Origin of the sequence: Gillisella terrae (assembly GCF_004801395.1) — a bacterium.
GTDB lineage: Bacteria > Pseudomonadota > Alphaproteobacteria > Rhizobiales > Rhizobiaceae > Allorhizobium > Allorhizobium terrae.
Genome location: NZ_SSOA01000011.1, coordinates 57,672 through 115,342 on the forward strand (window position 1 = coordinate 57,672; position 57,671 = coordinate 115,342).

Genomic DNA, 57,671 nt, shown 5'->3' on the forward strand with positions numbered 1-57,671 from the left:
GTTGACCAGCTCGGCAATTTTCTCCACGGGGCCAACCTTGATCTGGGCTGGCAATTTGCGCCGCACATCTTCCGCCGACATTTCGGCCCGCACCGCCAGAACAAAGCCTGCATCTTTCAGCAGGCTGCGATCGTTCAGCGTACCGACCCGCACCCCATGGCGCCGCTCGATCAGCTCGATGGCCACCGCCGCCTGTTCCAGCACCGATGAGAGCGATGTGCGCAGATCATCCATCACAACCGCAAACGTGGCTTTCAGATCATCATGGCGATAGGCCGGAAAGTCGGTGGCGCGTTTGCTGTCCATGGTGAAGGTGGCAATTTCACCGGCCAACTGAATGCAATGCTCATAAAACACCATGGGGTGAATGCGCGTTGCATTGGCCAGCAGATGTTTGAGCAGCGGATCAGCGCGGTTGAGAATTTGCAACAGGAAATAATCGCCCACTTCGGCTGTGCCGCGAATGGTCGGATCACCAATGCGCTCGGCAATCGCCGTTGCTCGGTGACGCACAATGCCCAGCAATTCCGTCATCAATTCGTTGAGCCGTGATGCCGCAGCACAGCTCAGGCTGGGTGGAATGAAATCGGGATCGAGGATCACCGCCCGGTCAGAGCGCACCTCCACCACCCGCGCCAGCCCGATCAGCTCATAACCTGCCAGATTATCGCCGGTTTTGAGGAATTTCAGGTTCAAGCGGGCAACATCAATCGGCGCAATGAAATCGGTGTCAACATTGGCATCCGGCGCTTCATAACTGGAGGCCACCACCCGCACGCTGTTGGCCATGGCGGCCCCTTGCGCCGCCATATCCGCCTTGCCCGGCTGTCGGGCCGGAAGTGCCAGATACACAATGGCGTTCTTGGTGTTTTCATCCAGATCAAGGGCGCTTGGAAGATCGGCATCTTCCGGCGCATCAAAGGGCGTGCCATCGGGCAGCAAACCACGCAGGTTGGACAGGGCAAACTGGCCAATGGCCAGCGCGCTGCGATCTATTCCGATTTCCAGCAAGCCCCACGGATAGGGCGACAGGCTGCGGGTGATCGAGCGGACCAGCCGTTCCGTCCATCGGTCTGCCTGTTGGAAATGCTGCACACGAAGAAACATGCCCTCGGTCCAGGCAACGCGGTTTTCATGCCTCATCTTTGGTGTCTACCCCCTTGAAATTCTGAAGTTCGGCTGCTGGCTCTGGCGCAATGGCAGGCTCACCCGTTGCAGCACGACGCATAAAATCCTTGATCGAAATGGTCTGGCCAGCCTCTTCAAACTGCTGGCGATAGGCGCTCCAATAGTCCCGACCACGCAAAAACGGCAGACGGGGTTGCTCCGCATCAACACGGGCCTCGACAATTCTTGGATCGAGCTTGTGGCTTGCTTCGCGCATCATTCTTTCAAGCGCATCATTCAAGCTGCGCTGGCGCTCAACAAGATGTTCGAGATGGCGGATCAGTTGCGCGCCATCCGTGGCCGACAATCGCGAAGCAGCATCAGCCTCCATACCAAGTGTGGCAAGGCAATCGGCACTGGCGGCATCCAGACGCGAAAGCGTGCTGGCAAGGGTTTGCAACAACGCCTCATCCATGCTTGCAGGTGGTGCAACGGGCCTTGAAGCTGGCTTGGATGGTTCGGAAAAAATCGCGTCAAAATCACTGCGCGATGCAGGCACCGGCCCAGCCTCCAACATCGCAGGTTCATCCGATGGCACGTCCTTCACCCGCTTTGGCGGCGCAACGCTGACCACCGTTCGGGTGGCGCTATGATGTTCAAGCTGGCTGCCATAATCATCATCTTCAAACCAGTTTTCAGGCAGAACGGTTGCAGAGCCTTTTACCTCCGGCGGGCCGCTCCAGCCAATATCAACATTGCGCGTCAAGGTTTTTCCACTTTTGCCGGACGAGGTCGGTGCCACGGCCCATGGCTCTTCCGCCACACGCTCGCCCATAATGCCACGGGCGGTTTTTCCATTGGGGGCGATATCGGACAAGATCGACGATATGGTCAGCGTTTCATCACTCAACGGCAGGGAGGACACCGGATCACCGGGATCCTGCTCCACCTCGCCAAGGATGGTAACCTTGAAGGCATGGCCGCGAATATCGATCTCGGAGCCATTCTTCAGCGGGCAGGTTTCGCCTTCCATCAAAGTTTTGCCATCCACCACCGTGCCATTGGCGCTCTGGTCTGACAGGCTGAAGCCTTTGCTATCGCGAAAAATGGTGCAATGCAGCTTGGAAACGCGGCGGGTGTCATCTTCAATCTGCCAATCGCATTCGCGCGAACGCCCAAGCGTGCGCCGCCCATGCTCGATGGCCCACAGGGATTGACGGCCATCCGTTTTGACTTTGGGGCGCAGTTCCAGCCTCATGCCGCCGCTCCTGCCGGTTTGAGAGCAGGCATCGCCTGCCGCTCGGTGACAATCGCATCGGCACTATCACGCGAGAGCTCTGCTACCCGCGCCCAAGTGTTCCAGCCAAGACGGGCGGGCGTTACGCCGTTGCCCATCTGGCAAAAGGGCACGTCTTCCTTTTTCAAAATCACTTGCGCATCAATTTCAAACCCGCTGCCCACAAACAGCCGTGCCAGCGCGAACATATCTTGCAACCGCCGCCCGCCAGGTGCCAGCGTCAGATAATCGGCATAATCCACCGGGCCAATGACAATGCGAAACGCCCCGCTCATATCCAGCGCCTTACTGCCAGCCATGGCGGAAACGCCGAGGCGGGGAGGGGTGGCGCTGCCCATCTGGCTTAATTCTTCCGGCGCAACAGACACCCACCGCGGACGAAATTGTTCGATGCGGATGGGAAGGCGTGAGAACTCTTCCAGCATGGCCCGCAAGCTTGCGGCATTGCGGGTGCGATCCGCAAAAAAGCCCGCAAACCGCAGGATAACATTTTCATCGACCCCGGCTGTTTCCACCATTCTGGCCGTGCCAAAGCCTGCCAGCGACAAAAGCGCCTTGCGAAAGGTGTTGTCTTCACGGCGTTTGCTCCAGCGCAAACGCCGCGCCAGCCGATATTTTTCCGCAGCTTCCACAAACAGCTCTGAAAACCGCGTGGCAAACAGGCTCACGAAACTGGTCAGCGCCCGCGATCTGTTGCGCTCCTCGCGCAACAACAGCTCATTATATTCCGGCGGCATCGAGCCAAGCGGCCCAACAAGGGCTGCGAGCGCGGATTTAAGCTCGAATTTGCCTTTGCGTTGGCGAAAGCCGCTGACCGCCAACGGCGTTGGCTCAATTCCCAGATGCGGCACAATCTCCAGCTCGCCCTCTTGCGCGAGATGTTGGGCCAGACGAAAGGCCGTTGTCGGCTCAAAATGGGCCGGGTCTTGCTGCAAACGGGCAGCAAGCATTTCGCGCTCTGTGTCACTTTTCGGGTTTGTCATGTGAACATTCATGATCATCCCCCTATAGCAACGGCCGTTCGGCCGCTCTTGCCGGCCACCGCACCACCACACCCGATTGGCCCCGCATGGTCAGCGTGAGACGGGTAAAACTGTTAACCGAGGTATAGAGACCGCAAAAATGATTGAGAACACTGCCAAACACGAAGGCGGCAGAGCGATCAATCATCGCCGGATCGAACTCTATGGTGATATCCAGACCGGGCACCATGGCAGGCCCCAGACGCGCCAAAGCATTTTTTGCTTCAACTTTTGAGATCGCCTCGACCAATTGCCGGGTTTCGGGCACATCGCGAAAGGCATAGAGCGACAGAATATCTTTGAGGGCTGCCCCACCATTGTCGAACAATGACAGGTGATTGAGCATCAGATGCGACACCAGCCGCCATTGCCGCGCTGTTTTGCTGTTCATGCGCACAGACGGTGTGGGCGGAAGAAGGGCCGTGACCGTATCAATCGCTTCGCTGCGTTTGCCCAGCTTCAAGATCGGGTGCCCGCCCCCAAAGGGCAGGCGCTCTGGAAGATCGCGGTTAAGGCACAGCGAATCCACGCTGGCGGTGACGCTGGTTGGGCCGAGGGGCCCGCGCTCGCGATCCACAAAGGCGATATCGGTGTCAGACAGGCCATCATCCTCATCAAACCGCCGGGTTGCCTGCCAGAAAATGCCGCTGTCGGTGCCATTTTGAACCCGCGCGAAAAACGGATACGACCACAGCTCATCACCGCTGCCATCGGAAATTTTCACATTGTCGATGGCAAAAATCTCACGGGTGCGATGGCGGCGACTGTCAGACAGCAAACTATATTCCGTGCGGCTGCCATCCAGCTTGATCGGCTCTGAAACCTGATGAAAAAGATTGATCACCGGAGCCGTGTTCAGGGCAAAATCACTGGCGGAGACAGTGCGCTCCAGCCTCGGATCACTGCTTTTGAGATAGATATACATCTCGCAATCATCGCCCGGCCAGCGATCCAGCCCGTCGATGTCAAGATAGAGGAATTTTTGCGGCAGGGCAAAAAACTCGGTGAGCAGGCGATAGCCATCAAAACTGCTGGCGGGCGTGGGCAACATCGCTTCATTCGCTGCAAAGCCTTTCACACGCAGATTGCTGGCGGGCAGGAAAACCGCATTGCGATCATCCGCATGGCGCGCCAAGGCTATTCCCATGCATTGATTGGCCAAAAGCTCATACAATCCGGTGGCTTGCTGCCAGGCGGATGCAACAAACAGGGTCATCCTCTTGATGCCCATCGAGGCAAAATCGTCTTTCTTGGGGCCGGTGGAGCGCAGTGATAAGCGCAAACATCCGGCCGCACCGGCAAAGGGCGGGGCAGGCGCATCAATGGGCTGGCCCGTCAACGCCGCAGAGGTGATGGTGAGGGGTAAAAGCTCGACATCCTGCGTGGTGCGAAACTGGCAAATCTCGCCCGCCACTTCTTCGGTGGTAATCTCGCTATGGCGGGGCAAAAGCTGCATGGTGGCCAGCACAGCGCTTGGCTCAAACCGCACAATGCTCATCGATGGCAAAGGCGCAAGATAATGCGGATAGAGCGTTTCCAGCAAACTATCGGTCAGTTCGGGAAACTCATCATCCAGCTTTTGCCGCACGCGGGCGGCGGAATAGGCAAAACTCTGGATCAGGCGCTCAACATGCGGATCATCGGCCACATCGCCCGACATGCGCAACCGCCCGGCAATTTTTGGAAAAGCGCGCGCGAATTTTTCTGCCCGTTTGCGCAAGGCAAACAGCTCATCATTATAGCGCTCCAAAAAGCTTTCAGCCATTGCCTGCCTCAACAATGAAGGATTGCGTGGACGGATCGATACGGGATTCAAAACTCACGGGCGGCATGCCCTCATGCAGGCGGAAACTGGCATCGATGCGCATCCGCAGCGAGCGCTCTCCCTCCATCCGCGCTTTCAAAATGGTCACTTTGATGTTGGAAAGCCGGGTTTCAAACATCGCAATACGGCGCTCCATGAGACGCGCCAGCTTGAGCTTGGATTCATCCGTCACCAGACTGGCCGACAGCATGCCATCAACCCCGTAAGAAACGAGGGCATCGCTCAGCTCGCTCAACGCATCGGGAGGGGCCTGCGGGCGACGCCGGGTGTTCAACAGGGATTCCAGATCCCGGCGAATGGTTTCGCGCATCTCCACCACCTGCTGAGACACGCTCAAAACCGGATCGACATCCAGATCAGGATTGTCATCCAGCAAGCGATCCAGCACAGAGCGGGTCAGCACGCGCTCGCTCGGGCGATAACGATCGAGCGGATCAGCCATGAACAATCCGCCTCTCGCCATTCATGCTATCCGCATCCAGCTCGCTGACTTCGTGCAGCGAGACAATCTCATCATCGGCCAAAAAGCATTTCTGGCCTTGGCCCACCACCAGCCCGGCCGCCAGATCTTCCCACGCCGTTTCACGCGCCAATTGCAACGCCGGATTGCGGCTGCTGCTGTGATAGACAGCCGGCAGCAAGACCGATGCAACAGCTCCGCCATTCAGGGTCAGCTGGGCCGGACGAAAGGCGAGGTCGCGCGAACGGGCGATTGGCTCCACAGACACATTTTCAATCTTGCGAAAATCCACCCAGAGATAGGCACCGCCGGTTGTCAAAACCTCAAGCGCATGCGGTATGCGATCATCCAGATCGCGCCAATCGGCGACGGATTTGCCATTATAGATCATCGGGCAGGCTGCGCGGGCATCTTCCATTTGCGCCACGATATCAACGGCAAGATCAAGGGCACCGTCGCGAATGGCAAGACCAAGCTTTAGCGCCATCTGGTCCAGATCGGTTGGGCCTGAGGGAAAATCGGGCACCGCACCCGTCTCGAACCATGCCTGGCGCGCTGCCATGGCTCTGATCTGCTGGCGCAGAATGGAAAAACCCACGGCATCGGCGGGCTGAAATTTGGCCGCGAGGTCGCATTGCTGATCGGCGCGCTCATATTGACCGCTTAAAATCAGCACATCAATATAGAGATGGCGGATATCGTGATCCGTGGGGGCCGCTTTGAGGGCGGCTTTCACCTGCTCAAGCACGTCTTCCAATGTGTGATCATCGGCGTGATCCTCCAGCAAGGCGGCGATACGGCGCGATTGAGCACTCATGCTAAAATCCTTTTTTGATCCGGTTGGGTTGATGATGCACCCATGGATGCCGCTGAGGCCTCAGCGACGAGATGAAAACTTGTTGAAACGTCGTCTAATTGAAAATGTGGTTGTAAACGCACGGTACAGGAGAAAGTTCCCGGCTTGCCGGGAATTTCCGAAACGCCAATTCCCGCGGATCGCAAGGGATAGCGGGTGCGCAGCGATTGCTCGGCATCATCATTGCCGAGCGTATAGCGCGACAACCAATCTTCCAGTTTGCGCTGAATCAGACCCGCCGTGCTCAACTGCCCGATGTTGTCGCGCATGATCACTTTCAGATAATGGGAAAAGCGCGACGCGCACATCACATATTGCAGCATGGCCGCAAGGCGGGCGTTTTGGCGGGCGGTTTCCGTCGGGTAATGTCCTGGCGCATGCAACGACTGGTTGGCGTTGAAGATGGCGCAGGATGACATATAGGTCGTCGAAATCGGCACAATGCCCATATCCGAAAATTGCAATTCCTGGGCGCGTGTCAGGCGCACCTCCACCGGCGGCTGGCTGGACAATCCTTGACTTTCCAGGCCCAATTCAAGCGGCGGAAGCTGCCAGGGTGCCACCATGCCACCATCTATCTCATCTTGCGTCACCCCGCGCAGATCGGCAAACCAGCCGGTGTCAATGAATGTGCGGATAATCACCGTTGCAAAGCCAAAGGCACCATTGCCCCACACCAGTGTCTGGCCATTTTCAGCGATATGCTCGCGGAAGGGAAAGCCGTCGTCACGCTTGCGCGAATAGGCTTTGTGGGCAGGGCGCATCAAAATGCGTGGACCAACCAGCCCCAAAAAACGGGCATCGTCATTTCTCCGCAGACCGTTCCATCGAATCCGGGAAAGATCAAACTGCAAGGATGAAAAATCATGCACGCGGTTGAGCTCATGAAAGCTCTCAAGACCAACACTCAACGGCGAGGCCCCGGCAATGAAGGGGCAAAAAGCCGCCGCTGCAACCGAGCTGATTTGCGCCATTGTGGTGATCGAGTCCGGTCCATCGCCGGGGGCGGGCGGAAGCTGATAATCGCCCAGCAGAAGGCCGAAGGGCTCACCACCCGGCATACCAAATTCCTGATTATAGACCAGCTCAAACAAGTGGCTCTGATCAAAATCGTTGGCACGCTCCATGCTGCGGCACAGCTCTTTCCAGCTGGCGCTCAAAATCTTGATCTTTACATCCGTGCTCTGGCTGGCCTCACGCACCAGCATGGCAAGCCCGAGCCAGCGGGCCTCCATCGCCTGAAACGCAGGATGATGCAGGATTGCGTTGACTTGACGGTTCAAAGCCTCGTCAATCAACAAAATCAACTCATCCGTTCGTGCCCTTAACGATGCGCTCACCGTTTCCCCCGAATTATCAGGCCATTCGTGAGCGTCGCGGCCATTGATCTAACCCACCGCGACGCCCAAAATTGTTTGAAAACTAGCTCTTCGATGGAATGCGAGCCACCATTCGCAAAGAGGTGGTCAGTTCTTCCATCTGCAACCATGGACGCATCCAGGCAACCGCATTGTAGGAGCCGGGCTTGCCGGGAATTTCCTGCACGGTCACCTTGGCATCGCGAAGCGGATATTTTGCCCGCGATTCTTCGCCTGCATCGTCATTGGCGTTGACATAAGAGGCAATCCAGCGGTTCAGCCAGACTTCGCAGTCTGAGGCTTCCATGAACGAGCCGATCTTGTCGCGGCCCATGACTTTCAGATAATGGGCAAACCGCGATGTCGCCATCATGTAAGGCAGACGTGCCGACACCGCAGCATTGGCCGTTGCTTCCGGCTTGTCATAGAGCTTTGGCTTATGGGCGGTCTGCGCACCAAAAAACACCGCATAATCCGTGTTTTTGTAATGGCAGAGCGGCAAAAAGCCCAGCTTGCCCAGTTCGGCATCGCGCCGGTCGGTAATGCCAACTTCCGTTGGGCATTTCAGATCGAGATCACCATCATCGCTGGAAAACACGTGCATCGGCAGATTTTCAACCTTGCCGCCGTTTTCGGCACCACGAATGGCCGTGCACCAGCCGCTCTTGGCAAAGGCTTCCGTGAGGCGTGTGCCCATCACGAAGGAGGCATTCATCCAGCAATAATCATTGTGGTCCAGCTCGCCGGAGCTTGAACCACTGGTTTCGTCAAACACAAATTCATCAATCGGGTTGGTCTTGGGGCTATAGGGCATCCGCGCCAAAACACGCGGCAGCGCCAGCGTGACAAAGCGCGAATCGTCGCTTTCGCGAAAACTGCGCCATTTGGCATATTCCACGGTCTCGAAAATCTTTTCGAGATCGCGGGGCCTGGCGAGATCGCGATAGTCGTCAAAGCCGAACATCCGCGGGCTGGCCGCCGAAATAAATGGCGCAAAGGCTGCCGCCGCAATCGAGGAAATCCCCTGCAGCAGCTGAACATCGTCAAACGAATTGTCGAACTCGAAATCGCCAATAATCGCACCCATCGGCTCGCCGCCCGGTGTGCCAAACTCATCTTCATAGATCGACTTGAACAGACGGGACTGATCAAACTCCACAGCCTTGGACAGATCCTTGGAAAGCTCGCGCTTGCTGGCGTTGAGCACCCGAATCTTGAGGTTCACGCTGGTTTCGGAATTTTTGACCAGATAGTGCAACCCGCGCCAGCTGCCTTCGAGCTTGGTAAACTCAGGCGATTGCATGATCTCGGCCAGCTGGGTTGAAATGGCCTTGTCCAGCTCTGCGATGGCGTTGTTCAGCGTCACCGTCAGATTGCGGTCGTATTTGACCGTGCCTTTCAAGGCTTGATCGGTCAGCGTCCGCAACAGATTCTGGGCGCGATCCGGCTCTGTCTGTCGGGTTGCCGCAACGACCTTTGAGAGCAGTCCCTGTTCTTGTGTTTCCGATAGGGCTTCACTGGTTTGCACCAAGCTTTCAGCACTCATGTTCTCATCCTTCCAATGTGGCGCAACGCTTCACTGTTGCTGCCGACAAACCGGGTTCTTTGTCTAAGCGGGCCATGCATCACCTGCCGCACTCATTGCTGATCGCCTGAGCCAGCCTTGCCTTGCAGTTCAGAAACAAGCTTTGAGAGGTCTGTCTTGTTTTGCAAAATATCTTCCAGCAGCTGCTCAAGCTCCTCGGAGCGGTCTGCCTTGCTCAAAAGATCGCGCAGCTCGTTGCGCGCATCCAGCAGCGCCTTGAGCGCGGGCACCTGCTTGACCACGGAGCCGGGGAGAAAATCATCCATGCTGTCGAACTTGAGATTGACGGCAAGATCACTGCCATCATTTTGCAGCGTGTTGTTGACCGTGAGATTCAGCCCCGGCGACATGCGCCGCATGACATCATCGAAATTGTCACGATCAATCTGCACAAATTTGCGCTCGCCAAACGGCTTCAAGGGTTGGGTCGGATCGCCCGAAAAATCACCCAGCACGCCCACCACAAACGGCAGCTCCTTGACGACCATGGCGCCTTCCGTTTCCACTTCATATTTGATGTGAACACGGGGTTTGCGCACCCTCTCCAGCTTTTCATGTACACTTGCCATGTTGAAACTCTCCTTCGTGCCCCTCGGGCATCAACATTCATGAACCAGCAGTACAAACGCCGCCTCAAAACGACGTCAAAGATCTGTCAGTTTCCGTTCTCCTTCGTGGGCTTGATGCCCGCAGCCGTAAGAACGGCGTTTCTTGTTTGAAGTTCCGGCAAAAGTTCCGCCAGCAATTCAGAAAAATCCATTCGCCCGCGGCGAACCAGCGTTTCAATCGCCAACGAAATGGGCGAGTGCGGCTCGGTGCGGCGAAAATATCGTGCCACATTCATCAAAAGCTCAAAGGCTTCATCGCGCGTTGCAATGCCCTCAGGCGTCACAACCCGCGCCGTCTCTGCGGCAGGCACCTCCCTGGCAGCCTCGACAGACGCGGCTGGAACATCGGGAGCCTCCCCGCTGTCATCACGCCCACCAAGACTGCGAACCGCAGCCGCGATTTCTTGCAGCACATTGCGAATATTGGAACTTGGCGGAGCCAGTTGGCCACAGCGCGCGTTCAACACCTCACTCAGCCCCGCAAATGAGCGGATACAGGCATTGACCTCTGCAAGATGAGCCGACATGGCCGCAACACCTGCCTCTGTTGCAGCATTGTAGATCGCTTCGCGCCGTCCGGCTTCATCACTGCGCTGGCCAAGCTGATAATCCCAAAGGGTCAAGGCGCCGAATTTCTCGCCGGGAATCAGAGACACCAAACGCAACGGCTGGATCAGCGTGCCTTCTGTGCCAAAACCGTTCAATCCGGCCAGTGGTGCTAACTTTTCCTCAACGTCGTTTTCATCAATTGAATGGACGTCATCCCAATAAGTGTCCAAAAGCGCAGTCGTGACGTCGTAAATTTCACCAAGACCCGCAAAACCTTTAAGCCGCAAATGCGCTTCGGCAAGCCAGGCCAATACTTCGATATCCTTGCTGATCGAAGATATTATCTGCAATCCCAAATTGCTCACAAGATTCCAATCACTGGAAACCTTGAACACTTCACCCGGCGTTACAGATCTTTCTTCCGCTCTTGCTTGGTTCCTTGCGTCTTTAATTTTGTAGTATATTTCGCGAACTTCAATATTCGTGCGAATATTACATCCGCACGGCGCGCTTTCTTCTATCGGATTTAACAATATAACCTCGCCCACCGAAGCCTCTAACTCAATTTTAAATTCACTAATATAACTTTCTTATAGATGTGGAGCGGCTCTATTGTTTTGTCAACCTGAGTTGCAAAATCTAATTATGAAATTTCTCGCAGAAAATTTTTTTTAAAAAAAACCCTCCCCCCTCTGGAAACTTGGAAATAATCGCCCTAGTTGTCTTCTCGGGGACATTGCTGCGGTCGGTCCCGGGGAGTGTTTTATGTCGTTTATTGACCTTAATCGCTTGATTGAAGCCTTTGAGCCTAGCTTACGTGTGGCATTGGAAATGGCCGCATCCACGGCCGCCGGTCGTCGCCACGCTCAAGTCGATATTGTACATTTTCTAAATGCGATTGTTGAAAGTGTATCATTTCAGGACGATCTTGCGGCGCTTAGTCTTCCGGTGCAAACACTGAGGCGTGAGCTTTCACAGGCGCTTGATGATGTGGCTGTGGGGCATGAGCAAAATCTGTCTTTGTCGCAAAACATTTTAACGCTTGGCCGAGAGGCCTGGGTGTGTGCTTCTCTTCAGGGCGGGCGCGCTTCGATCACTTTGGCGGATGTGTTTTCGGCTCTTGATGATGAGCCCTCGCTTCGAGCCCTGACACGCGGGCAATTTCCATCACTGCGCATGCTGGATCGCGCGGTGTTGGAGCGGATGCGCGAGGCAGGCGATGGAAATGCGCAGTCGCCTGGCGAAAAATCGGGCATGTCGCCGGAAGCCGCGCCGGATTCCGCTTTGAGCGGGCGGGGAAATGACGAATTTTTGCGGCTCTACACCCATGATCTGACGCAGGACGCCCGCAATGGCCGGATTGATCCGGTGATCGGTCGGGATGCCGAGCTGCGGCAGATGATCGATATTCTGACCCGCCGTCGGCAAAACAATCCTATTCTGGTGGGCGAGGCAGGTGTGGGCAAAACAGCCGTTGCCGAGGCCTTCGCTTTGGAAATCGCCGCTGAGCGTGTGCCGGAAAAGCTGAAATCCGTTCGACTGCTGATGCTGGATCTGACGCTTCTTCAGGCCGGAGCGGGTGTCAAAGGCGAGTTTGAGCGGCGGCTCAATGGCGTGATTGAGGCTGTCAAACGCTCGCCGGAACCGATCATTCTGTTTATTGATGAAGCGCATGGCCTGATTGGGGCCGGTGGCGCGCAAGGGCAGGGCGATGCGGCCAATATTTTGAAGCCCGCGCTGGCGCGTGGCGAAGTCCGCGTGATCGCAGCGACCACATGGAGCGAATACAAGCGCTATTTTGAAAAAGATGCCGCCCTGACCCGGCGTTTTCAGCCGGTGCATGTGCGCGAGCCCGATGAAGAAACCGCCATCAGAATGTTGCGCGGCGTCGCGGGCTCATTCATGGCCCATCACGGGGTTACCATTCGCGATGAGGCGATTGTTGCGGCGGTTCAGCTCTCGGCGCGCTTTTTGCCAGCGCGACAACTGCCGGATAAAGCCATCAGCCTGATTGATACTGCCGCTGCCGCCGTATCGCTGGCGCGTCAGACAATTCCCGAAACCCTGATGGCTCTACAAAGCGAGAGAAACCATCTTGCCGTCGAGGTTGATTGGCTGGAGCGCGAAGGAAGTGCCGAAGAGATACTGGAGCGCAAACTGTCCATTCAAGCCGAGCTGGAACGTCTTGATACGGAAATTGCCGCGTTGCAGGCGCGCTATGACGCTGAAAAAGAGGCGATCTCCGCGTTTGATAATCAAAAGGACAGCGCTGAGAGCAAACTCAGCGTGATCACGGAGCCGCAGCATCAGGGCAGCAATGTTTCGCCGCTCAAAGGCCGGGGTCTGACCCGGCGGGCGGTGTCGATTGCCACCTCGTTAAACCAGGATACAAGCCTTATTCCGCGGGAGGTTGACCGCCGCGTCATTGCCTCCGTGGTGTCGCGCTGGACCGGGATTCCGCTTGGCAAGCTGCTGGCGGATCAGATTGAAAATGCCAAAAGTCTGGACACGCGACTGGGCGAGAAGGTTGTTGGCCAGGATGCGGCCCTAAAACGCATTGCCGATGCCATGCGGGCAGCAAGGGCAGGGCTTTCCGATCCACGCCGTCCACCGGCCGTCTTTTTGCTGGTGGGCATGTCGGGCACGGGCAAGACCGAAACTGCACTTTCACTGGCCGATCTGCTGTATGGCGGCAGCCAGCACCTGACAACCATCAACATGTCAGAGTTCAAGGAAGAACATAAGGTGTCGATGCTGCTGGGAGCCCCTCCCGGTTATGTTGGCTATGGCGAAGGGGGCGTGCTGACAGAAGCCGTGCGCCGCAGACCCTATGGTGTGCTGCTTCTTGACGAGATCGACAAGGCCCATGCAGGGGTTCAGGATATTTTCTACCAGGTGTTCGACAAGGGCATTTTGCGCGATGGCGAAGGCCGGGATGTTGATTTTAAAAACACCACCATTTTCATGACGGCCAATACCGGCTCTGAATTGCTGGCAACCCTTGCGAGCGACCCGGACACCATGCCCGAAGGAGAAGCCCTTGAGGCCTTGATGATGCCGGAACTGCAAAAGCAGTTCAAGCCCGCCTTTCTGGGCCGCACCATCATTCTGCCCTTCATGCCGCTTGGAAAAGAAGCGCTCTCGGCCATTGTCGATCTGCAGATCGAGCGGATCAGGGACAGAATAAACGCTGCCTATGGCACGGACCTTGTGGTGGAACAGAGCGCCAGAGACGTGCTGGTGAGCCGGGCTGGCGCAAGCGAAATTGGCGCACGCGCCATTGAAATCATGATTGGTCGTGATCTCCTGCCACCTTTGTCCACCTTCTTCATCGAGTTGGTGGCGAATGGACAAAAGGTTGGCCGGGCGCATGTCACCCACAGTGAGAACGGTTTTGCTGTGCAGGGGCAAGAGGCGGACAATCAAAGGGAATTTGTCGATGATCGCTTGGTCTCGATAAATGAAGACGCCGTGTCGGATGGGGTATCCCGGCGCATACGGTCATAAATGCTGCGCGGACCATATCCACGAATTTTGGTGGATATGCAGCATTCATACGAAGGGTAACCATGCCTCAATTCAACGGGGCGAATTTGATGAAACAGGAGATTTAACAATATGCCAATTTATCTGAAAGTTGACGGTATCCAGGGCGATGCAACCCACGAAGAGCACAAGAAGTGGATGGACATTGAGGCTCTGCACTGGAATGTAAGCCGCGCCATGAACACCACAGCAGGCTCGACCGCCAATCGCGAAGCCTCTGAGCCCATGGTGTCGGAAGTGATCTTGACCAAAGTGAGCGATTCCTCCTCGACCAAGCTTTTCCAGGAAGCCTGCGCTGGCCGCACCGGCAAGACAGCCGTGCTGCATCTGGTGACAACCGGCAACCCCGGCAATACCTATATTGAATACACACTGACCAACACCCTGATTGCCAACTATTCCGTTGATTCCAGCGGTGATCGGCCGATTGAAACAATCCGCCTGAACTTCACAAAGATCGAAGTGAAGTACACGCCTTATGGCGAGGACAACACGGCACAGTCGCCAATGATTGCCTCTTACGATCTTTCGACCACAAAGGCCGCTTAAACGCGCGGTACGGAAAGGCGTCGCCTTCAGCGGCGTCTTTCTATTTTATAGATGCAAAGGCTTTTAGGCAGTCCCACTGTTGAAGAGATTGGTTTGGCTGATCGAACCCGATCCTCCTACCCATCAACAGCAGTCATCACGGGACAGATAGTTTCAAAGAATATTAGAAAAAGCGAGAAGGCTATCAGAGCTTGCTTCAGCACGGCCGCCTGCACCGTGTTATCAATCTGGAGATAAACACCAATGTCATCAGCCAACGACCGCCTGACTTCCATAAGGGAAGACTTAGAAATGAAAAAATCTCAATGGGAAGTGAGCGTCGTCAGCCCCTACGTCCGTGCTTACGATTTTGCCTATAACAATTATCAAAACACGTTGAAGGCTCAAGTGGCGCGTGACAAGATGGGGGCGGAACTTTTAGTCTTCACGGCTGGCGTGCTGAGCGGTTCAGTGTTGATGGCTGCTTTCGCGTCGTCGTCCTTGCGCGTGCTTGCCGGACGCGCTTTGCTTCGGACAATCTGCAATAATAATCTCAATAGAACATTTGATGCAGTTCATGCTGTCACCAACAACAAGGCCGCAATGTTTGCCTTGGGCAGCGTTCTGGATAAAGCCAAAGGGATCGCGGGCCAACACATCACCGCAGCTGTTGAGAATTTTACCGTAAGAACATCTGGTATCCAGTCGCAAACATCGGTGAATTTTCTGACACGATTGCAGGATTTTGTGAATGTGAGTTTTATTGCGGTTCATGAGTTCGTCACTGGCGTTCGTAGCGATAACAGCATCAAAGAGAGCGACAAGCTCAAACTTGCGGATATGGTCGAGGCAACCCCTTTCTGGCTGCCCCCTCGCGCCAACCGCGTTGATGAAAACAAGCTGGCACAACAGATGGAACTCTTGTTCTATATGACGTCTGTTCTCGATTCGGATACGCTGGTTCGTCATGCGCCATCGATCGGCAATGGTATCGGCGGTGGCATAGGAGAGGGTATCCGTAGCAAAGAACGGATCAGCCAGATGCCAACGGCCAAGGACTACCCAAAGGAAAGCGAGCCTAAACTCATTCGTGGGGCGACTTACGAACCCGGTCAGCGTGTCGAGTATGATGACCTCGGGTCTGTTGTGCGAGCGCGCATCGATACATTGAGCCGGGCCGTCACAGGCTCACCGTTTTATCCGCAACAAAGTGTTGCCATGCGTATCACTGGAAATGATCCGACTGGACGCGAGCAGATGGTCAAGGCCGAGCATATTATTTCGCGCCTTTCAGCACAAACGAGACCCAAGCAGTTAAGCGATGTTTTCATGATGTAAGAACAGGTGAAAATGATGCAGGGGATTTACTGCATAATTCTTTAAACCGTAACCGGTTTAAAGAGAAAATTATGCAGCAGAAATAAAGAGATACTTTGAGCCTTTGTGCGCCATATTTGGCGCACGACGCGGTAAAGTGTTACAGCCCCTTTATGCATTGGATAAAACGTGCGGCGCTGTGGTCTTGTGGTGAAACAAACAGAAATTGAACAGCGATGATCAGTGGATTGAAGCGCGATATGAGAGCGGCGCTGCTGTGCCTTGGCATCGGCACCCTCAGCCCCGTTGCGGCCTGTGCAGACCCGTCCATTGATGCCTCACTTGTTCAAATTGAGCAGGTGCGTGAGCACGTGTCCAATGTCGGGTTGCTTGCCGAAAGTGCTTCGAAATACATTTCTGACCAGGAAGGCTCGCACGACAAGCAGGCCAACAGCATGATTGAATCGGCAACACGCGATGCATTCAATGCGCAAGCATTCGTGACTGACATTCAAAACAGCATGCAAAACGTTGGCAATTCCTCAATTGATGCGCAACGTCTGGCAAAAGTTGCCGATGATCTCACCGCAAGCCGAAAGAAGATAGAAACCCTGGCTCAATCAAAAGGCGACACCGCCCTCCAGAGCATGGGGGCCGAGATTGTCAAAAAAGCCGATAGCCCGCGCATTGAACAACTCACGCAGGTGATGGCAAGCCCCGAGCTTGCCGCAGAAACAGCCGTAACGGCGCAAGCCATGTATGCTGCCGTTCATGCGTTTTTCAATACGGACCAGTCACAATTTACAGCGCTCTCGCAAGAGCAACGGCGAGACATGCCAAAGCAGATCCTGTCTTATCTGCAACAGAAAACCGAGAATGAAAAACCCTATTCAAAAGATGCTGAACGGGCCAATGAGAAACTCCGACTTGCTCTTGCTCTCGCTGGCTTGCCCGACGAGGACGTGGTTTTTCTATCAGACCTCTATCAGAGCCCAGAAGGTGAAGCCAAGCGCGCGGCTCTGGTCGGTCGCTATAAGCGCCTCTCTGCGGAGGCAAACCAGAAAATGCTGCGGGAGTATTTCACACAGCTCGCAGACAATCTGACAAAGAATAAATCTAACAACTGAAGACGTGGCAGCATTCCACTTATACTGTAACACTTTCAATCTGAACCTGACAGACTGTAAATTTCGCCATCCTTTGAGCCAACAGCCTCATACCTCACCCAATTTTCAACTGCTTTGAACCGGAGCCGTTCACTGATACATGAGCGAAAGAAATTGCTTTTATCACTCATCTTTTTCTATAAAGTGAGCGATAAATGTGGAGTTTATCGCTGATGGCATGGAATTGGCAATTGCAGGGGTGGCCGAATTTCGAATGGCGGCCTGAACTTCTTCAAAAGAAGGAGCAGGCTTTCATGGAAAATGCCGCCATTGCCGTTGGCACCATACGGCACCTGACACAAGGTGACCGCGAGCATATTGTGATCGAGTTGCTCAGTGCAGATGCCATGAGCACATCAGCGATTGAGGGCGAAATCCTTGATAGAGACAGCGTGCAGTCGTCCCTGCGCCGACAGTTGGGAATGGCGGCAGCACCATTTCGCAGCCGACCGGCAGAGGCGGGCATAGCCGAAATGATGGCCGATCTTTATCGCGCTCCCCTTGCCACCATCACCGAAGCGCGGCTTCAGGAATGGCACCGAATGGTGATGAATGGCCGCCGCGATATTGTCGATATCGGCCAGTATCGCCAACACCAAGAGCCGATGCAGATTGTTTCCGGCGCTTTTGGTCGCGAGCGCGTGCATTTTGAAGCGCCACCATCCGACCGGCTGGCCATTGAAATGAATGCGCTGCTCGATTGGTTGGCAAAAACCGCACCGGATGGGGCCACTCCGCTGACAGCACTCACCCGTGCAGGCATTGCGCATCTGTGGTTCGAGAGCATCCATCCTTTCGAGGATGGCAATGGCCGCATCGGGCGTGCCATCGCCGAAAGTGCGCTGGCACGCGCCATTTCCATTCCAACGTTCAGCGCCCTATCGAAATCGCTGCTTAAGCACCGCAAGGATTATTACGCGATGCTGGAAGCGGCCAGCACCACGCTTGTCATTGATGACTGGCTCGCATGGTTTGCGGATCGCGCCCTTGAAGCACAGGCATCAGCAGATGAGCTGGTGCGTTTTTTGATCGAAAAAACCCGGCTGATGGACAGATTGCGGGGTTTATTGAACGAGCGGCAGGAAAAAGCGCTTTTGCGCGTCCTTGCCGAAGGTCCGGACGGCTTCACCGGCGGCCTCAGCGCCCATAATTACGCCACCATCACCGGTGCGCCACCATCCACCATCACCCGTGATCTCGCTGATCTGGTCGAGAAAGGGGCCTTGCTGCGAACCGGTGAGCGCAAGGCAACCCGTTATCACCTGAACCTCAGCAAGCTCTGATCCCCCCACGCTCTGGTAGGGGGACCAGATAAAATCATCATAAAATCAGTATATTAGCCGATATGGTGCGGCTTTTGCAGACCGTAAACCGGCGTATCCAATCCAACCTGCCGTGCCTTCAACTGCAAGGACAGATATTGCGAATAATGGCGTGACTGATGCAGGTTTCCTCCATGGAACCACAGGCCTTCCTGTTGGGTTGGTTTCCACATATTGCGCTGCTCGCCCTCCCATGGTCCGGGATCTTTGGGCGTGTCGGAGCCAAGGCCCCAGCATTTGCCCACCTTATCGGCCACCTCCTTGGAGATCAGGTCGGCCGCCCAGCCATTCATTGAACCATAGCCGGTGGCATAGACCACAAGATCGGCAGGCAGCACACTGCCGTCTTTCAGCACCACCGCATCTTCCGTCAGGTGGTCCACATCAGAGCCGGATTTCAGCTTGATGCTGCCGTCAATGATCAGGTCGCAAGCGCCCACATCAATATAATAGCCTGAGCCGCGCCGCAGATATTTCATGAACAGGCCAGAGCCATCGGCCCCCCAATCCAGCATGAAGCCTGCCTTTTCAAGATCGGCATAGAATTTCGCGTCTTTTTCGCGCATCTTGTCGTAAAGCGGAATTTGAAACTCATGCATGATCCGGTAGGGCAGGGAGGCAAAGATCAGATCAGCCTTGCGGGTTGTCATGCCCGACACCACCGCCCGCTCGGAATAGAGATCGCCAAGACCGATTTCCATCAGAGAGTCGGAGCGGACGATATGGGTGGACGAGCGCTGCACCATGGTGACATCCGCGCCACCTTCCCAAAGGGCGGCACAAATATCATGGGCGGAATTGTTTGAGCCAATCACCACCACTTTTTTGCCGCGATAAGCATCGGGGCCGGGATGCTGGGACGAATGCTGCTGCTCGCCTTTGAAAATATCCTGCCCTTTAAACTTCGGCACATTGGCCTTGCCCGACATGCCGGTCGCCAGCACCAATTGCTTGGGCTTCAGCACCACTTCTTGGCCATCGCGCTCGACAACAACGGTCCATTCCTTGGTTGTCTCGTCATATTTGGCGGATTTGCACGTGGTGGAGCTCCAGTAATTCAGCTCCATCACCTTGGTGTACATTTCCAGCCAATCGCCAATCTTGTCTTTGGGGGCAAAAACCGGCCAGTTTTCTGGAAAGGGAATATAGGGCAGGTGGTCGTACCAGACCGGATCATGCAGGCACAGGGATTTGTAGCGCTTGCGCCAGCTGTCTCCGGCTCGCTCATTTTTCTCAATGATAATGGTGGGAACACCCAATTGTCTGAGCCGCGCACCCAAAGCTATGCCGCCCTGGCCGCCGCCAATAATCACCACATAGGGTTGGGTTTTATAGCCAAGCTCTGCCGCTTCTTGCAGACGCTTTTCAGCCCAGGTTTTTCGGTTGGGATCATGACCGTGCTCGGCCCCCATTGGCCGGTTAAACCCTTTTGGCTCTTCATGGCCCTTGAGCTCTGACATGGTGGTGAGCAGGGTCCAGATCAAGCCGTTTTTGATGCGGATATGGCCATACCCACGGGCAACCTTGGTTTCAAACGAAAACCAACCATCAATGACCCCATCATTGTCAGAGGCCATTTCCTTCTCATCCTGACGAAAGTGAGAAGGGCCGATGCTTGAAAGCTGGGTTTCCAGCATGTCACGAATTTGATCATGACCTTCCAACGTCTTCAAATTCCAGGTGAAGGTTGCCAGATCGCGCCAATAGCAATCGGTTTGAAACAGGTTGACGGCGGCATTGATATCGCCACTTTCCAATGCATTTCCCAATTTGGCAAGAACGGCATCAACGCGGGTGTTTGGGCTATCTTCAAGCATGTTCACTCCTCCATTATACAAACTTGAGTTTCCAAAGGCTGGTGCGTGAGCTCCTCTCTCAAGCACCAGCCCGATTGATTATTTCCGCAAATCAATGAGAATTTTCAGGTGCTGACCCGCCGGGTCCAAAAGCGTGTCAAACCCTTCCGCCACAGCGGTGTCGAGCGTGATGCGTTTGGTGATAACTGCTTTGGCTGGCAACAAACCAGACGCAATCAAGCGAATAACCCGCGGCCAATAATGGGTCGGATAGGCCCAGGAGCCACGAAGATCGACATCCTTGAACGTAACCTGAAACCAGTCGAGCGGGTTTTCGTGAGGATGCAGACCTGTCTGCACCACAACACCCTGTTTACGCACCGCATCCAAACACGCTTTCAGCGCATGTTCGTTGCCCACACATTCAATGGCAACATCGCAGCCGACTTTGCCTTCTGTCCATGCGCGCACCACGTCGCCGGGATTGTCGCGCTTCGGGTTGATGGTGATCACGTCGGGCAAAATCGATTTTGCAAAATCAAGGCGCGCGTCATTGATGTCAGATATGAACAATTGTGCAGCACCAGCGGCGCGCGCCGCAAGCAACGTCAACATGCCAATGGGACCTGCGCCCGTGACCAGCACGCTGGAACCGGCGGTGACCCCGCCACGGTCACAGGCATAAACGGCAACCGCGGTTGGTTCCACCAAGGCCGCCTCTTCATCCGTCATTTCATCGGGCACTTTTTGCACATTGTATTCGTTCACCAATGCATATTCGGCCATGCCGCCGGACTGCCAGCTCAATCCGACCAATGCCAGTTCTTCGCTTAAGTGAAACAGGCCGCGATCAGCGAAATAATCGCCGGAGCGTGGCATGATCAGCGGCTGAATGGAGACGCGATCACCCGCTTTGACAGAGGTGACACCATCGCCCACCGCCTCGACCACACCACCAAATTCATGGCCCAAAACCTGCGGGCCGTGCGCGCCAGTGAAAGGATGCGGCTCTTTTGGAATGAAAATCGGACCATAACTATATTCATGCAGGTCTGTGCCGCAAATGCCGACAAAATGGTTGCGCACGAGAACCTGACCGTGCGCGGGTGCCGCAGGTTTGGCAATATCTTCAATGCGTAAGTCTTTTGCGGCGTGAAAACGGAGGGCTTTCATGTTTCCTCATCTCCCTTTGTTGTTGTTGGAGATAAGTTTGCAAGCAGCGTGCCAGAGCGAAATTTTTAAAAAATCTAATAATTTCAATGGGGTTTGCAATGGAGCCTGTTGCATGGCCCCATCTGTTGCAACAGGTGGGGCGCAACAGATGCCACACCGCCTGTGTTCACAATGAGGACGACTTGAGTTGGTAGCGCTTGATCTGGCGATGCACGGTTGAGCGATCAACGCCCAATTGACGCGCCGCCTCAGATACATTCCAATTGCAGGCCTTCAATGTGGCATGCAGCGTCTGCCCCTGATTTTCATCCTGTCGTACCGCGTTATCGCAAAAATCATCGGGTAAATCGCCAAGCTCGATCGTGCCGCCCTCGCTCAAGGCCACCGCCACCGCCAGCACATTCTCCAATTCACGAATATTGCCTGGCCAGGGGTGGGCGCGAAGCGCCATCATCGCTGCTGGCGAGATCACCGGTGCCACCGCGTGATCGCTATGGCGCGCCAAAATGCGCGCAACAACCCAGTCAAAATCGGCCCGATCGCGCAAAGGGGGAAGGCGCAACACAGCCGTGTTAAGGCGATAAAACAGATCTTCGCGGAAACGCCCCTGTTCCACCAGGCTCGGGAGTGAACGATGAGAAGCCGACACCACACGAATATTCACCTTGCGTGGTTCCACGCCACCCACCGGCATCACTTCCTGTTCGGCCAAAACCCGCAGAAGCCGACTTTGCAACGTCAGCGGCATATCGCCAATTTCATCCAGAAACAAAGTGCCACCATCGGCCTGTTCGATCAGGCCTTTTCTGCCCTTCAAGGCTGCGCCCGTAAAAGCGCCCGGCACGTAGCCGAACAACTCGCTTTCAATCAACTGTTCGGGAATGGCTGCGCAATTGATGGCAACGAACTGACCTTTCAGGCCACTTGCCTCGTGAACGGCATGGGCAAGATATTCTTTGCCGGTTCCTGTTTCACCTTGAATCAAGATCGGTAATCTTGTGCGGGCAAGCTTTGCCATCTTGAGTTGAAGGGCCGCGATATCGGGATCAGCCCCTCCCAATTCCCGACCGCGCACCTTCGGGCCGCCGAGGTCTTGAACGGGCGATATCAACAGTGATTTGCGTCGCACATGAGCCTGCATTTGCGGCTCGATGGCATGGGCAAAAAGCGCGTTGCCGTCGCGGGCAAAAATCATACGGTCTCGGGTTGGCCGCCGCCGCGTCAGGTTGGCCAGATCATCGACATCCATGTCGAGGAATTGTGAAATCGGCTGGCCAATCAGCGCTTGCGGATTGCGCCAGTCGGCCCCACAAGCCCGTGCCAATATTGCAGCTCCGCCATGGGTCATGCCGAGAACACGGCCGCTTCCATCCAAAGAAATGGCTGCTTCCGGATCAACATCAAGAAATTCAGGTGAGCGTGCAAAGCGAAGCACCCATTCATGACGGGTCTGGGCCATCAGATTGGCCAGTTCAATCCGCCGCACCGTGGCACTCACCAGATGCCGCGCCAAATTCTGGCTGGTCTTTAAAATCGGCGAACTGAGCAGCGAAATATCCACCACCGCGCAAAGCTCGCCTTGTGTGTCATAAATCGGAGCGGCTGTGCAGGAAAGCGGCGTATGCGTGTTATCAAAATGATCCGTTTGATGAATTGTCAGCGCTTCACCCGTTTCAATACAGGCACCGACTGCGCAGGTGCCCGCCCGGGCTTCTGACCATTCGGCACCAAGATACAGGCCGGCTTTGCGCAAATGATTGTCAAATGACGGATCGCCGAGAAATTCGACAGCAACACCTTCTCGATCCGACAGCAGCAATACATAGTTCTGGCCTGCGACCTGATTGAACAAATGCTCAAGCCCAGAGCGCGCGATGCGGATCAAGTCTTCAGACTGCTGGCGATGTTCACGCAATCTTTCGGCCGGAACAATAAAGGCTTCACAGGCTCTGGTCGGGTCCAGATGATATTGCTCAAGGCAGCGCAGCCAGGACTTGATCACCGTGCTATCCCGGTCAATCGCCAAGCCAAGGCCAGCTTTTTCAATCTCACGAATATGCTCTGCGTGCGATGTCATATTGATGTTCAGCGATCAAAGATGCGCTGTCCTCCGTTCCTCCAAATGATAACAGGACATGAATAGCCGAGCTTGTAAAGCTTGCGTCATCAGGCTTGCCCCGTTCACCCTGTTTTTTGGCTCTGTCCCTCGTTTGCGCGGATCAGGGCCATGAGCACCGGCCCGAGCGAGAACTCGCCCCTTTGCGCGCGCCGGGTCAGATCGCGCAGGTAACCGCCGGGGGAATTGATATGACCGCCGCGCTCCAGAATGCAGGCAATGGCCACCGCCGCACCTTCCGCTCCCATGATCTCGCAGGCATCCTCATAGGCAGAAGGACTGATGCCCAGCATCGATCGCACCAGCACCGCCGTTGCCATCAACTCGCGCCAATTGGCGATGGTCGCATCTTTGGCGTAGTCGCGCATGGTCGGGCAAGCCCGCAGCACCATGCTGAGCGGAAACGCCTTGATTGGATCTACCGGTTTTGGATGAGCCGGTTTTAGATCCGTGCGGGGTGTCGGTTTGGGCACATCGGCCGCGTCCTGCTTCATTTCGAAGCGAGGTGCAGATTCATTAAGGAGATCGGTATTTGAATTCTGTATGTGGCAGCCGTTTTGGTCGTCATTGCCATCGTTTTTTTGGCTTTTAAGCTGTATTTCCAAAATGTTGAGGATCTCAGTGCGCAGCATTTCAAGCTCTTCGAGAATGGGAGCAATATCCGACTGAGTTGGATTGCGTGGAATGCGGCCGACAAGGCCGATATAATGACCTTCAATCATGCCCCAATCGCCAGCAGCACCCTCTTCCATCGCAGCCGAGATCAGCTTGCGCACATCGCGGCGGCAGAGTGTCAGGCGTTCTTTCATCTGGCGAAGCGCTTTTTTGTCCCTTTCCACCTGCTGGGCTAGATGGGCCAATTCTTCAGCCCGCGCCAGCATGGGTGCCAGGCTGAAACCAAACGCCGTCTCAATGGTGCCAGAGCGATCTTTTCGCGCATAGCGCTTGCCGTTCGGGCTGTCTTTGCGAATGATCAGCCCCGCATCCACCAGCGCTGCCAAATGCCGACGCAGTGTGGTTCCGCTCATGCCATGGGCGCGCACCGAGAGCTGGACATTGGAGGGAAAAACCACCAGGCCAAACTCTTCCGACAGCTCGGCTTCGGGATAAAAAGACAACAGCGCATTGAGCACCGAGAGCGCCGGCTGGGCAATGCCCAACAGTTCGCGCGCTTCACAGGCGTTGCGAAAGGCTTTCCATTTGTCCACGGCTTTGGCGGGCCTCGCCTCGGCTGTGTCCAGCTGATTTTTGACCAGAGCAAGCGTCATGGAGCGCCGCCCAAAGGGCGTCGTCACATTTCCTATCTGCATTTTCTCTCACCTTTCAAAAGGCAAAGGAAAAACGCTCACCAAAACGGTGCCAAAACTCTTGACTATGATTCGAGGAAATGCGATTCTCTACTTGCTTAAGGTTATGAGAAGGGCTTCCACGACGGAAACGTTTGGGGGCCTTTTTCTTTTGCGGTTCTGTCTCCTGCTATTTATCTTTTGCCTTGCGAAACGCCGTGTACAAAGCGTCGAGATGGGCGGTTATATAATCGCCAAATTCGACAGCGTCTTTTGCCTTTAGCGCCAGCGTGTATTTCTTGCCATCACTGCGGATATCCGCAGCCACTTTACGATCCGAAGCGCCCCATTGGACTTTCTTAGGCTCTCGAAAAACGCCTGCGATTTTTTTACGCTTCAAGAGATCATAAATCAGAGCAAAGCGGGCATTGCTATCGAGACCCGTGAAATCCATCTCCTTGATCCGCGCGCGCAGCCTGTCCAGATTTTTTGGCTCTTCCAGCAATTGGCGTAACTCATACCAGCGATCGCGGCCCGGTGCCTTGGCACCGCCAATGATTTCAAGAATATCTTGCGGTATCTGGGAAACCGAGAGCATTTTGGACAAAGTCGCCGGATCAATCGACAAGGCCGCCATCACGGTCTGTGTGTCATAGTTCAGCGCCGTCAGCTTTTGTGCAAATGTGGCTTTCTCGATGAAGGAGAGATTGGCGCGGGCGGAATTTTCCATGCCTTGCGCAATCACATGATCACGATCCTCCAGAGCTTTGACGACCGCCCGCACGTTTCGTCCAAGCTTTCGCATCGCTTTCAGGCGTCTATGGCCGAAAACCACCATATAACGACCAGAAATCGATGGATGAGGGCGCACCAAAATGGGCGAATCCTGCCCGCGTTCTGCAATGGCCGCCACCAGCTTTTCAAACTCTTCCGGACTGTCTTCAATACGGTCTTGCACAAATGAGCTGTCAATCACATCCGGCTCAAGCTCAATGACCGTTTCGCCTTCCAGCAGCTTGTCAGCCTGCGCACTCAACTCATCAATGGTGGAGATGATCGAGCGCGAGGCACCCTTGATGGTATAATCCTGGGCAATATTGATCGCAGTGGGCGTCTCACCCATGACATTGGCAAACGGATTCTTACGCGCCATGCGGGTTTCTCCATCTCATGCAGATGTTGAACCGTATTGACAACGAGAAATATACTTTTGGTGCTTTCGGCGTCATCACAGGCGCCCCCATGCCCGGTGCAACAGACCTTGAATTTCAAAATTGACCGCATCCATGCTCTCAATGGCACGATCATAGGTCTCCCGGTTGAAATTGGCGCGCTCGACCTCATAGAGCGTCTGCTTCGTCAGGCCCGCATCCGAGATCGCCGTCGATTTCAGCATCGGGTTTTTCAGAATTTCTTCTGCCAACATCGACTGCATAAAGCCCAGCATTTGCGCCTGCGGCACATCCGTCGGTTCATAGCGCGTGATCAGATAGCGCAGCCAGTCCATCTTCACATTGGCGCCAGCACGCTTGATCGTCTTGGTGATATTGCCCAGCATCAACAAAAACTGGCTCATGGACATCAAATCCAGCATCTGCGGATGCACAGTAATCAACACCGAAGTGGATGCCGTGAGCGCCGTTAACGTCAGATAGCCCAACTGCGGCGGGCAATCGACCACAACCACATCATAACGATCGTCCACATCCGCCAAAACCTTGGCAAGACGGGTGAAGAAGCGCTTGCCTTCCGTGCCACCCTGCATGGCAAGCGGCGTGTCATACTCATATTCCTGAAGCTCAAGATTGGCGGGAATAATATCGAGATTTGGAAAATTGGTCGGCGCAATCACCTCACCGACCGGCCGCTTGCCGTCATCATAGCGGATCGCATCGTAAAGCGATGGATTTTTGTCCAGTTCCGGCTGAAAGCCATGCAGCGCCGACAAGGACGCCTGCGGGTCCAGATCAATCGCCAACACCCGATGGCCAGTCAGCGCCAAATGCTGGGCCAGATGCGCCGTTGTTGTGGTCTTGCCAGATCCACCTTTGAAATTGACGACGGCGATGATCTGTAATTTATCGTCACCTTTGCGTTGAGGAACATATTTTTTGGCGTCGGACTTGCCGGTCTTGTCGAGAAATACACGCAACTCTTGCATCTGCTCTGCGGTATAAAAACGGCGCCCACCGGTTGAGGTGCTGGGAACCGGGCCCTTGCCTTCGAGATGCAATCGCTTCAGATTGTTGGGGCTGACCCCCATGTAATGGGCCACTTCCGCCATGGAAAATTTTCGCAGCGTCTTTCGTGCATTCGGCGGAAATTTTTCCAAGCGCAACTGATCGAGACGACGCGAAATCTCAGCCCCTTGGAGCAGGATTTTCTCATCGAATTCAAACGTTGGCATGGGCGAATAGGCGGTCATTCAATATACCATTCTGGCTACCGTTCTGGCGATATTTTTAGACATTTCATAGAACTGTCGCCATTATCGATGTTTAAGATGATTTGACAAGGGAATTTAGGTTAATCAAATTTTAACGTCGCGCGCACATGCCCGTGATCGTATCAAAATAAATTCAACGTTTCCAGTGCGTTACGGAAGGCTGACCTGAAGAGCATTGGCCCGATATCCTTGATGAAAACACAGGATTTGTTGAGAGAAGAGCGCGGATGCAAGGGTAGATATGTGGAAATGACCGCATCCCTGAGCTGTCGGAAGAGAATCGCAACCGCGGTAGCCGGGATGAGCGGTGAGTCGTGCCGGTTTGATAACCGCGCATTTGAACGGTGATCATGTGCGACGTTCTGCTACAGCGCCGCGCGCCCAATATGGCGCCGAAAGGACGCTGTAGCATTTTTAATCTGCTGCACAATTTCCTCCTTAAATCGATTCCGATTTAAGGAATTATGCAGTAGCCCGTGCTCTGCTGCTATCTGGTGTCTGAAAGGTTTGCGGAGGTCAGAATTCCGACACCTTGCCCCAGGCAGAATCGCTGAAGCGGGAAGGGTGGTAGGGTTTTGGATCGACGATTGGTTCGGCACCAGAGGCAATGTCGGCGATCAGATGGCCAGCCCCTGGCCCGATGCCAAAGCCGTGACCGGAGAAGCCAGCAGCAAGGATGAAGCCAGGCAGACTGTCGATTTCACCAATGCCAGGCACACCATCGGGCGTCGAGTCAATATAGCCTGCCCACGTGCCAGTGATATGTGTGGTCTTGAGTGCTGGCAGCAGCTCCAGCGCGCGGGAATGGATGAGCCGAAGTGTCGCCTGATCGGGCTTGGGATCCAGAATGCGCATATGTTCCATCGGCGTTGGCCGATCAAGCCGCCAACGCGAGATGGTCTCGTGCCCGCTTCGCATCCCTTTCAGGCCGCCCGGAGAGAGCAATTGCCAGCGCTTGACGAACATCGGCAGAAACTGCGGCAGGAACCGCAATTGCTGCGCCGTGAGATCAACGCGGGCGCGACCGCTAATGGCAAGCGTGTAGTCGCCGTTGCTGCGGCTCGTCACCGAAATATCCTTGGTATGCAGCGCCGGTGGGATGCCTTCAGCACCTGACACCGCAACAATGGAGGAGCGGATTGTCGCCTGCGGGAAACGGATGCCCAACTGCCGACAAAAGGAGGACGCCCAGGCACCGCCGGAGAGAATTGCGATCTTGGTGCGGATAGTGCCGCGCTCCGTGACGACCGCGCTCAGGCGACCACCTTCGGTTTCAACACCGCGCGCTGCACAGTTTTGAACAACCGTGCCACCAAGTTTCATCATCGCGCGGGCGACAGCCGGTGCCGCCTTGGACGGATCGGCGATGCCATCGCTCGGCGAGAAAACACCACCTTTCCAGGACCGTCCTGTTGCCTGGCCTTTTTCCGCCGCCTCAGCGGCGGTGAGCATATGTGTCGTGACGCCCACCGTTCTTGCAAAGTCGCGCCAGCGCGCCCAGCCTGCGATCTCGGCTTCATTATTGCTGAGATAGAGCAGGCCGCAGCGGCGAAAGCCGATATCCTCGCCGGTCTCGGCAGCAAAACGCTCCCACAGATCGAGACTCTTTGTGGCAATTGGAAGTTCCCGGGCATCGCGGTTTTGTTGACGGCACCAGCCCCAATTCCGGCTTGACTGCTCTGCCCCGATGCGCCCTTTTTCAAGCAAGACCGTTTTCAGGCCACGTTGCGCCAGAAAATAGGCGGTGAATGAGCCAACAATACCCCCGCCGATCACGACGACATCAGCCTCTTTCGGCGGGTTTGCAGGGGTTTCGATAAGGGTCAATGGTGCGGGCATCGGAATCTCCATGTCTTGATCCGACAATAGGCTTTTCCGGCACGCATACGGAACCGCAGTTTTCACCACATCGGCAGAAAATTCCGGTGTTGTGTCATGAATCAAAATCTTCTGCGTCGTTTCCGATTTATAGACTTGATGGACAACGCACCCGTCTATGCTAACGTTGTTTTGCAAAATCAGCAGCATTTTATGCTGCAACAGACGACGGAAGGTAGCAGGCCATGATGAAACTCGATCGGACCGATATAAAGATCCTCTTTGAGCTGCAAAAAAACGGCCGCATGACCAATGTTGAACTGGCAGAGCTCGTGCATCTGTCGCCAAGTCCCTGCCTGATGAGGGTGAAGCGGTTGCAGGCGGAAGGCTATATCGAGGGCTATTCGGCGCAAATCAACCTCGGCAAGCTTGGACAAACCCTCACCGTTTTTACGGAAATCACCTTGAAAAACCACCGTCAGGTCGATTTCGCCCGCTTCCTCGCCATGGTCGAAAAGATCGATCAGGTGATCGAATGCCACCTCGTATCCGGCGGCTACGATTATCTGGTGAAATTTGTAACGGCTGGCATCGGCGAATATCAGACGATCATGGAACGTCTGACCGATATGGACATCGGCATCGACAAATATTTCAGCTTCGTGGTGCTGAAATCACCGATCGTAAAATCACATCTGCCGCTCACCACTTTGTTTCCCGCCTGATAAAGCAGGGTTGGGACACTCCAACCCGTCGAACATCGTGACGCAATGAAAGCCTATCGGCATGAAGCGTCAGGTGAGGCGAATGACGCCTCACGCACCGCCGTATTTTCGCAGCAGTTCCGGCTCCAGCACGAGCTTGTCCAGCCAGGTGGGGTCCAGCTTTGGCACTGACGAGAAAAGCAGTTTGGAATAGGGATGGCTCGGCGTTTTTACATCCTCGCGTGTCAGGTGCTCAACCTTTTCTCCGCGATACATGACCACGATTTCGTCACAGATCGCCTCAACCACCGAAAGATCGTGACTGATGAAAATATAGGAAAGGTCGAGTTCGCGCTGCAATTCCTTGAGCAGTTCGATAATCGCTGCGGCAACAACGGTATCAAGTGCCGAGGTGATCTCGTCACAGATGATCAGCTTCGGATTGGCCGCAAGCGCCCGGGCGAAGTTGATACGCTGCTTTTGCCCGCCGGAAAGCTCGGAAGGGTGGCGATAGCGCAGCGCTTTGGGCAATTGCACCATATCGAGCAATTCTTCCACGCGCGCTGAACGCGCCTTGCCCCGAAGGCCGTGATAAAAGCTCAAAGGCCTGCCGAGAATGTCATCAATGGGTTTTGCGGGGTTGAGCGCCGTATCGGCATATTGAAAGACAATCTGCATCGTGCGCAACTGGTCGCGTGTGCGACCACGGGCGCTGTGGTCGAGTTCCTTGCCGTCGAAAACAATATTGCCAGCGTTGGCGGGCAGGATGCCGGCAATTGTGCGGGCCAATGTTGATTTTCCGCAGCCGGATTCGCCAATGATCCCGAGATTGCGGCCCTTTTCGACAGACAAGCTGACCGAGCGCACCGCCTGAACAAACGGCAGGCCATTGGGCTGGATTGGTCCATAACCCGCAATGACATTCTCGATATCAAGAAGCGGGCGCTGCTTTTCCAAAGGCTGGCTGGCAAACTGCGTTTCTTTCGGCTCGAAAGCAGCCAGTAGCTCCTGCGTATAGGGATGCTTGGGCTCTGAGAGAATTGTTTGCGTTGTGCCCTCCTCCTGCACTTGGCCACCCTTGAGCACGACGATGCGATCGGCAATCTGCGCAACGACAGCGAGGTCATGCGAGACATAAACGCCTGCAATGGCACCCGCTTTCATCACCGACTTGAAGGCCCTGAGAACATCAATCTGGGTGGTCACGTCCAGCGCCGTGGTCGGCTCGTCAAAGATAACAAGCTTTGGCCCACCAATCAGCGCCATGGCTGCGGCAAGACGCTGCAACTGTCCGCCAGAAACCTGATGCGGATAGCGACTGCCAATCGTCTCGGGCGAGGGGAGGGACAGGGCCTTGAAAAGCTCGATCGCCCGCTCACGGGCCTTGTCTTGCGTCATCAGGTCATGAATGCGGGTCACTTCAATGACCTGATCCATGATCGTCTGCGAGGGATTGAAGGCAGCGGCAGCACTTTGCGGCACATAGGCCACTTCCGTGCCGCGCACGGCCGCGCGTTCGCGCTCGGAAAGTTTCGCCATGTCCTTACCGTCAACCAGAAGCGATCCATCCGAAATACGGCAGCCGGGGCGGGTGTGTCCCATCAGCGTCAAAGCAATGGTGGTTTTGCCCGAGCCGCTTTCGCCGATCAGTGCAACAATCTCGCCTTTGGCGATGTCGATATTGACGCCTTTGATGATTTCGATACGTCGACCGGAATCGGTGGTGGCCTCGACATGCAGGTTCTTGATTTCGACAAGCTTGCTCATGTCAGACGCTCCGGTCACGGATCTTGCGGGGAAGGTTATCGATCAGCAGGTTGACGCTGATTGTCAGGCTGGCAATGGCTATGGATGGCGCGATGACGGCCGCCGAGCCGAATGACAGTCCCTGAATATTCTCATGCACAAGCGCACCCCAGTCCGCCAGCGGTGGCTGCACGCCAAGGCCAAGAAACGACAAGCCCGACAACAGCAGAACAATGAAGACGAAACGAAGCCCGAAATCAGCCAGCACCGGGCGAATGATATTGGGCAGGATTTCCGACACCGCCAGATAAAGGGTATTTTCACCGCGAATGCGGGCAACCGTGACGAAATCCATAGTGTTGACGTTCACAGACAGTGCGCGGGCAAAGCGATAGGAGCCGGGGATATAGATAACGGCAAGCGTCATGATGAGAGCAGGGAGCGACGAGCCGACGGCTGCCACAACCACCAGACCGAAAAGCTTGCTGGGGATGGAAATCATCGCATCCATGAAGCGGCTGAGTGCGGTGTCAAACCAGCCGCCGATAACGGCCGCCGCCATGCCAAGAATGACACCGCTGCTTGCGGCAATCAGCACGCTGGCGAGCGCGATTCCGAGCGTGTAGCGTGCACCCAGAATGATGCGCGACAGCACATCGCGGCCAAGATAGTCCGAACCGAGCCAAAACTTGGAACTGATCGGGCCAAAATAATCCATATCGACGATCTTGCCGATCGGATAGGGCGCGATATGAGGACCAAGGATGGCCACGGCCGACCAGAAGAGGATGACCAAAAGGGCCAGCATACCAACAGGGCTGAACGTGTAACCGAAAAAGCCGGGGCGGGAGGTTGACGGGGCGCTTTGCGTCATCAGCGGAGCCTCGGATTGGAGAGAATTGCGACAATATCGGCAATCGTAATCAGGATCAGATAGCCGAGACAAAAGATCAGGGCGCAGGTCTGTATCAACGGCAGGTCGCGGGTCGCAACCGCATCGACCATGAGTTTGGCGATGCCGGGATAGTTGAAGATGGTTTCGATGATGATCACCCCGCCGATGAGATAGGAGAGCGAAAGCGCAAGCGCGTTGACAATGGGGCCGAGCGAGTTGGGCAGAGCGTGCTTCAGCACAATGCGGCGGCGCGACGCCCCCTTCAGCAATGCCATCTCGACATAAGGTGTCGAGAGCGTCTCAATAACGGCGGCGCGCGTCATGCGGATGATCTGGGCCGACACCACAAAGGTCAGCGTCACAACCGGCATTGCATACATCCGTAACAGATCCGCAAACGAATGCACCTCGTTGACAAAAGAAATCGCAGGCAGCCATTTCAGATAAACCGCAAAGATCAGCACCGCCGTCGAAGCCACCACAAATTCCGGCACGGAAATCACGCCAATGGTCAGCACGGTGACGATACGGTCATAGATCGAACCGCGCATCACCGCGGCGGTAATGCCCAGTGTGAGCGCGAGCGGAACAGAAACAAGTGCTGTGATACCCGCAAGCTCCATGGTGTTGACAAACCGGTCGCCGATCAATTTGGCGATGGGCATGTTATTGGCGTAAGACGTGCCGAGATCACCGGTCAGAACGCCTGCGATCCAGCGCAAAAAGCGAAAGACGGCAGGTTGGTCCAGATGCATGGCATGGCGAAGTCCCGCCACGGCTTCCGGCGTGGCAGCTTGACCGAGGAGAATGGCGGCAGTGTCGCCGGGGAGCATGTTCGTGGCGAAGAAAACCGCAAACGACACAATAAGGAGGGTGATCAGGCTTAAGAAAAGCCGCTTTCCGACCATGCTTGCGATTTCAGCGTTCATAAAAATCTCCAACCGTGTTTTGCAGCACAGCAGCCACGCCGTTTTTTAGGATTACTCGTTGTTTTCGTCTGTCTTTTCTGGAAATAAGATCGCCCTTCTTCCTGACAAACTCCAAAGCATCCCTTGCAGAAACATGCTGTGGCTTGGCTGACCTGGCTTGGCTGTCTTGATTTGACTGTCTTGGCGCCCCTGACGGGCATTCCACCAAAGGAAACCGGCTGCTATGGCAGGACAGATGCAAGATGACCTTCAGCCCCCTTACATGTCACATCATCAACAGTCGGCGCGGAGGACACAAGCCCTCCGCCACCATTTACGACGTCACGGCAATCAGGATTCCAGCCAGATATATTCCGCCATCGCATAGCCCATCATACCACCAAGCGGATTGGGCAGCAGCCCCTTCACCTTGCTGGAGATGCCATCAGCATTGGTTGAGTAGGCCGGGATGATGGTGCCGGCCTCGTCCGAAATCATGGTCTGCATCTCGTTGTAAATCTCGTGACGCTTGGCCTGATCGAGCATTCCGCGTGCTTCCAGCATCAGCGAGTCGAACTTGGGCGACTTGTACTGGCTTTCGTTCCACGGTGCATCAGACGAGTAAAGCAGTGAGAAGTAGATGTCCGGTGTAGGCCGTGGGTTGATATTGCCGAAATGGATGGGTGCCTTGAGCCAGTACTTGTCCCAGTAACCATCAGATGGCACGCGCTGAACATCAAGCTTCAGCCCGACCTCAGCGGCAGAGGACTGGATGATCATCGCCATGTCGATAGAGTAGTCGGCAGCTTCAGAGGCAATGACCGGGATAGACTGACCGAGAACACCTGCCTTCTGGAAATAGTGCTTGGCCTTGTCGGGATCGAATGCCTTGGGCTTCAGGTTTGGATTGTGGTAAACATTGGCCTTGGAAATCGGTTGATCGTTGCCGATTTCACCATAGCCGCGCAGCGCTGCCGCAATGATCTGCTCACGATCCACGATATGCTTCATGCCCATGACGAAATCGGGCTTATTCATATCGAGACGGATATTCAGGTTGGTATAGGTGCCAACAGTCGATTTCACCAGCTCAAAACCCTTTTGGGCTTCAACCAGCTTGGCCGAGCGCGGGTCGACGGCGGAGGCAAATTGAATATCGCCTGCAAGCAAAGCGTTGACGCGGGCACTGGTATCGGAGATCGCAAAGAATTCGAAGGAATCGAGGTTTGGCAGACCCGGCTTCCAGTAATTCTTGTTCTTCTTGACGATAGAACGAACGCCCGGCTCAAAGGTTTCAAGCACAAAAGCACCGGTGCCAACGCCCTTGGAGAAGTCGGTGGTGCCATCCTGGACGATCATGAACTGGTGCAACGCCAGAATGAAAGGCAGGTCGGCGTTGGCTGCCTTGAGCACAATTTCGATGGTCAGGGGGTCAATTGCCTTGATTTCTGTCATCTGGGCAGCGATCTTGGCAACCTTCGAGCCGACGGCAGGATCGAGATGACGCTTCAGGGCAAACACCACGTCGGCAGAGGTCAGGGCCTTGCCATTATGGAAGGTCACGCCCTTGCGCAGCGTCACGGTCCAGGTCTTGGCATCCTTGGTTTCAAGCTTTTCAGCAAGCTCCATCTGGGGATCGCCGGTTACATCGATGAAGGTCAGACGGTTATATAGTGAGCAGCAGCGCACATAGTCTGTGCTGAGAGCGGCCTTGGCCGGATCAAGCGTATCGGCGTTGGAGGCCGAAATACCAGCCGCCTTCAAATGACCACCCGAGACCGGCGTTGCAGCAACCGCGCGTTCGGCACGACTGAAAACCGCTCCGCCAGCCGAGAGCGCGACACCGCCGGCCAGCATCATCTTGAGAAGATCGCGTCGAGAGGCCCCGCGACGAATGGCGTCTTCGACGCGGGCGTCGTCGGATTTGGTCCAGTTGGTAATGGTATCGGTCATGTCATTCCCCTTCTTTGTTTTGATTGGGTGACGTCCGTCTTGTGCGGACTTCCCGGCCCTGGTGAATTCTGGCTCAAAGTACCTTGTGTCTGCGCCTTCTCCCATTGATGCACCGTGACCGGCGCAGGCGCTTTGGTTCTACCACGGTCAGATCCGTGTCTTGCTTTTGCCAAAAGGCTGATTTCAGTCTCCGGCCTTGTTGTTACAGCACCGTGCGGCATATATGGCGCACAAAGGATGCTGTAACGCTTTTAATCTGCTGCATAATTTTCTTCTTAAAACGATCCCGATTTAAGGAATTATGCAGTAGCAGTGTGTCATGTTCGCCGCGGCGTATCGTTTGATTTGGTCCATAAAAGCAGCATAAAATTGCGAACTTGGTTCCTGCGACGATATTTCGGCGAAATGGTGCCGCAGGCCATTTCTATTTCTCAGGCCATTGCCTGCCGAATGTCTGCATCATTCAGGGTCTGGTCGAGCGTCTGACGTGTCCTCTCAACAATCGCGTCAATATCGGCATCCGTGCAGCACAGCGGCGGTGCATAGCCAAGCACGCCCTGCGGAAAGGCGCGGATGACAAGGCCATTTTCCCATGCGCGGTCAAAAATGCGCCGCGCTGGCTGGCTGGCTGGCGGAAGCGGGGTCTTCTTCGCCTTGTCGGTCACAAGCTCGACACCATAAAGCATGCCCCGGCCACGAATGTCGCCGACCAGCGGGTGATCCCGAAGGGTGTTGAGCCCCTCAAGCAGCCGCTTGCCAGCCTTTACGCCATTATCAAGAAGTCCACCCTCGTAGAGTTTCAGCACTTCCAGCGCCACCGCAGCACTGACAGGATGGGCGGAATAGGTAAAGCCATGGCCAACCGCTGTTTCGCCTGCACCATCGGCAATCACGTCATAGACATGATCGGCCATGAAGACTGCGCCCATTGGCACATAGCCAGAGGTAAGGCCCTTGGCGACCGTCATCATGTCGGGCACAATGCCCTCATCTGCACAGGCAAAAAGCGGACCGGTGCGGCCAAAGCCGGTGATGACTTCATCGGCGATAAAGAGCACGCCGTAATGGGAGCACAGATCGCGCATGGCCTTGATCCAACCCTTAGGCGGCACAATAACGCCGCCGGAACCTTGGATGGGTTCGGCATAAAATGCTGCCACGCGATCCGGGCCAATCTCCTCAATTTTCGCCTTCAGCGCGGCCAGCGAGGCCGCAATGATTGTTTCATCGTCAGAGCCGACCGGATTACGATAAGGATAGGGCGAGGCAATCTTGTGCTGCCAGTCGAAAGGCAGGCCGAAACCAGCGTGGAAGGCAGGAAGCGCCGTCAGCCCGGCACCGACCGTGCTGGACCCATGATAGCCCTGCTGGATCGAAATAAACTGATCGCGCTGTGGCTGGCCCTTGGCATTCCAGTAATACCGGACGAAACGGATGGTGGAATCCACCGCATCGGAGCCGCCAAGGGTAAAATAAACCCGGTTGAGATCGCCCGGTGCCCGCTCCGCCAGTTCAGCAGCAAGTCGAATTGCGGGTTCCGAGCCGAGATCGAAATAGCCGGTGGCATAGGGAAGCTCACGCAGCTGCTTTGTTGCGGCCTCAATAATGCTCTCATGGCCATAGCCCGCATTCACGCACCACAGACCGGCAAAACCATCAACCAACTGATGGCCATTGGCTTCGGTGACCGTTGCACCGGAGGCCGATTTCAGCACACGCACGCCCTGCCGCTCATGCCCACGATAGGAGGCAACTGGGTGAATAAGATGGGCACGATCGAGTTCGATCAGGGAATTGGCGAGCATGGACGTTCTCCGGTTTGCTTTTGCTTTTTTGAGTTTGTCAATTTGGGAAAACCGGAAACCACTTTTCCCTGATAAACTCTAGCCGAGGGCCTGGCTGACAAGGGCGTAAATTTTATGCTGGTGCTGTTGGGCATCTTCGATCAAAGGACGACGCATGGTTACACCGCCGCCAACATGGCCAAGACCGATCTCGGCAAGCCACGGTGCAAGCTCGGCTTCACTTGCCGTGTCGATCCGTATAAATGAGCCCTGGCGAGAGGACACGAAATACGCAATCAGTGCTTTGGCTGTTTCCAGGTCTGGCGCAATAACAGGGCCAACAACTTCACCGCGCCCAAAAGGACGAATGGCCGCCCAGCCAACGATCTCATCTCCCTTGCGCACCACGGCAAACTTGCCACGCTCCAGCAGCGCATCAAAGAGGGCTGAACGATCAGCATTATATGCTTTATGATCCAGCGCTCTGACAGCGGCAATGTCCTTGGCCTGCATGTCTTCAACGCCTTGCGGAGGTGCAACGGTATGAACATCGCCCTGGTGCTGGCGAATGGTGCCTGTGGCAACAAACCCCAGTTTTTCGTAGAGTGGCAGGCCTTCCTTTGTGGCAATCAGGCGCAAAGGCCGCTTTCCGGCCAACTCAAACGCCCGCTCCATGAGCTTGCGCCCAAGGCCAAGTCCCCGCATGGACTTATCGACGATCACCATGTTGATCGTCGCAAAATCATCACCAAAGGGGCTGACAAAGATCGTACCGACAACGCGACCCTTACCGTCAGTCGCGACAGCACCCTTACTCAATTGATGCACCATCAACCAGTCCTCAGGACGGTGCGGCCAGCTTTCGGCGCGTGACAGCATAACGGCTTCGTCAAGATGCTCTGGCCCGAAGGCAACGAGGTCGATCTGGTTTTGCTCGATCTGGTTTTGCATGGACATTTCCTTTCGTCACCTGAAGTCTCGGACAAGATGGAGAAGCTATTCATCTGAATGCCGAGGCTCACGCGCTATCTTCCGCCGAAGCGCAAGGCCGACGCGGCATCTTATGCTGTGACTGCGCCGGGCCATGCCTGAGAAGCGCGCCTTGCCGAGCGTGAAAGACGGTCTGGTGTGCAATAGTGTGCCAAACGAAGCAGCAGATTAAAAACTTTGTGCTTTTCCGATGGGTCAATTCGGCCCACCGACGCGGCATGACCCGTCCTATGATGGGTGCATTGAAACAAAACGCCAGAGGAAGAACTTAATGGCCATTCGCCCAAAATATGTGTCCTTCGACTGCTACGGCACGCTGATCCATTTCGATATGGCCGGTGCCGCCCGCGATCTTTACGGCGACCAGCTCGATGAGCAGGCCATGCAGAAGTTCATCAGAAACTTCTCCGCCTATCGCCTTGACGAAATCATGGGGGCCTGGAAACCCTATGCGGAAGTGGTGCACAACTCTCTCTCGCGCACCTGCAAAGCCAACGGCGTTACATTCAAGGACGAAGACGCGCAAATGGTCTATGAGCGCGTACCAACCTGGGGGCCGCACGCGGATGTTCCGGCGGGTCTGGCCAAAGTGGCCAAGGAAATTCCATTGGTCATTCTCTCCAATGCCATGAATTCGCAAATCATGTCGAATGTCGAAAAGCTCGGAGCCCCCTTCCACGCCGTCTACACGGCCGAGCAGGCGCAAGCCTATAAGCCACGCTTCAAGGCATTTGAATATATGCTGGACATGCTAGGTTGTGGCCCCGAAGACGTACTGCATGTCTCCTCCTCCTTCCGCTATGATCTCATGTCTGCGCACGATCTTGGCTTCAAGAACAAGGTTTGGGTCAATCGTGGTCACGAGCCAGCCAACCCTTATTATGGCTACACCGAAATCGCCGACATTTCCGGGCTTCCGGGTGTGGTCGGTCTCTGATCCCAACCATCGACAATCAAGCAAAGCAGGAAGCAAAGGCAAAGCCGATGAAATTCGTCTCCTATTGGCATGACACGGCCCCGGCCTTTGCAACTGCTGTGCAAGGCCCGGTCGAAGGAAATTATGATGTTGCCGTTGTCGGCGCGGGCTTTACCGGGCTTGCCGCCGCCCGGCAACTGGCCATGGCCGGGGCAAAAGTTGTTGTGCTGGAAGCAGAGCGCGTCGGCTTCGGCGCATCGGGCCGCAACGGCGGACACCTTAACAACGGATTGGCGCACAGCTATCTCGGAGCCAAAGCCGAGCTGGGGAAAGAGCGCGCCATTGCGCTCTATCACGCGCTGGACGATTCCATCGACACCATCGAAGCGCTGATCGCGCAAGAGGGCATCGATTGCAATTTCCGCCGCTCCGGCAAGCTGAAGCTGGCCTCCAAACCGAAACACCTTGAGGCGATCACGCGCAATTTCGAGGCGCTTCATGCTGAATGCGACCCGGACACGGCATTGCTTTCCGCCGATGATTTAAAGAGCGAGGTCGGTTCGCCATTCTTTGGCGCGATGTTGTCGAAGAAAAGTGCCATGATGCATATGGGCCGCTACGTTGTTGGTCTGGCCGAGGCTGCCACACGTCACGGCGCTGCCATCTTCGAGCGCACGCCGGTGACGGAGCATAAGGAGATAAACGGCGTTCACACGCTGCAAACCCCGCGTGGAACTGTGACTGCACGCAACGTCATCATGGCGACAGGTGCTTATACTCCGAACAACTTCAACTGGTTCCGACGCCGTATCATCGCGGTGGGCAGTTTTCTGATTGCCACGCGCCCGCTGACCGACAGTGAAGTCCAGATGGTGATGCCGGGCAATCGCACCTGCGTCAACACCATGAATATTGGCAATTACTGGCGGCTTGCACCGGACAATCGCCTGATTTTCGGTGGCCGCGCCCGATTTTCGGCAACGTCCGATCAACGCTCGGATGAGAAGAGTGGCGCGATCCTGCGCGAAAGCATGGAACGCATTTTTCCGCAATTGAAGGGCATCGACATCGACTATTGCTGGGGCGGGCTGGTCGATATGACTGCTGACCGCTATCCGCGGGCGGGTTTTCATGATGGCCTATGGTATGCCATGGGCTATTCCGGCCACGGCGCGCAGCTATCGACCCACCTCGGGATGATCATTGCAGACGCTATCCTTGGGCGTGCTGACCGCAACCCCATGCGCGACTATCCATGGCCCGCTGTTCCCGGCCATTTCGGCAAACCGTGGTTTCTGCCGCTGGTGGGACAATATTACAAAATGCTGGATCGGTTTCAATAACCTCCTCCCTGTGCAAAAAGAAGGCTGTGCAAAAAGAAGGCGCGGATTGGAAACAATCCGCGCCTTCTTTTATTGCCCCGCAAACGAAAACAAAGCATTTCAGCGTCTGTCTGGTTCACTCTGAACCTGACAGACCCTGCAAATGCATTAGACCAGCCCGCCCATATGGAAGGCCTTCGTTTCCAGATATTCCTCGATACCCACTTGCGCACCTTCGCGCCCCAGGCCAGACTGTTTGACACCGCCGAAGGGCGCGACTTCCATGGAAATAATGCCCGTGTTGAGCCCAACCATACCAAACTCCAGCGCTTCGCCAACCCGCCAGGCGCGTTTCATGCTTTCTGTATAGAAATAGGAAGCAAGGCCAAACGGCGTGCCGTTAGCAATGGCGATCGCTTCTTCCTCGGTCTCGAAGCGGAAGAGGGGGGCAACCGGACCAAACGTTTCTTCGGTGGCAAGCTGCATATCAACCGTGGCATCGGTCAGCACGATTGGTGCCGTATATTGCGCGCCATTCGGCATAGCCGGTTTATCCGTGATGATTTTCGCGCCCTTGGACAGCGCATCTGCGACATGACGTTCGATCTTGTCGATAGCGGCGCGGTTGATCATCGGACCAATGGTGACACCAGCCTCGGTGCCCGGGCCGACTTTCATCGCATCAACACGAGCCTTCAGCTTGGCGGCAAAGGTGTCGTAAACACTGGACTGCACCAGAATGCGATTGGCGCAGACGCAGGTTTGGCCACCGTTGCGGAATTTGGACACCAGAGCGCCTTCGACAGCCAGATCAAGATCGGCATCATCGAAAACAATGAAAGGTGCATTACCGCCGAGCTCTAAGCTCAAGCGCTTCACACTGTCTGCGGCCCCGCGCATCAAAAGCGAGCCGACACGGGTCGAGCCGGTGAAGGAAATCTTGCGCACCGTCTCATTGGCCATCAGCTCATTGCCGATTTCGGTGGGCATGCCGGTAACGATGTTGATGACACCGGCGGGAATACCGGCACGTTCGGCCAGCACGCCAAGCGCCAGCGCCGAATAGGGGGTGAATTCCGACGGCTTGATCACCACCGTGCAACCAGCCGCCAGCGCCGGGGCAACCTTGCGGGTGATCATTGCATTGGGAAAGTTCCATGGGGTGATAATACCACAAACACCGACCGGCTCTTTGAGCACGATAATGCGGCGGTCGCGCGTGGGCGAGGGAATGGTGTGGCCGTTGATGCGGCGGGCCTCTTCGGCAAACCACTTGACGAAGGAGGCACCGTAGCGGATTTCACCGCGTGCTTCGTCCAGCGGCTTGCCCTGCTCAGAGGTGAGGATCAGCGCCAGATCCTCGACATTTTCGATCATCAGATCGAACCATTTTTCAAGCAGCTGGGCGCGTTCCGCATTGGTCTTTGCCCTCCAAGGCTTGAAGGCAGCTTCAGCCGCTGCAATGGCAACGCGAGTTTCCTCGCCGCCCATATCGGGCACGCTACCGAAACTTGCTTGCGTGGCAGGATTGATGACATCGACCGCTTTGCTCGAGCGTGCCGCGATCCACTCACCATTGATCAGCCCCGCTTGGCGAAAAAGGCTCTGGTCTTTGAGGTTCAGCATAGAAGTGTCCTTATTCAGAGGTAAGCGCGGCTGTGACCGCAGCGGTGATTGTGTCCGTCTTGTCCTTGCCGGGTATTGTGCCGATGCCCTTTGCGGTCACAGTGGAAAGGGCGGTCATGATGCGCGCGGCAGCAGCCGTTTCGCCGAGATGATCCAGCATCATTGCACCGGACCAGATCGTCGCCATGGGGTTGGCGATGCCCTTGCCCGCGATGTCCGGCGCCGAACCATGGACGGGCTCGAACATTGACGGCGCGGAGCGGTCGGGGTTGATATTGGCAGAGGCCGCAAAGCCGAGGCCGCCCTGAATGGCTGCACCCAAATCGGTCAGGATATCGCCAAACAGGTTGGAGGCGACGATGACATCGAGGCTCTCCGGTGCCATGACCATGCGGGCCGCAAGCGCATCAACATGATAGCTCTTCACCTCGACATCCGGGTATTCGGCGGCGAGTGCCTTGGTGATGTCATCCCAGAAAACCATGGAATATTTCTGCGCATTCGACTTGGTGACGGAAGCGAGCTTGCCGCGACGGGTGCGAGCTTGCTCAAAGCCAAAGCGAATGATGCGCTCGACCCCCTTTCGGGTGAAGATCGAGGTCTCGACGGCCACTTCATTGTCGAGCCCCTGATGGACGCGCCCGCCCGCACCGGAATATTCACCCTCCGTATTTTCACGAATGCAGAGAATGTCGAAAGCTTCGGCCTTCAACGGCCCCTGAACCCCCGGCAACAGCCGGTGAGGGCGGATATTGGCATATTGCACGAAAGCCTTGCGGATCGGCAGCAGCAACCCGTGCAGCGAGACCGAATCCGGCACCTCCGCAGGCCAGCCAACCGCACCCAGCAAGATCGCGTCAAAGGCGCGCAGCGTTTCAATGCCATCTTCCGGCATCATCCGGCCGGTTTCCTTATAAAAGGCGCAGGACCACGGAAATTCTGTGGCGGCCAGCCCAAAGCCGGAGCGCGCCGCAACCGCTTGCAACACGCCCCAGGCGGCGTCGGTGACATCACGGCCAATTCCGTCACCCGGGATCAATGCTATTCTATAGGTCTTCATGCTTTTTCTCCGGGTGCGGTCCGCAAGGCGCGCCAACAATCTTTGTTTTCGTTGGTATTTTCGGGAAAACCGGATTCCACTTTTCCCTGAAAAACGCTAGTTGACGACGACGTAGATTTTCCGAACGGTTTCAATCGTCTTCCAGACACCGGTGAAGCCGGGCTTCATGACAAAACTGTCACCGGCCTTATAGATGATCGGCTCACCGCCGTCGGGAGTGATTTCGACAACACCGGAGAGGATGTGACAAAACTCGAAAACTTCACCCTTGATGGATTTCGTCACACCGGGCGTTGCTTCCCAAACGCCAGAAAGAACCAGGCCGTCTTTCGCATCGTCCATGGCCCAGGTCTTGAAGGCGGGTGAGCCTTCAATCAACCGTTCAGGCAGCGGGCCGGATTCGCGTGGCGCAAAGGTCGGGTTCGGGTCGAGGGTTTTGAGAAGGGTCATGTCAATCCTTTCAGGTATTGCTTCGATAAAACGGGACATCAGGTCGAGAGTGGAGCAAAACTTGTCCCTCCGGCCTTCGGGTATAAGGGCTGATCACGCAGCGCAGCGCGCACCGAGCGCTTCAATAAAGCTCTGGCAGGCGGCAAGCTCGCTTGTGAGAATAAATTCATCCGGCTTGTGGGCCCTGCCGATGTCGCCGGGACCACAAATAATGGCATCGACGCCAGCCGCTTGAAACAGACCCGCCTCGGTTCCATAGCTGACCGCGCCAATCGGCGTCTGGCCAGTCATGTCTTCCAAAAGCCGGGCGAGTGCGCTTTCACAAGGCAGAGCCAGCGCGGGATAGGCGCTGACCTCCTCCCACTCAATCTCGAAGCCAGCGGCGCGCAGCGTCTGCGCTTTTTGCCGGATCGGAGCCAGCAGACTGTCCGGGTTGACGCCGGAGATGGCGCGGGCTTCCAGCTCCAGTGTGCAGAGATCGGGGATAATGTTGATTGCCTTGCCGCCAGCAATGGTGCCAACTTGCAGCGAGGAATAGGGCGGCTCAAAGGCTTGCTCGAAAGGTCCGTGGGTGAGGTTTTCGGCGTGCTCTATGGCGGCATTGAGCACGCTGGCCATGGCATGAACGGCGTTAAGACCGAGATCGGGCCGTGACGAATGACCGGCGCGACCGCGCACGGTAAGGCGGGCTGCCGCCTTGCCCTTGTGGGCAAGCACAGCGCGCATATTGCTTGGCTCGCCAATGATGGCACCCAGAGGGGCGGCACAGAGCGTGGGAAGCCGGGCAATCAGATGTGGCACGCCGCGGCATCCGGCCTCCTCGTCATAGGAAAAGGCAAGATGGATTGGCCGCTTGAGTTTGGCCTTTGCCAATTGAGGAACGGCTGCCAAAGCTGCGGCGAGATAGCCCTTCATGTCGGTCGTGCCGCGCCCAAAGAGCTTTTCGCCATCGCGGCGCAGTTGAAACGGCGCGGTGGTCCACTCAATCGCTTCGGCCTGCACCACGTCCATATGGCCAGACAGGATATAGCCCGGTACATCCGCAGGCCCGATTGTTGCAAAAAGATTGCTGCGGTCACCTTCGGGGCCCATAAACACTGCCGCCTCGACATTATGTGCTTTCAGGTAATCGCGGATCCAGGCGACGATATCGTGGTTTGGTGTGCCGACGACAGAGGCGAAAGACACCAGCTTTTCAAGAATTTCGGTTGCGGTCATACATTCCCCGATGCGGCGTTGAGCCGGATGTAACATGGTTCGGCGGTGCCTCAGAATGGCAGTTTTTGGCAGGATTCCATGCCGAACCTGCGCGTGTTTCGGTTGAATGTTGCGCGGTAGCGGAATTTTCGAGCGAATTCTGCGGTAAGGACACTTTATGATGGGGCTGCTGTCCCACATCATTGCGGCAGCCTGGTCGACAACAGTGCGAGGATGGAGCGGTGACTGGGACCTTGATGCCGAGCAAAAAACTTCAGATCGATGCCTTTGCCATGGAAATTGGCAATGTGGCCGATGCCGATCTCGAGCAGCTTCATGCGCTGTCGATTTCAGTCGGCTGGCCGCATCGCGCCGAGGATTGGCAATTCCTGCGCGAGGTCGGAAAGGGCGTGGTGGCCACCGACGAAATCGGTCGGATCATGGGTTCTGCCATGTGGTTCAGCCAATCGGAGGAATTGGCAACCATTGGCATGGTCATCACCTCGCCGCGTCTTCAGACCCAAGGCACAGGCCTCTGGCTGATGGAGCATGCGCTAAAGGAATTGTCCGGCGTCAATCTTCGGCTCAATGCAACGCGGGCAGCACAGCGACTTTATCTGTCACTCGACTTCAAACCTGAAAAAAAGGTCTATCAGTGTCAGGGCATCGTGACCAATCCCCCGAAAGATATGCCAGTCTCAGGCATGTGTCGGCGGATGACGGTCGACGATCTGCCAGCCGCAATCGCACTGGATGCAGGAGCCTTTGGCGCGGCGCGGGCGGGGTTGATGGAAAAGCTTTTTCAGCACTCGAATGGCTATGGCCTCTTTCGCGACAACCGCCTTGTTGCTTTCGCACTGTGCCGCCGCTTCGGGCGTGGCTCTGTGGTCGGTCCGATTGTGGCATCCGGTGATGAGGATGCCATGGCCGTCGTGGCACCACATATCCGCGATCACGAGGGCCGATTTCTGCGTCTTGATACACATTTCGAAGCCGGTGATTTCGCGCTTTTCGTTGTGCGCAGTGGCCTTGCTGTCTTCGACACGGTGTTAACCATGTCACTGGGCAAGTCGATGGCAGATTTCACATCTGGTGAGGTCGGCGCACCCATAACCTATTCGCTGGTGAGCCAAACCGTCGGCTAGCGTTTGTCAGGGAAAAGTCGAGCCCGGCTTTTCCCGAAAGACAAACAGAACACAGAATTTGCGATCCGTGCAGCCCTCATGGCCCAAGGGCGGGCTCGGTATCGATCCGATCTTTAATCGAGCAATAAGCGTCGCCGATTGCCCAGACTTTCTCTTTTGGCCGTTCCAGCCTGGGCGCTTGAATGGCTGTCACGTTACCGCGCAAGGACACCTCTATGATCGAACGAGAAAACAGTTTCTACATCGACGGCCAGTGGCAGGATTTTACGGATGTGGAGCGTTTACCTGTTGTTGATCCGGCCTCGGAAGAGGTGACGGGCCATGTGGCTGGCGGCAGCGCCCGCCATGTCGATCTTGCTGTCGCCGCCGCCTGCAAGGCATTTCCCGCCTTTTCGCAAATGCCTGTGGCCGAAAGGCGCGCCCTGCTTGGCCGTATGCATAGCCTTCTCAAGGAACGCGCGGAGACATTTGCTCAGGCTCTCGTGATGGAAATGGGAGCGGCAATCAGCTTTGCCCGCGCCTCTCAAGTGCCTTTTGCCGCCGAGCATATCCGGGTGCAGATGGACGTGCTGGAGACATACCAGTTCGTGACCGTCGATGGCACCAGGGCGACGGCCAAGGAAGCCATCGGCGTCTGCGCCTTGATCACCCCCTGGAACTGGCCGCTTTACCAAATCACCGCCAAGGTCGCTCCGGCCATTGCCGCTGGCTGCACCATCGTGCTCAAACCTAGTGAATTATCGCCCTATAGCGCGCTGCTCTTTGCCCAGTTGATGCATGATGCAGGCACACCACCGGGCGTGTTCAATCTGATCAACGGCACAGGAGAAAGCGTCGGGGCCGCTCTCTCAAGCCATCCTGACGTGGACATGATCTCCATCACCGGCTCAACCCGCGCAGGCGTGCTGGTTGCTCAGGCTGCGGCCCCGACTGTGAAGCGCGTGGTTCAGGAGCTTGGTGGCAAGTCGCCAAATATTCTTCTTGACGACGCCAATTTCGAAGAGGCAGTCCCCAAAGGTGTGCTGGCGGGTATGCGCAATGTCGGGCAGTCTTGCAGCGCCCCCACGCGAATGCTCGTCCCTGCGCATCGGCTTGCCGACGTTGAGGCTCTGGCTTTGAAGACGGTTGAAGCGCTCGTTGTCGGCAATCCGCTTGATCCACAAACCAGCATGGGGCCTATTGCCAACCGCGCACAATTCGAGCGGGTGCAGACGATGATAAAGGCCGGTATCGATGACGGAGCCAAACTGGTTTCCGGTGGTCTCGGCCGCCCGAACGGGCTGAACCAAGGCTATTACACCCACCCCACGGTCTTCTCCGGCGTGACGCCTGACATGCGCATCGCGCGCGAAGAAATCTTCGGTCCGGTTTTGTCCATCATGCCCTACAAGGATGAGGAAGAGGCGGTGGCCATTGCCAATGACACCGAATACGGCCTCGGTGCGCATGTGCAGTCCTCCAATCAGGAGCGCGCCCGTAAGGTCGCTGCACAAATCCGCGCCGGTCAGGTTCATATCAACTACCCCGCCTGGGACGGCGCCGCAGCCTTCGGTGGCTACAAACGATCCGGCAACGGGCGCGAATACGGGGTCTACGGGTTCGAAGAATATTTGGAGACGAAATCCATTCTCGGATTTTGATAGAACCAGAACTCAAAAGACATATAAACAAAGGCTTAGAAAATGACATCGACACAACAGGTCGCAGCTGAGACGTTCGGGCGCACAGAAACAGCAATGACTCTTGAAACGTTGGAAACGCCTTGTCTGGTGCTGGACACAGAGCGGATGGAGCGTAACATTGCCCGGCTGCGGACCCGGCTTGATGGCCTCGGCGTTTCTCTGCGCCCGCATCTGAAAACCTCAAAGTCTGCGGAGGTTGCGCGCCGGGTGATGACCACCCCGGAGGGACCGGCAACCGTTTCCACGCTGAAGGAAGCCGAACAATTTGCCTCGGCGGGTGTTCGCGACATGATTTATGCGGTCGGCATTACGCCTTCCAAACTGGCGCGCGTTCTCGAATTGCGGGCGAGGGGTGTCGATCTGGTGGTTATTCTCGACAATGTGGATCAGGCCCGCGCTGTTGCCGAAGCGTCGATCACCTCCGGGATGCGCATCCCGGCGATGATCGAGATTGATTGTGACGGCCATCGCTCCGGCGTGGCACCTGCCAATCAGGCCCTCCTGCTCGAAATCGGGCAGACATTGGCTGCGGGTGCAGAATTGCGCGGTGTTCTGACCCATGCAGGTGACAGCTACAAGGGCGGAGGGCCGCAAGCGCAGGAGCGTTTTGCCGAAGCCGAGCGCGCCGCCGTTGTTGAAGCAGCACAATTCCTGCATGCTTCCGGCCTGCCATGCCCGGTTGTCAGCGTTGGCTCCACGCCAACCGCCCACCACGCGCTCGACTTGTCGGGCGTGACAGAAGTGCGGGCGGGCGTCTTCGTATTTTTCGATCTCTTCATGGCAGGCGTTGGCATCTGCCAGATCGATGACATCGCCATGAGTGTAATGGCGACCGTTATCGGCCACCAGCGCGAGAAGGGCTGGATCATCACCGACGGTGGGTGGATGTCCTTGTCGCGTGATCGCGGTACCAGCAAGCAGGCTGTCGATCAGGGCTATGGTCTGGTCTGCGACATTGAGGGCAAACTGTACAGCGACATCATCGTCGCCGATGCCAATCAGGAACATGGCATTCTCGCCGCACGGCCGGGATCCGGTGCGCAACTGCCCGATCTTGCGGTGGGCGACCGAGTGCGAATCCTTCCAAACCATGCCTGTGCAACAGGCGCGCAGCACGATGCCTATCATGTGGTACGCGGTACATCGCATACCGTCGAGGCCCGCTGGTCTCGCTTTGGAGGTTGGTGATGGCTGGACACATCGACATTAACACGGATCAGGCTCCGGCTCCGGCAGGCCATTATGTGCAGGCCAGGATTGCCGGTCAGCATGTCTACATATCGGGGCAACTTCCCATTCGCACGGATGGGGCACCGCTCAAAGATAGCGCGTTCGAAACGCAGGCCGAACAGGCCATCGACAACATGCTGGCGATCCTGCGTGCGGCTGGCGGCAGCCCTGCCGACCTGGTCAGGGTGACCGCCTACATTGTAGGCGTCAGCAACTGGCCACGCTTCAATCAGGTTTATGCAGGCAAGCTGGGCGATGCAAAACCGGCACGAACTGTCGTTCCAGTGCCTGAATTGCATTACGGATATCTGGTCGAAATCGATGCTATCGCCGTGATTGACAAGGATCCGTCTCACGCGTGAAAAATAAACGAGGCGGCGCGTTTCACCCGCGCCGCCCACCGCTGATATGCCCCCGATACCTCAGACCTAATTCCTGAACTTATCGACGAAACAGCTCGCTCACCCGACACTCTCGGGAGCACGTTCCCACACAATACGCAACCGACAACACGCATATGCTCAATCGGTCGATACAACAGCAGAAGCAAGCGTCTGTAGATCCACCTTACCGATTGCCTCTCCTGATTGGCCAAGCACGAAAAGCTCTTTCGCCTCATTCGCCGTCATCACCTTTATGGCATCCTCAATCGTGCTGCCAACGGTGATCGAAGCGCCGTTGAATGGCTGCCCTGTGGCCACGGGCGTCATGACCGCCTCGACATGGATGACGCGGCTTCGGTTCACCTCCTTGACGAAATTGGCGATGTAATCATTGGCAGGCCGAAGCACGATATCCTGACTGCTGCCCTGCTGAATGACTTCGCCGTCGCGCAGAATGGCGATCTGATCGCCAAGGCGCAAGGCTTCATCCAGATCGTGCGTGATGAAGACGATGGTTTTCTTGATTTCCTTCTGGATATCGAGAAGAACCGTTTGCATGTCCATGCGGATCAGCGGATCGAGAGCCGAATAGGCCTCATCCATCAACAGAACGGGCGCATCATTGGACAGCGCTCGGGCCAGACCGACACGCTGCTGCATGCCACCGCTCAACTGGTTCGGGTATTTTTTTTCAAACCCCTTGAGGCCCACCCGTTCAAGCCAGCGCATGCCAATGTCCACGCTTTTTGAACGGGGAATGCCCTGCACGTCCAGTCCGTAAAGCGTGTTGTCAATAACATTGCGGTGGGGAAGAAGTGCAAACTTTTGAAACACCATCGCGGTCTGGTGGCGACGAAATTCCCGCAACTCTTTCGCGTTCATCTTCACGACATCGGCACCGTCAACCAACACCTCGCCATCGGTCGGGTCGATGAGACGGTTGATGTGACGTATCAGGGTTGATTTGCCGGAACCACTCAATCCCATGATGACCTGGATCGAGCCGGAAGGCATTTCAATATTGATATCCTTCAAGCCCAGCACATGGCCAAAACGGTCGTTGAGTTCAGATTTCGACAGCCCGTTCTTGACCGCTTCAAGATGCGTTTCCGCACCGGGGCCAAAAATTTTGTACAAGTGGCGGATTTTGATACCACCGAAACTTCCCTTACCCATGAACGATCTCCCGATGCTTCTGGAGCCGCTGTCCATAGGCCTGACTGACTCTGTCAAAAATGATGGCAATGCCGACGATGGCGAGACCGTTAAATATCCCCAATGTGAAATATTGATTGGCGATAGCTTTCAGAACCGGCTGGCCCAATCCCTGAACACCAATCATGGATGCAACAACCACCATGGCCAGTGCCATCATGATGCATTGATTGACGCCAGCCATGATGGTCGGCAGCGCTAACGGCAGCTGCACGTTCTTCAAGCGCTGCCAACTGGATGAACCGAAGGCATCTGCCGCCTCCAGAACGTCTTTATCGACGAGGCGGATGCCCAGATCCGTCAGGCGGATCATTGGCGGGATGGCATAAATGACGACAGCGATGAGGCCCGGAACTTTGCCAATGCCCAGCAACATGACAACCGGGATCAGGTAAACAAAACTCGGCATGGTCTGCATGATGTCAAGAATGGGACTGACAACACTGCGGAACCCCTTGGAACGGGACATGAGAATGCCGATCGGGATGCCAATAACAATGGACAACACCGTGCTGACGAAGATCATCGAGATCGTCCGCATGGTATCTTCCCACATGTCGAGATAGCCAATGAGGAGCAACGTCACAAAACAGCCCAGCACGACCTTCCAGTTTCGGCTGGCAAGCCAGGCAATGGCCAGAATGATCAAGATGATAATCGGCCATGGCGTTCCGACCATGAAGCGATCCGCGAGAATGAGGAAACGCTGAAGCGGCGAAAAAAGATGCTCTATGCTATCACCATAGGCGCGCGTGAAACCGCGGAAACCTTCATCAATGAACTTTTTGAGGTTCCTCAGCGAATCGTCGCCCATATGTGGAAATTCGTAAAACCAGTCCATCCAACATCCCCTTTTGTTTATCCGCGCAAATACAGCACCGTGCGCGCTGTAAGGCGCACAAAGGATGCTGTAACGCTTTAAATCTGCTGCATAATTTTCGCCTCAAGTCGATTCCGGCTTAAGGAATCATGCAGTAAGTGCGCGTAAAAATGCGGCGCACCGAAAGGCGCGCCGCAGATGTCAGATCAAAGCGAAGCCTTGATTTTCTTTTCGGCTTCAGGGGAAACCCAAGGCGTCCAAATGGCAGCATTTTCCTTGAGGAAATGCTTGGCACCTTCTTCACCTGTGGCCTGATTGTCGGTCATCCAGGCCATCAGCTTGTTGACGGTTTCGTTCTTCCAGGCGCGCTTCTTGAGGTATTCCATCACGGCAGGATCGACACGCTTGGAAAATTTGGTGGAAACCAGCGTATAGACCTTGTCCGGCATCCATGTGTTCGGCTTCGGATCCGGGCAATCGGCCACAGTGTTGCAACGCTTCCATTCTGCCGCGTCATAACCGGCACCGGACTCGAGCTTAACCATCGGATATTTGCCCAAAAGAGCGGTTGGAGCCCAATAGTAGCCGACCCAGCCGTGTTTGCGCTCGTATGCCTTGGCAATTGAGCCGTCGAGGCCTGCGGCAGAGCCGGTGTCGATCAGATTGAAGCCCGCTTTCTTGGCATCATAGGCCTTGTACAACTGCGAGGTCGTCACTGTGCCGCCCCAGCCTTGCGGGCCGTTGAAGATCGCACCCTTGCTTGGGTCTTCAGGATCGGGGAAAAGCTCCTTGTGCTTCAGCATGTCAGGGATCGTTTTGATGTCGGGGTGGGCGTCGGCGATATATTTCGGAATCCACCAACCCTGCTGACCGCCGTCTGGAAGCACTTCAACCGTCGTCATGATACGGCCTTCGTCCGTGCCGCGTTTGACAACTTCTGGCAGCAGACCGACCCACGCTTCTGGCGCAATATCGGGTTCACCTTTTTCAGACATGGAAGTGATTGTCGGCACGGTGTCACCGACGGTGACAGAGACGTCGCAGCCATAACCTTTGGTCAGGATAAGCTTGTCCAGTGCAGACAGAACTTCCGCACTCTGCCAGTTCATGGAAGCAACGGTCACACTGCCACATTCTGCGGCGTTGGAAACTGATGCGGAGCCAAGAATTCCGAACACCAGGCATGTGGAAGCAAGTAGCGTTTTCATTCAATTCCCCTTTTTGGCGGCGACTGACGATGACGGGCTGCCGCTTTTTCCCGCCTGCCATGCAGCTGTCAGGACTGTCGTCCCAACCACACTGATTTCTGAAATGCAGCTTGCAGCCCTTCGGATACCGCACGATCGAACCCTGTCGTTCGCATGGCTTCAATGGCCGCAGCCGTTGTCCCACGATAACTCAGAAATGTCTTGACCACGTCCTCCGGTTTTTGTGCTCGGGTTTCCCACAAGCGACCCATCCCAATCAACAACGAGCAAACCGCCTCGTTGGCTATTGCCGGATCTATTCCCTGCCGAACCGCGTCCTCCTCCATCGCCGCCATAAGCAGTGCCGGGAATGCGGGACCCGAGCCCGTTAATCCAGTAAAGTAATCGACATGGACCTCATCAGATAGCTCAGGAGCGTCACCACATGCCGCGAGTATGATCTTGACATGCGCTCGATCATCATAATTGACCTTTTCCGAGGCTATCCAGGGCGTGTAGGACTTCAAAACCTCGGCCCCTGCATTCGGCAATGCCCGCACCACGCGATCCGTGCCCAGGTGCGCCGAAATGCGCGCTAGCGTTATCCCAGCCATCACCGAGATGATCAGCTTGCCTGCGGCGTTGATTTTGAGAGCGCCGAAATCTTCCGGTCTGACTGACAGGAGAACAATATCAGACTCATCGACGAGCTGTTGGTTGTCAGGGGTCCAGTTTGCTCCCGCCGGCAAATCTGCGGGTGAGGAGCGATAGGACAACAAAAGCCGCTCCACAGGCACGATGCCTTTCAGGACCAGTGCACGGGCGAAGGCATTTCCAAGCCATCCTGCGCCGCCAATGATCCCGACACGTTCCATCATCTTTTCAACGATATCTCGGGTGGCGGCGTATATCGGTGCCTTGCGCAGAAACGATCCATTTCGCGCTGCTGCGGCGCTTGGCCAGTGTAAATCTCGACATATTCGGCAATCCGCGGCATTCTGATGTCAAGATCTTCCTGCACCTGCATCGAGATATAGCCGATCTGGACCAGATACAGCGTTCTCGCGCGCACATCGGCAGACCCTTCGGAATAGCCAAAACGCAAGAACATCCGCTTCAACGCCTCAAGGCGCTGGTCGTCGGCAACCTTTACATCTGCCTGCACCTGCGGCGATTGGATGGCCCAGCTTCTCACCGCAAACTCGAACTGCGAATCGAAGAGTGATCTATCCAGCCAGCAATCAAACACATTGAGCATCGCCTCTGCGATCGATTCAGCATAAGCCTCGCTCTGCCTTATCAGGGAACCCGTGTTTTTATCGCGCCATCTCGCCACAAGCGCCGCCAGCAACGCTTCGCGATCCTTGAAGAACCAGTAGAAGCTGGTGCGCGACAGCTTCAGCCTGGCTGCAAGCGGTTGGATTTTCACCCCATCGACGCCAGAGTCCAAAAGCGCCTCGTAGGCAGCGTCCAGCCAGCCCTCCGGCGATCCCCTCCATCCGCTGTCACTCGTGAATTGATCCATGGATAAAGAGTAACAAAGCCCAGACGGCCTCACAACAGAAAATGTCCGACATCGTCAGCTAAATTTACACTAATGTTTTTTTAATTGACGGTTGTGTACATTTTAAAATAGCCTCGTGTTCATTGCCAACCCGTGGAGCCGATGATGTCACACGATCCCCTTCTCCAGCCCTTCAAGCTCAAGCATCTCACCTTGCGCAATCGCATCATCGTCACCTCGCACGAGCCCGCTTACCCGGAAGACGGCATGCCGAAAGGCCGATATCGCGCCTACACAGTGGAGCGTGCCAAGGGTGGAGTTGCTTTGACAATGACCGCGGGTTCGGCAGCGGTCTCCAAGGACAGCCCGCCTGTCTTCAACAATCTGCTTGCCTATAAGGATGAGATCGTTCCCTGGCTTCGTGAGATGACCGATGCGGTGCATGAGCAGGGCGCGGCGATCATGATCCAGCTGACCCATCTTGGCCGCCGCACGCGATGGGACAAGGGCGACTGGCTGCCAGTCGTGGCCCCCTCTCATCGGAGAGAGCCAGCCCATCGCGCTTCTGCCAAAAAAATCGAGGACTGGGATATTGAGCGGATCATCAAGGATTTCGCCGATGCAGCCGAACGCATGAAGGCAGGTGGCATGGATGGTATCGAGCTTGAAGCCTATGGCCACCTCATCGACCAGTTCACCTCACCACTGACCAACGAGCTTGATGGTCCTTATGGCGGCTCGCTCGATAATCGCCTGCGCTTCTGTCTTGAGGTCTTTGCCGCCATGCGAAAACGGGTCGGCGACAACTTCATTCTCGGCGTGCGCTATACCGCAGACGAGAACCTGCCAGGTGGGACCGACAAAGCCATCGGCATGGAAATTTCAAAACGGCTCAAAGACAGCGGCCTGATCGACTACCTGAACGTCATTCGTGGCCATATCGACACGGACCCTGGCCTGACCGACGTAATTCCCATTCAGGGCATGCCCAGTGCAGCCCATCTCGATTTCGCCGGTGAAATTCGCGCTGCTACCAATTTCCCCACCTTCCATGCAGCCCGTGTTCCCGATGTTGCCACCGCCCGCCACGCCATTGCGGCGGGAAAGGTGGACATGATCGGCATGACACGGGCGCACATGACCGACCCGCATATTGTGCGCAAGATCATGGAAAAGCGCGAGGATGACATTCGCCCCTGTGTTGGTGCCAATTACTGCCTCGACCGGATCTATCAGGGCGGGCTCGCCTTCTGCATCCACAATGCCGCGACGGGGCGCGAGGAGACAATGCCGCACACGATCCCGAAAGCCGAGACCGTCAAGAAGGTCGTCATTGTCGGCGCAGGCCCCGCCGGTCTGGAAGCGGCCCGCGTTGCAGGCACGCGCGGCCATGAGGTTGTCGTGTTTGAGGCGGCCGCCCATGCCGGCGGACAGATCCGGCTTACCGCCCAAAGCACGCGGCGAAAAGAAATGATGAGCATCATCGACTGGCGCATGGGCCAGTGCGAAAAGCTTGGCGTGCGATTCCAGTTCAACACCTGGGCGGAAGCCGATGTGATCGAGGCGGAAAACCCGGACGTGGTGATCATCGCAACGGGCGGCCTGCCGGACACGGACGTGCTCAAATCAGGCAACGATCTGGTCCTGTCCGCATGGGACATCATCTCCGGCGACGTCAAACCGGGCAGTAACGTGCTCATTTATGATGAGGCGGGGGATCACGCCGCCCTTCAGGCTGCGGAAGTCATCGCCAATGCGGGTGGCAAGGTCGAAATCATGACCCCCGACCGCTCCTTCTCGCCGGAAGTCATGGCCATGAACCTCGTGCCTTACATGCGATCACTGCAAAGGCAAAACGCCACCTTCACCGTCACCTATCGCCTTGAAGCCGCCGAGAAAAAAGGCAACCAATTGATCGCCAAGGTGGGCAGTGATTACGGCGGCGTGCAGCAGGAACGTCTGGTAGACCAGATCGTCGTTAACAATGGCACGCTGCCGCTGGACGATCTTTATTTTGAACTGAAGCCGCATTCCATCAATCTGGGCGAGGTCAATTATGAGGATCTGATTGATGGACGCCCCCAGGCGGTGAAACGCAACGATGCCGGTCGATACCACCTTTATCGCATCGGCGATGCAGTGGCGGCGCGCAACACCCATGCCGCCATTTTTGACGCCTTGCGGCTGATGAAGGATATTTGAGCAGAAGAGGGTCTGATACTGCCGGTGACAGTAAAAGCATGTCGCGCCGTCAGGGCGTACGGACCTCTTCCAGAAGCCAGGCCTCGAAATTCCGGGCGGCCAGTTGGGCTTTTTTGTTCTCCGGCCGCACAATGAAATAGGCGTTTTCGGTCTGCATTGGCAGGTCGGCCAATGGCATGAGCGCGCCCGACTGCAATTCACTCTCAATCAGATAGGTTGGCAAAAGGGCAAAACCCAATCCTGCGGCAGCCGCTGAAATCAGCATGGAGAACTGGTCGAAGCGCAGCCCTTGATAGGCCTGCGGCAGATTGATGCCGTGGTTCTGCGACCAATCCGACCACAGCTTGGGCCGGGTGGTAAGATGCAGAAGCGGGATCCTGCTGAGCGAAGTCTCCGAGCCCGGCGCGATGCTGCTTGAAAGAGCCGGACTTGCGACAGGCAACACTGTTTCATGGCAAAGAAAGGTGCACGATGCATTGGCCCAGGTGGGTAATCCGAAATGAATGGCGAGATCGAAATTCTCCTCCTGAAAACTGAACTGCGTCGAGCGGGATTCAATCGAGATTGCCACGGTGGGATGATGATTCAGGAAGCGGCCGAGGCGCGGCACCAGCCACTTTCCGCCAAATGTGGGCAGGGTGGCAATCCGCAGGGATGTGGCCATCTGCCCTGTTGCCACCGCGCCAATCATCAGCCGTTCGGCTTGGGCCAGCAATTGCTTGACCTCGGGAAGCAGCCTTTCGCCCGCTTCAGAGAGAATAACGCGCTGACGGATCCGCTCAAACAGCTTCACGCCCGTTTGCTGCTCCAGATCGGCGATCTGGCGGCTGATGGCGCTCTGCGTCAGATGCAGCTCCTGCGCCGCCCGCGAGAAATTTTGATGGCGCGCAGCACATTCAAACGCTTGCAGGTTGATGAAATCAGGGGTCAGGCTTCGACGTATGGTCATTCCATTTTCGCATTAATTAAACTGAAATCATCACAACATGACCCCGCCATATGGGTATATCGTGCGCACTCAGAATAAACTCGCATATTTCAGAGGAAATGGCCATCATGACCGCGAAGGTTTCTCCAGATGATATTCGTGCTCGCTTTTCGAGCGCCATGTCGGCGATGTACCGCGACGAGGTACCCGCTTACGGGACGCTGATGGAGCTGGTTGCCCGCGTCAACGACGAAACGCTGGCCGATGAGCCCGACCTCAAGGCAAGGCTCGATGCCACCGATACATTGGAGCGCATTTCCGAAGAGCGCCATGGCGCGATTCGTCTCGGCACAGCGCAGGAACTCGCAACGATGCGCCGCATCTTTGCCGTGATGGGCATGTGGCCAGTTGGCTATTACGATCTCTCGACCGCGGGCGTGCCCGTACACTCCACCGCCTTTCGCCCTGTTGGCGAAGAGGCGCTGAAGCGCAATCCCTTCCGCATCTTCACCTCGCTGCTGCGGCTTGATCTCATTGCCGATGAAGCCTTGCGCACGGAGGCCGCCGCCATTCTTGCGCAGCGCCAGATTTTCACGCCCAAGGCCATTGAGCTGACCGAAAAGGCGGAAAAGAACGGTGGGCT

47 protein-coding genes (2 of these 47 cut by a window edge) are annotated in these 57,671 nt (G+C 55.9%); 14 read left to right on the plus strand and 33 right to left on the minus strand.

The window, feature by feature from the left end; genetic code table 11:
* The 10 genes from tssK to tssA form a co-directional block, all read right to left on the minus strand.
* Positions 1-1,143: the 5' portion of a type VI secretion system baseplate subunit TssK gene (gene tssK, locus E6C51_RS16940; RefSeq protein ID WP_190236853.1), read on the minus strand. The gene continues 198 nt to the left of window position 1, outside the view; only the first 1,143 of its 1,341 coding nucleotides appear in the window; its start codon is at positions 1,141-1,143; its stop codon lies off the left edge, out of view.
* Complete coding sequence (locus tag E6C51_RS16945) at positions 1,133-2,365, minus strand: FHA domain-containing protein (RefSeq protein WP_190236854.1); 1,233 nt, start codon at positions 2,363-2,365, stop codon at positions 1,133-1,135. The genes tssK and E6C51_RS16945 overlap by 11 nt, the downstream gene beginning before the upstream one ends.
* Positions 2,362-3,399, minus strand: coding sequence for a type VI secretion system baseplate subunit TssG (gene tssG, locus E6C51_RS16950; RefSeq protein WP_230987393.1), 1,038 nt, complete (start codon positions 3,397-3,399; stop codon positions 2,362-2,364). Before tssG ends, E6C51_RS16945 begins: the two co-directional genes overlap by 4 nt.
* Before the next feature lie 10 nt (positions 3,400-3,409).
* Positions 3,410-5,191, minus strand: a complete 1,782-nt coding sequence (tssF, locus tag E6C51_RS16955) for a type VI secretion system baseplate subunit TssF (protein WP_190236855.1) — start codon at positions 5,189-5,191, stop codon at positions 3,410-3,412.
* Positions 5,184-5,693, minus strand: a complete 510-nt coding sequence (gene tssE / locus E6C51_RS16960) for a type VI secretion system baseplate subunit TssE (RefSeq protein ID WP_190236856.1) — start codon at positions 5,691-5,693, stop codon at positions 5,184-5,186. Before tssE ends, tssF begins: the two co-directional genes overlap by 8 nt.
* Positions 5,686-6,528 (minus strand): type VI secretion system accessory protein TagJ, encoded by an 843-nt coding sequence (locus E6C51_RS16965; protein WP_190236857.1) that lies wholly within the window; start codon positions 6,526-6,528, stop codon positions 5,686-5,688. Before E6C51_RS16965 ends, tssE begins: the two co-directional genes overlap by 8 nt.
* Positions 6,525-7,907 carry a type VI secretion system contractile sheath large subunit gene (gene tssC / locus E6C51_RS16970; RefSeq protein ID WP_146937397.1) on the minus strand — a complete coding sequence of 461 codons (1,383 nt, stop codon included), beginning with the start codon at positions 7,905-7,907 and terminating at the stop codon, positions 6,525-6,527. The genes E6C51_RS16965 and tssC (E6C51_RS16970) overlap by 4 nt, the downstream gene beginning before the upstream one ends.
* 82 nt (positions 7,908-7,989) lie before the next feature.
* Positions 7,990-9,471, minus strand: coding sequence for a type VI secretion system contractile sheath large subunit (gene tssC / locus E6C51_RS16975; protein ID WP_190236858.1), 1,482 nt, complete (start codon positions 9,469-9,471; stop codon positions 7,990-7,992).
* A gap of 92 nt (positions 9,472-9,563) precedes the next feature.
* Positions 9,564-10,079, minus strand: a complete 516-nt coding sequence (gene tssB, locus E6C51_RS16980; protein ID WP_190236859.1) for a type VI secretion system contractile sheath small subunit — start codon at positions 10,077-10,079, stop codon at positions 9,564-9,566.
* An 86-nt stretch (positions 10,080-10,165) separates the two neighbouring features.
* A complete protein-coding gene (gene tssA, locus E6C51_RS16985; RefSeq protein WP_190236910.1) occupies positions 10,166-11,188 on the minus strand; it encodes a type VI secretion system protein TssA in 1,023 nt (340 codons plus the stop codon).
* 244 nt (positions 11,189-11,432) lie between these two features.
* Between tssA and tssH the strand changes: the two genes are divergently transcribed.
* The 5 genes from tssH to E6C51_RS17010 all read left to right on the plus strand — a co-directional run bounded on the left by tssH (position 11,433) and on the right by E6C51_RS17010 (position 18,507).
* A complete protein-coding gene (gene tssH / locus E6C51_RS16990; RefSeq protein WP_190236860.1) occupies positions 11,433-14,174 on the plus strand; it encodes a type VI secretion system ATPase TssH in 2,742 nt (913 codons plus the stop codon).
* 111 nt (positions 14,175-14,285) lie between these two features.
* Positions 14,286-14,762 carry an Hcp family type VI secretion system effector gene (locus E6C51_RS16995; protein WP_075641706.1) on the plus strand — a complete coding sequence of 159 codons (477 nt, stop codon included), beginning with the start codon at positions 14,286-14,288 and terminating at the stop codon, positions 14,760-14,762.
* Between the two features lie 243 nt (positions 14,763-15,005).
* Complete coding sequence (locus E6C51_RS17000) at positions 15,006-16,079, plus strand: hypothetical protein (protein WP_190236861.1); 1,074 nt, start codon at positions 15,006-15,008, stop codon at positions 16,077-16,079.
* A gap of 215 nt (positions 16,080-16,294) precedes the next feature.
* Complete coding sequence (locus E6C51_RS17005; RefSeq protein WP_190236862.1) at positions 16,295-17,185, plus strand: hypothetical protein; 891 nt, start codon at positions 16,295-16,297, stop codon at positions 17,183-17,185.
* A gap of 212 nt (positions 17,186-17,397) precedes the next feature.
* Positions 17,398-18,507 (plus strand): Fic family protein, encoded by a 1,110-nt coding sequence (locus tag E6C51_RS17010; protein WP_190236863.1) that lies wholly within the window; start codon positions 17,398-17,400, stop codon positions 18,505-18,507.
* 53 nt (positions 18,508-18,560) lie between these two features.
* On the opposite strand, the gene E6C51_RS17015 is transcribed toward E6C51_RS17010, so the two are convergent.
* The 7 genes from E6C51_RS17015 to E6C51_RS17045 all read right to left on the minus strand — a co-directional run bounded on the left by E6C51_RS17015 (position 18,561) and on the right by E6C51_RS17045 (position 29,202).
* Entirely contained in the window at positions 18,561-20,363 is a 1,803-nt protein-coding gene (locus E6C51_RS17015; RefSeq protein WP_190236864.1) for an NAD(P)/FAD-dependent oxidoreductase, read from the minus strand.
* A 78-nt stretch (positions 20,364-20,441) separates the two neighbouring features.
* Positions 20,442-21,515, minus strand: a complete 1,074-nt coding sequence (locus tag E6C51_RS17020) for a 2,3-butanediol dehydrogenase (RefSeq protein ID WP_190236865.1) — start codon at positions 21,513-21,515, stop codon at positions 20,442-20,444.
* A gap of 166 nt (positions 21,516-21,681) precedes the next feature.
* The gene (locus E6C51_RS17025) at positions 21,682-23,592 is read right to left on the minus strand and encodes a sigma-54-dependent Fis family transcriptional regulator (protein ID WP_190236866.1); all 1,911 of its coding nucleotides are present in this window, start codon (positions 23,590-23,592) and stop codon (positions 21,682-21,684) included.
* Between the two features lie 104 nt (positions 23,593-23,696).
* Positions 23,697-24,941 carry a plasmid replication protein RepC gene (gene repC, locus E6C51_RS17030; RefSeq protein ID WP_190236867.1) on the minus strand — a complete coding sequence of 415 codons (1,245 nt, stop codon included), beginning with the start codon at positions 24,939-24,941 and terminating at the stop codon, positions 23,697-23,699.
* A gap of 166 nt (positions 24,942-25,107) precedes the next feature.
* Positions 25,108-26,070 carry a plasmid partitioning protein RepB gene (gene repB, locus E6C51_RS17035; RefSeq protein WP_146937638.1) on the minus strand — a complete coding sequence of 321 codons (963 nt, stop codon included), beginning with the start codon at positions 26,068-26,070 and terminating at the stop codon, positions 25,108-25,110.
* A 75-nt stretch (positions 26,071-26,145) separates the two neighbouring features.
* Complete coding sequence (gene repA / locus E6C51_RS17040) at positions 26,146-27,342, minus strand: plasmid partitioning protein RepA (protein WP_146937636.1); 1,197 nt, start codon at positions 27,340-27,342, stop codon at positions 26,146-26,148.
* Positions 27,343-27,879: 537 nt separating this feature from the next.
* Positions 27,880-29,202, minus strand: a complete 1,323-nt coding sequence (locus E6C51_RS17045; protein WP_190236868.1) for an NAD(P)/FAD-dependent oxidoreductase — start codon at positions 29,200-29,202, stop codon at positions 27,880-27,882.
* A 227-nt stretch (positions 29,203-29,429) separates the two neighbouring features.
* Here E6C51_RS17045 and E6C51_RS17050 point away from each other — a divergent pair, with 227 nt between their 5' ends.
* Positions 29,430-29,906, plus strand: coding sequence for an Lrp/AsnC family transcriptional regulator (locus E6C51_RS17050; RefSeq protein WP_146937650.1), 477 nt, complete (start codon positions 29,430-29,432; stop codon positions 29,904-29,906).
* Positions 29,907-29,996: 90 nt separating this feature from the next.
* Here E6C51_RS17050 and E6C51_RS17055 read toward each other — a convergent pair whose 3' ends face one another.
* The 6 genes from E6C51_RS17055 to E6C51_RS17080 all read right to left on the minus strand — a co-directional run bounded on the left by E6C51_RS17055 (position 29,997) and on the right by E6C51_RS17080 (position 38,122).
* Positions 29,997-31,652 carry an ABC transporter ATP-binding protein gene (locus E6C51_RS17055; protein ID WP_190236869.1) on the minus strand — a complete coding sequence of 552 codons (1,656 nt, stop codon included), beginning with the start codon at positions 31,650-31,652 and terminating at the stop codon, positions 29,997-29,999.
* A 1-nt stretch (position 31,653) separates the two neighbouring features.
* Entirely contained in the window at positions 31,654-32,505 is an 852-nt protein-coding gene (locus E6C51_RS17060) for an ABC transporter permease (protein WP_190236870.1), read from the minus strand.
* Complete coding sequence (locus E6C51_RS17065; protein WP_146937628.1) at positions 32,505-33,455, minus strand: ABC transporter permease; 951 nt, start codon at positions 33,453-33,455, stop codon at positions 32,505-32,507. Before E6C51_RS17065 ends, E6C51_RS17060 begins: the two co-directional genes overlap by 1 nt.
* 330 nt (positions 33,456-33,785) lie before the next feature.
* On the minus strand, positions 33,786-35,387 hold the full coding sequence (locus E6C51_RS17070) for an ABC transporter substrate-binding protein (RefSeq protein WP_190236871.1): 1,602 nt from the start codon (positions 35,385-35,387) through the stop codon (positions 33,786-33,788).
* A gap of 431 nt (positions 35,388-35,818) precedes the next feature.
* Positions 35,819-37,192, minus strand: coding sequence for an aspartate aminotransferase family protein (locus E6C51_RS17075; RefSeq protein ID WP_190236872.1), 1,374 nt, complete (start codon positions 37,190-37,192; stop codon positions 35,819-35,821).
* A 78-nt stretch (positions 37,193-37,270) separates the two neighbouring features.
* The gene (locus tag E6C51_RS17080) at positions 37,271-38,122 is read right to left on the minus strand and encodes a GNAT family N-acetyltransferase (RefSeq protein ID WP_230987394.1); all 852 of its coding nucleotides are present in this window, start codon (positions 38,120-38,122) and stop codon (positions 37,271-37,273) included.
* Between the two features lie 310 nt (positions 38,123-38,432).
* On the opposite strand from E6C51_RS17080, the gene E6C51_RS17085 reads away from it, so the two are divergent.
* Positions 38,433-39,098 (plus strand): haloacid dehalogenase type II, encoded by a 666-nt coding sequence (locus E6C51_RS17085; RefSeq protein ID WP_190236873.1) that lies wholly within the window; start codon positions 38,433-38,435, stop codon positions 39,096-39,098.
* A 47-nt stretch (positions 39,099-39,145) separates the two neighbouring features.
* Positions 39,146-40,420: an NAD(P)/FAD-dependent oxidoreductase gene (locus E6C51_RS17090; protein WP_190236874.1), complete on the plus strand. Its 1,275-nt coding sequence runs from the start codon at positions 39,146-39,148 to the stop codon at positions 40,418-40,420.
* Positions 40,421-40,567: 147 nt separating this feature from the next.
* On the opposite strand, the gene E6C51_RS17095 is transcribed toward E6C51_RS17090, so the two are convergent.
* From E6C51_RS17095 to argE, 4 genes are all read right to left on the minus strand, one after another.
* Entirely contained in the window at positions 40,568-42,025 is a 1,458-nt protein-coding gene (locus E6C51_RS17095; protein ID WP_190236875.1) for an NAD-dependent succinate-semialdehyde dehydrogenase, read from the minus strand.
* A 10-nt stretch (positions 42,026-42,035) separates the two neighbouring features.
* Positions 42,036-43,085, minus strand: a complete 1,050-nt coding sequence (locus E6C51_RS17100) for a tartrate dehydrogenase (RefSeq protein WP_190236876.1) — start codon at positions 43,083-43,085, stop codon at positions 42,036-42,038.
* Between the two features lie 96 nt (positions 43,086-43,181).
* Positions 43,182-43,535 (minus strand): cupin domain-containing protein, encoded by a 354-nt coding sequence (locus tag E6C51_RS17105; protein ID WP_146937614.1) that lies wholly within the window; start codon positions 43,533-43,535, stop codon positions 43,182-43,184.
* A gap of 93 nt (positions 43,536-43,628) precedes the next feature.
* Positions 43,629-44,753 (minus strand): acetylornithine deacetylase, encoded by a 1,125-nt coding sequence (gene argE, locus E6C51_RS17110; protein ID WP_190236877.1) that lies wholly within the window; start codon positions 44,751-44,753, stop codon positions 43,629-43,631.
* A 236-nt stretch (positions 44,754-44,989) separates the two neighbouring features.
* Between argE and E6C51_RS17115 the strand changes: the two genes are divergently transcribed.
* The 4 genes from E6C51_RS17115 to E6C51_RS17130 all read left to right on the plus strand — a co-directional run bounded on the left by E6C51_RS17115 (position 44,990) and on the right by E6C51_RS17130 (position 49,151).
* Positions 44,990-45,877, plus strand: a complete 888-nt coding sequence (locus E6C51_RS17115; protein ID WP_190236912.1) for a GNAT family N-acetyltransferase — start codon at positions 44,990-44,992, stop codon at positions 45,875-45,877.
* Between the two features lie 215 nt (positions 45,878-46,092).
* On the plus strand, positions 46,093-47,517 hold the full coding sequence (locus E6C51_RS17120; protein WP_190236878.1) for an aldehyde dehydrogenase family protein: 1,425 nt from the start codon (positions 46,093-46,095) through the stop codon (positions 47,515-47,517).
* A gap of 96 nt (positions 47,518-47,613) precedes the next feature.
* Entirely contained in the window at positions 47,614-48,747 is a 1,134-nt protein-coding gene (locus E6C51_RS17125) for an alanine racemase (RefSeq protein WP_190236879.1), read from the plus strand.
* Positions 48,747-49,151, plus strand: a complete 405-nt coding sequence (locus E6C51_RS17130; RefSeq protein ID WP_190236880.1) for a RidA family protein — start codon at positions 48,747-48,749, stop codon at positions 49,149-49,151. Before E6C51_RS17125 ends, E6C51_RS17130 begins: the two co-directional genes overlap by 1 nt.
* Positions 49,152-49,310: 159 nt before the next feature.
* Here E6C51_RS17130 and E6C51_RS17135 read toward each other — a convergent pair whose 3' ends face one another.
* From E6C51_RS17135 to E6C51_RS17155, 5 genes are all read right to left on the minus strand, one after another.
* On the minus strand, positions 49,311-50,348 hold the full coding sequence (locus E6C51_RS17135) for a quaternary amine ABC transporter ATP-binding protein (RefSeq protein WP_146937600.1): 1,038 nt from the start codon (positions 50,346-50,348) through the stop codon (positions 49,311-49,313).
* Positions 50,341-51,228 (minus strand): ABC transporter permease, encoded by an 888-nt coding sequence (locus E6C51_RS17140; RefSeq protein WP_190236881.1) that lies wholly within the window; start codon positions 51,226-51,228, stop codon positions 50,341-50,343. The genes E6C51_RS17135 and E6C51_RS17140 overlap by 8 nt, the downstream gene beginning before the upstream one ends.
* Positions 51,229-51,413: 185 nt before the next feature.
* Positions 51,414-52,415 (minus strand): ABC transporter substrate-binding protein, encoded by a 1,002-nt coding sequence (locus E6C51_RS17145; RefSeq protein WP_146937596.1) that lies wholly within the window; start codon positions 52,413-52,415, stop codon positions 51,414-51,416.
* A gap of 68 nt (positions 52,416-52,483) precedes the next feature.
* Entirely contained in the window at positions 52,484-53,272 is a 789-nt protein-coding gene (locus E6C51_RS17150) for a pyrroline-5-carboxylate reductase family protein (protein ID WP_190236882.1), read from the minus strand.
* Positions 53,269-53,919 carry a TetR/AcrR family transcriptional regulator gene (locus E6C51_RS17155; protein WP_190236883.1) on the minus strand — a complete coding sequence of 217 codons (651 nt, stop codon included), beginning with the start codon at positions 53,917-53,919 and terminating at the stop codon, positions 53,269-53,271. Before E6C51_RS17155 ends, E6C51_RS17150 begins: the two co-directional genes overlap by 4 nt.
* A 144-nt stretch (positions 53,920-54,063) precedes the next feature.
* Between E6C51_RS17155 and E6C51_RS17160 the strand changes: the two genes are divergently transcribed.
* Positions 54,064-56,100: an NADH:flavin oxidoreductase gene (locus E6C51_RS17160; protein WP_190236884.1), complete on the plus strand. Its 2,037-nt coding sequence runs from the start codon at positions 54,064-54,066 to the stop codon at positions 56,098-56,100.
* 49 nt (positions 56,101-56,149) lie between these two features.
* On the opposite strand, the gene E6C51_RS17165 is transcribed toward E6C51_RS17160, so the two are convergent.
* Entirely contained in the window at positions 56,150-57,049 is a 900-nt protein-coding gene (locus tag E6C51_RS17165; protein ID WP_146937588.1) for a LysR family transcriptional regulator, read from the minus strand.
* Between the two features lie 98 nt (positions 57,050-57,147).
* Here E6C51_RS17165 and hglS point away from each other — a divergent pair, with 98 nt between their 5' ends.
* A protein-coding gene (gene hglS, locus E6C51_RS17170; RefSeq protein ID WP_407920827.1) for a 2-oxoadipate dioxygenase/decarboxylase HglS crosses the window boundary here: on the plus strand, positions 57,148-57,671 show its beginning. 877 nt of this gene lie beyond the right edge of the window; only the first 524 of its 1,401 coding nucleotides appear in the window; the start codon lies at positions 57,148-57,150; its stop codon lies beyond the right edge, outside the window.

Coding starts and splice junctions, on each gene's coding strand:
- E6C51_RS17165 (WP_146937588.1), bottom strand. CDS start 57,049: ATGACCATACGTCGAAGCCTGACCCCTGATTTCATCAACCTGCAAGCG.
- E6C51_RS17135 (WP_146937600.1), bottom strand. CDS start 50,348: ATGGGTAAGGGAAGTTTCGGTGGTATCAAAATCCGCCACTTGTACAAA.
- tssE (WP_190236856.1), bottom strand. CDS start 5,693: ATGGCTGATCCGCTCGATCGTTATCGCCCGAGCGAGCGCGTGCTGACC.
- E6C51_RS17085 (WP_190236873.1), top strand. CDS start 38,433: ATGGCCATTCGCCCAAAATATGTGTCCTTCGACTGCTACGGCACGCTG.
- E6C51_RS17025 (WP_190236866.1), bottom strand. CDS start 23,592: ATGACATCGCACGCAGAGCATATTCGTGAGATTGAAAAAGCTGGCCTT.
- E6C51_RS17070 (WP_190236871.1), bottom strand. CDS start 35,387: ATGACCGATACCATTACCAACTGGACCAAATCCGACGACGCCCGCGTC.
- E6C51_RS17020 (WP_190236865.1), bottom strand. CDS start 21,515: ATGAAAGCCCTCCGTTTTCACGCCGCAAAAGACTTACGCATTGAAGAT.
- tssF (WP_190236855.1), bottom strand. CDS start 5,191: ATGGCTGAAAGCTTTTTGGAGCGCTATAATGATGAGCTGTTTGCCTTG.
- E6C51_RS17000 (WP_190236861.1), top strand. CDS start 15,006: ATGTCATCAGCCAACGACCGCCTGACTTCCATAAGGGAAGACTTAGAA.
- E6C51_RS17150 (WP_190236882.1), bottom strand. CDS start 53,272: ATGATGGAACGTGTCGGGATCATTGGCGGCGCAGGATGGCTTGGAAAT.
- E6C51_RS17140 (WP_190236881.1), bottom strand. CDS start 51,228: ATGGACTGGTTTTACGAATTTCCACATATGGGCGACGATTCGCTGAGG.
- tssH (WP_190236860.1), top strand. CDS start 11,433: ATGTCGTTTATTGACCTTAATCGCTTGATTGAAGCCTTTGAGCCTAGC.
- repB (WP_146937638.1), bottom strand. CDS start 26,070: ATGGCGCGTAAGAATCCGTTTGCCAATGTCATGGGTGAGACGCCCACT.
- E6C51_RS17115 (WP_190236912.1), top strand. CDS start 44,990: ATGCCGAGCAAAAAACTTCAGATCGATGCCTTTGCCATGGAAATTGGC.
- E6C51_RS17050 (WP_146937650.1), top strand. CDS start 29,430: ATGAAACTCGATCGGACCGATATAAAGATCCTCTTTGAGCTGCAAAAA.
- E6C51_RS17145 (WP_146937596.1), bottom strand. CDS start 52,415: ATGAAAACGCTACTTGCTTCCACATGCCTGGTGTTCGGAATTCTTGGC.
- E6C51_RS17130 (WP_190236880.1), top strand. CDS start 48,747: ATGGCTGGACACATCGACATTAACACGGATCAGGCTCCGGCTCCGGCA.
- E6C51_RS17090 (WP_190236874.1), top strand. CDS start 39,146: ATGAAATTCGTCTCCTATTGGCATGACACGGCCCCGGCCTTTGCAACT.
- E6C51_RS17100 (WP_190236876.1), bottom strand. CDS start 43,085: ATGAAGACCTATAGAATAGCATTGATCCCGGGTGACGGAATTGGCCGT.
- E6C51_RS16995 (WP_075641706.1), top strand. CDS start 14,286: ATGCCAATTTATCTGAAAGTTGACGGTATCCAGGGCGATGCAACCCAC.
- E6C51_RS17120 (WP_190236878.1), top strand. CDS start 46,093: ATGATCGAACGAGAAAACAGTTTCTACATCGACGGCCAGTGGCAGGAT.
- E6C51_RS17015 (WP_190236864.1), bottom strand. CDS start 20,363: ATGCTTGAAGATAGCCCAAACACCCGCGTTGATGCCGTTCTTGCCAAA.
- E6C51_RS17105 (WP_146937614.1), bottom strand. CDS start 43,535: ATGACCCTTCTCAAAACCCTCGACCCGAACCCGACCTTTGCGCCACGC.
- E6C51_RS17065 (WP_146937628.1), bottom strand. CDS start 33,455: ATGAACGCTGAAATCGCAAGCATGGTCGGAAAGCGGCTTTTCTTAAGC.
- E6C51_RS17055 (WP_190236869.1), bottom strand. CDS start 31,652: ATGAGCAAGCTTGTCGAAATCAAGAACCTGCATGTCGAGGCCACCACC.
- E6C51_RS17060 (WP_190236870.1), bottom strand. CDS start 32,505: ATGACGCAAAGCGCCCCGTCAACCTCCCGCCCCGGCTTTTTCGGTTAC.
- E6C51_RS17160 (WP_190236884.1), top strand. CDS start 54,064: ATGTCACACGATCCCCTTCTCCAGCCCTTCAAGCTCAAGCATCTCACC.
- repC (WP_190236867.1), bottom strand. CDS start 24,941: ATGCAGATAGGAAATGTGACGACGCCCTTTGGGCGGCGCTCCATGACG.
- argE (WP_190236877.1), bottom strand. CDS start 44,753: ATGACCGCAACCGAAATTCTTGAAAAGCTGGTGTCTTTCGCCTCTGTC.
- repA (WP_146937636.1), bottom strand. CDS start 27,342: ATGACCGCCTATTCGCCCATGCCAACGTTTGAATTCGATGAGAAAATC.
- E6C51_RS17075 (WP_190236872.1), bottom strand. CDS start 37,192: ATGCTCGCCAATTCCCTGATCGAACTCGATCGTGCCCATCTTATTCAC.
- E6C51_RS17080 (WP_230987394.1), bottom strand. CDS start 38,122: ATGCAAAACCAGATCGAGCAAAACCAGATCGACCTCGTTGCCTTCGGG.
- E6C51_RS17095 (WP_190236875.1), bottom strand. CDS start 42,025: ATGCTGAACCTCAAAGACCAGAGCCTTTTTCGCCAAGCGGGGCTGATC.
- E6C51_RS16945 (WP_190236854.1), bottom strand. CDS start 2,365: ATGAGGCTGGAACTGCGCCCCAAAGTCAAAACGGATGGCCGTCAATCC.
- tssB (WP_190236859.1), bottom strand. CDS start 10,079: ATGGCAAGTGTACATGAAAAGCTGGAGAGGGTGCGCAAACCCCGTGTT.
- tssC (WP_190236858.1), bottom strand. CDS start 9,471: ATGAGTGCTGAAAGCTTGGTGCAAACCAGTGAAGCCCTATCGGAAACA.
- tssG (WP_230987393.1), bottom strand. CDS start 3,399: ATGAATGTTCACATGACAAACCCGAAAAGTGACACAGAGCGCGAAATG.
- E6C51_RS17125 (WP_190236879.1), top strand. CDS start 47,614: ATGACTCTTGAAACGTTGGAAACGCCTTGTCTGGTGCTGGACACAGAG.
- E6C51_RS17005 (WP_190236862.1), top strand. CDS start 16,295: ATGATCAGTGGATTGAAGCGCGATATGAGAGCGGCGCTGCTGTGCCTT.
- E6C51_RS17010 (WP_190236863.1), top strand. CDS start 17,398: ATGGCATGGAATTGGCAATTGCAGGGGTGGCCGAATTTCGAATGGCGG.
- E6C51_RS17045 (WP_190236868.1), bottom strand. CDS start 29,202: ATGCCCGCACCATTGACCCTTATCGAAACCCCTGCAAACCCGCCGAAA.
- E6C51_RS17155 (WP_190236883.1), bottom strand. CDS start 53,919: ATGGATCAATTCACGAGTGACAGCGGATGGAGGGGATCGCCGGAGGGC.
- E6C51_RS16965 (WP_190236857.1), bottom strand. CDS start 6,528: ATGAGTGCTCAATCGCGCCGTATCGCCGCCTTGCTGGAGGATCACGCC.